Origin of the sequence: Salinisphaera orenii subsp. halophila YIM 95161 (assembly GCF_003732545.1) — a bacterium.
Classification (GTDB): Bacteria; Pseudomonadota; Gammaproteobacteria; order Nevskiales; family Salinisphaeraceae; genus Salinisphaera; species Salinisphaera orenii_A.
The window spans coordinates 1-54,888 of record NZ_AYKF01000069.1; the positions used below are offsets into that span (position 1 = coordinate 1).

A 54,888-nucleotide genomic window follows, 5' to 3' on the forward strand; every position below is an offset into this window, starting at 1 on the left:
GGGGCAATTCTAGGCTGTGTACGAATTGAGCCCTAACAAGTGCATGGAGTGGGACGTTTTTTCCGCTACGCGCTTCGCGCTGCGCTCCAAAAACGCCCCTCATGCACGGCGTTATGCGCTCTATACGTGGTTGAATCAATATGACTAAATCCGATGTGGACGAGAGCCTGACGCAGTTATACCTGAGATTGAATGGATACTTCACAACTGGATTTATCGTTCATTCTACCGAGTGGGGACAGGCAAGAACCGAAGTGGACTGCCTTGCTGTTCGGCACCCCTACTATTCTGAGCCAGAGCGTCAGATTGGTCCGTCTGAATTTCTCGGAATGAACCAAGATGAGGTAGACCTAATCTTGTGCGAAGTAAAGAGCGACCCGCAGATGATTGGCTTTAACAGAGCTTTAAAAGAAGATAGCGCCGCCTTGGCTTCCATATTGAGGCGGTCCGGCTTATTTCCAGAAAAATGTCTGACGGAAGTAATCGCTAGGTTGCATCCATTACTTCAGGATGAAGCGAAAGAGGACTGCGCAAAGACAGGAATAGTTGAAGCGAATGCGCGAATCCGGCCACTTCTTTGTTGCCCTTCTGCCACCGATCGAGATTCACAGCGCTGGTGCCTAAAGGGGAGCGAGATACTACATTTTCTTTCCAAATGCTTCAATCCAGACGAACCCCGGGATAGCTGCTCTAGTCGGTACAATTTTCAACAATGGGGGCGCCAATTCGAGCCGATAGTGCGGCACATAAAGCAAAATGCTACCGGAGCTTCTCTCAGCGGTCTTTATAAAATTTTTGATGTCGAATAATAGAACGCTGCGATTGGATAAATTTTCCGTCGCGCCTAGAACATTCTAGGTTACCGCAGGGGTCAAGTTTAGACCCCAGTGACTGTGGCAAAATCTGACCCAAATTTGATTTTTAACGGCATGTAGTCAAACTTCCTCGATATGAAAATAGCCATACCGTTTATCTTCATTTTGACACTAGCCACTGGCTGTAGTGAGCCACGCGATTTAGTCATCTCACGCGCGATTTACCACAATTGCACCAATGCCTGGCTTGAGAAATACGACGTCCCGAATAGCGAGTTAAAGATTTATACTGCGAAAGAGCCTATGCCGGTAAAACAAAATCACCAGAACTACGGCACAGACTTATTTTTTGCTGTTCATCATAGCGTCGTATACGCTGACCTTCATATCGCGTGCATGACCGACTCGAACTTCCAAGTTTTGTGGGTTTCTACCGTCGACAGCAACTTTATATCTGAAAAAGAATGGAAAAATAAAATTGATTCTGGTGTTAAATTTCGAAATTATCATAAATTCAAAGAATAGCCGCGCATGACATATCGCTGCAGTTGACCGCCCAAAGCGCTGGCGCGCTTCGGGCACCCTCCACGGGCTTCCCCGCTACGGCGGCAACTGAGCTTGGGCGCTAGCACTAGCACTAATAAAATTTGCGAGGGATTATGAATCGAATAGTAAAAAGCTTTGTATTGCCGCTGTTGCTATTGCTGGGTGCGTGCGTAACCGTTCCACCGGAAGCTGCTCGAGTACAGCTCCACAACCAAATGAGCAGCCTGCTTCAGGATTGTCGTCGTATGGGTCCCGTTCGCGGTTCGGGATCACGACTAATCTCGAAGGAGAATGCTCTAGAAAAAGCTAAGGTACAAATGCGTGAGAAAGCCGCAAAGGAATACAAGGCCGACTCCGTGGCACTGATCAATATTGATCCATATTGGAATGAAATCGTTACGAACGGGGTCGCATTCGATTGTTATCCAGATCGCTGACATTTTGCAGGAAAAGGGGTAAATCAGGGAAAGGCGCAGACACGAACAGAGAATAGCCTGGAAGGGTCGCGCCGGCCACGCTATACCGCGCCCATCGACGCTAGTCAGGCCGTCATACGCCAATGAGCTGACGAAAAAGGCTCGCCTGGCAAACAAGCGGGCGCACAAGGGTACAACCGGCAAAGTTGCCGCGAGGGACGGCCGACATATCCACCGACGGCGCGGTCGCCGACTGGCCCATCGTTCGACGCCTCAGCGGAACGCGGAACTCGAATGAGCAAAACTAGCGGGGTGTGCTTCCCGAGTCGGCCACCAGCGCCACGCCGCACATGATCAACCCGGTGCCCGCGAAGCGCTGAAGCGAAAGCGGCTCGTCCAGCGCGGGCCAGGCGGCGGCACCGAGATAGACCAGCACATAGCTCAGCCCCATCAGCGGGAAGGCGATGCTCAGGGCCATGCGCGAGAGCACCTGCAGCCAGACCATGACCGCGGCGGCGTAGACGATCATGCCGGCCCAGACGAACGGGATGCTGGCGGGCGAGGCGAGCCCGCCCCGGACCAGCCGGCCGAAGTCGGCGAACGAGTCGACGGGCCCGAAGTCGAGCATGCCGCGCCGCATGAACAGCTGGCCGGCTGCCATGAGCGATACGGCGAGCAGCAGCTGGCCGGCGCCGACGATATCGACGGGTCTACGCGCCACGCGCCAGCGGGAATAAGGGGTCAGACACGAATGGCAAGATTGCCCTGCCTCCACTGGCCAGCTGATCCGCGCCTGAAGCTGGAACCTGTCGTCGTCCGCCGGGCCGCATGTGGATCAAATGAGGTGGCGGTTTCACGCTACTGCATCCTGGCGCGTCCCGGCCCGCGTCGATCAAAAGGGCCGCGCACGAGACCGCCCCCGGTGCGTTCGATACGGGCCCTACCAGCGTGCGACCTCGAGCCCCAGACCGCCGACCTGGTGGAACAGGCGCTTCGACGGGCACACGGCGACGCCGTTCTCGGCCCAGGACAACAGCGGCAGATCCGCATGGGAGTCGGAATAGGCGGTGACGTTGGTGCCCTCGTCGGGCTGGCCGAGCAGCGCCCGGACCCGGCGCAGCTTTTCGTCGTCGCGGCAGTTCTCGCCGTCCATGCCGACGAGTCGGCCGCGGGCGTTCCAGGCCACGCGGGTGGACAGCACTTCGTCGATGCCCAGCCGGTCGGCCAGCTTGCTCACGTAGACGTCGAAGCTCGCGGTGGCCAGGATCACCCGTGCGCCCTCGGCCTGATGACGACGCAACTGGACCATGCCCTGTTCGCGCATCGCGTCGGCCAGCAGCTCGTCGGCGAAGCGCTCGGCCCAGGACTCGACGCGATGACGCGGCTGGCCGCCGAGGAAGGCGCGCAGCACCTGCGTCTTGACCCAGGTGCGGTCGCCCCAGCGCCAGAAGCGCAGCAGACTGACCGGCAGCCGCCACAGCGCGAGACTGCGGCGCCGACGCTGATGGCGCAGATAGCCGACGACGAAGGGCAGAAACGTGTCGTACCGGGTGAGCGTGACGTCCAGATCGAAGACGACGATGGGCGGCGACTGGGGCAAGACGGGCTCGTTCGACAACGGGTGATCCCGCCAGCTTAAGCCAAACCGGCGCGCTTGCGCCGGCCCGACCGGTCCGCGCCGGCTTGTGTTCGCACACAGTCGCCCTGAATATTGCGGGCTGACCGCTTCCACGACGCCGTTCCATGCGCAAGCCCCGTACGCCCACGCCCGCCCAGCGGCGCGCTCTGGCCCGACGTCTGGGCCGGGAACTCAAGCGTGATGTGCCGCTCGCCTCGAAGACGAGCTTTCGCATCGGCGGACCCGCGGCGCTGTATTTCGAGGCGCGCACGCCGGAGGCGCTGGCGATCGCGGTACGCGCGGCCCGCGCCCTGGAGGTGGACCACTTCCTGCTCGGCAGCGGCGCCAACATCCTCATCGGCGACCGCGGCTATCCGGGGCTGGTGATCGCCAACCACGCCCGCGAGATCACCGTGCGCGGCACCTGCGTGACCGCGGCCAGCGGCGCGATGATCTATCCGGATCTGATCGACGCCGCGACCGGCCACGGCCTCTCGGGCCTCGAACATTATGTGGGCATCCCGTCGACCGTGGGCGGCGCGCTCTGGCAGAACCTGCACTTTCTGTCGCCCGCCCCGGCGCGCGAGCGCACCATGTTCATCGGCGAGATCCTGGAGTCCGCGGAACTGCTGACCGCGGACAACCGACGCCGTCGGGTGGACGTCGACTACTTCGATTTCGGCTACGACCAGTCGATTCTGCACACCCGCGACGACGTGGTCCTGTCGGCGACCTTCGAACTGGAGCCGGCGCCCGCGGAGATGCTCGCGCGGATCATGGACGAGAACCTGCGCTGGCGCGCCGAGCGCCATCCGCCGCTGGACAGCGAACCCTCGGCGGGCTCGATCTTCCGCAAGATCGAGGGCATCGGCGCCGGCCGGCTGATCGACGAATGCGGTCTCAAGGGCCTGACCTGCGGCGATGCCCAGATATCCCCCAGGCACGCCAACATCATCGTCAACCACGGCCGGGCGAGCGCAGCCGACGTCTGCGCGCTGATTATGCACGTCCAGCGCACGGTCCACGCCGACACCGGCTACTGGCTGACACCCGAGATCTCGTTCATCGGCGAATTCGGCCCGGTGCGCCGGATCGCGCCGGAGAGCCGCGCGGCAGCCGAAACGAAGATGTAACCTCGGCCTGCAAGGCTTCGATAACCGCCGGCTGCCGCCGGCCCGTGGAGTATCAATGACCCCGACCCGACCCATCGCCCTCGTGCGCTCGCTGTGCCTGCTGGCCGTCGCCGGCGCGGCCCTGAGCGCCTGCGGTGCGAGCAACGACGACGGCGATACGGCAAACGACAGCAGCGCCGACAACGCCGCGGCGACCGACAGCGACTTCTCGCGCGACCAGATGCGCATCGTCGGCTCGTCGACGGTGTATCCGTTCGCCGCCTATGTGGCCGAAGAATTGGGCGCCACCACGGATTTTCGCACGCCGGTGGTCGAATCCACGGGTTCGGGCGGCGGCTTCAAGCTGTTCTGCGCCGGCCTGGCCGAAGACACCCCGGACATCACCAACGCATCGCGCCAGATGAAGCCCTCCGAGCTGCAGATGTGCCAGGACAACGGCGTCGAGGACATCACCCAGATCATCGTCGGCGCCGACGGCATCGTGGTGGGCCAGAAAAAAGAGAACGCGGACCTCGACCTGACCCGCGAGCAGCTCACCCTGGCGGTCGCCGCGCAGGTCCCCGAGGACGGCGAACTGGTCGACAACCCCTACGACCGCTGGAACGAGATCAACTCGTCGCTGCCCGATCGCGAGATCATGATCTACGGCCCGCCGACGTCCTCCGGCACGCGCGACGCGTTCGAGGAACTGGTCATGGCGCACGCCACCGAGAACATGGACGGCTACGACGAGGCCTACACCACGATCCGCCAGGACGGCCAGTACGTGCCCTCCGGCGAGAACGACAATCTGATCGTCCAGAAGCTGGCCCAGAACGACAGCGCCGTGGGCATCTTCGGCTACTCCTTCCTCGAGGAGAACCGCAACAAGATCAAGGCCGCGACCATCGGCGGCGTGGAACCCGAACGCGCGCTCATCTCCTCGGGTGAATACCCGGTCTCGCGCTCGCTGTTCTTCTACGTCAAGAACGATCACATCGACAAGGTCCCCGGCGTGGACGAATACGTGACCCTGTTCCTGTCCGACGCCATGGCCAGCGACCGCGGCATGCTGAAGTCCCTCGGCCTGGTGTCGCTGCCGCCCGAGGAACTGGAGGCGATGCGCAAGCACTGGGACGAACGCGAACGGGTGACCGAACAATCGCTGAGCAAGGACGGCTGACCGTTATCGGGTGGTTTCGGGGGTATGCCCCGTGCCACGGCCGGCCTCCGGGTCGGCCTTTTTTTGCGCGGACGCGCCGCGCCGGCCGGGCCGACGCCTGCCGGCGCGGCTGCCGGCGGCGCCCGTCGGTAATCGGAATTTCACTGGGCAGCCGGCCCGATTTGGGCACAATGAAGCCCGATGGTACGCAGCCGATCCCGACCCGCCATGTCCGCAACGCCCTACCGCCCCCGCACCGCGCTGGCCACCCATGCCGTCGACAACCAGCCGCCGCCGCTGGTCGACTACAACGCCTATAGCTCCGACGTCGCGCTGATCGATGCGGTCGGGCGCGAGGGCGGCGACTGGGGCCGGTCGCGGCTGGAGGCCTACGGCGCGATCGCCGGCGGGGAACTCGTCGAGATCGGTTTCGACGCCAACGAGAACCCGCCCGCGCTGCGCACCTTCGACCGTTACGGACAGCGCATCGACGAAGTCGATTTCCATCCCGCCTACCACCGCAGCATGCAGCTGGCCAAGGCACACGGCCTGCACGGTCTGACCTGGACCGCAGGCCGGGACGGCGCCCAGGTGGTGCGCTCCGCGCTGTTCTACCTGCACAACCAGATGGAGGCGGGCACGATGTGCCCGATCACCATGACCCACGCCTGCGTGCCGGCGCTGCGCCATGCGCCGGCGCTGGCCGAGCGCTGGCTGCCGGGCATCCTCGCCGATGCCTACGATCCGGCCTGCCGGCCGATCGCCGACAAGACCGGGTTGACCATCGGCATGGGCATGACCGAGAAGCAGGGCGGCTCGGACGTACGCGCCAACACCACCCGGGCGGTGCCGGCCGGCGACGGCATGCATCTGCTGACCGGCCACAAATGGTTCTTCTCGGCGCCGATGTGCGATGCCTTTCTGGTGCTCGCCCGGGAGGCCGACGATGGCCTGTCGTGCTTTCTGCTGCCGCGCTGGCGCGCCGACGACAGCCGCAACGCGATCGACATTCAGCGGCTCAAGGACAAGCTCGGCGACCGCTCGAACGCCTCCTCCGAGGTCGAGTTCCGGGAGGCCGAAGCCTGGCGCGTCGGCGAGCCCGGCCGCGGCGTGCCCACCATCATCGACATGGTCTCCCAGACCCGGCTGGACTGCATGCTCGGCTCCGCCGGCCTGATGCGCCAAGCGGTGGTGCAGGCCATCCACCACTGCCGCCACCGCGAGGCCTTCGGCGCGCGCCTGAGCGAGCAGCCGCTGATGCAGCACGTGCTCGCCGACATGGCGCTGGAGTCCGAGGCCGCGATGGCGCTGTCGATGCGTCTGGCCCGCGCCTTCGAATCCGACGACGACTCGTCGCGCCTGCTGGCGCGCATCGCCACGCCGGTGGGCAAGTATTTCGTCTGCAAGACCGCGCCGCCGCTGGTCAACGAGGCCCAGGAATGCCTGGGCGGGGCCGGCTATGTGGAGGAATCGATCCTGCCGCGGCTGTTCCGCCAGTCCCCGCTCAACTCGATCTGGGAAGGCTCGGGCAATGTGCAGTGCCTGGACATGCTGCGGGCGATGAGCCGCAGCCCGGACACGCTCGACGCGCTCGAGGCCGAACTGGCCGGCGCCGCCGGCGCGCACCCGGCCTATGACGCCCACTGCGCGCACCTGCGCACGCTGCTGCGCGACCGCGCCGAGGAGCCGATGCAGGCCCGGCGCGTGGCCGAGGCCGTGGCCCGCGCGCTGCAGGCGCGCATCCTGCTGACCGGCGCCGCGCCCTGGGTCGGCGAAGCCTTCTGCGCGGCCCGACTGGGCGGCGACCACGGCATCGCCTACGGCACGATCGGCGCCCCGCTGGACGTCGCCGCCCTGATCGAGCGGGCAGCAGTCCACCACAGCCCCGCCTGATCGCTCCGGGCGCCGACACCGGCGCCCGGCCCTTCCCGCCCGGCCACACGCCGACCGCGTCCGGTACGTCGGCATCGTCGATGGCGTCGATCTTGTTTTAGGCAGATAGTCTTGATTCTCGACTGCTGCATAGTGCACTATTATTGCCTGGCCACCCCGGAACACGCCGTGCCGCCCCGCATTCCGCCCTCGATCCGCTGTCATCTGCCCTACCTGCTGGCGCGGGCCTATCAGCGCCAGCAGCGACTGTTCGAGGCCCATACCCGCGACTTCGACATCACCGGCCGCGACTACGGCCTGCTGCTGATGCTCGAATCCAACCCCGGGCTGTGGCAGAGCGAGATCGCGGACCTGATGGGGCTGGACCGCACGACGGTGACCTATCTGGTCGACAGCCTGCAGAAGCGCGGCTGGGTCGCCCGCGAACCGGACCCCGCCGACCGCCGGGCCCATGTCGTCACCATGACCGCGGACGGCCGGACGGCCCTCGAATCCATTCGCCCGGCGGCGGCCGCGGCCATCGACGAGGTGCTCGCGCCGCTGGACGAGACCGAACGCGACCAGTTGCGCGCCCTGCTCACGCGTCTGCTCGGACACTGACCATGCGCTCCACGCTTGCCCTCCTGCTCGCGCTCGTACTCGCCACCACCGCGCTCGCCGCGCCGCCCGGCGCCGAGGCGCTGCAGCTGCCCGAACAGCTGTCGCTGCGCCGGGCCGTCGACAGCGCCCTGGCGCGCAATGTCCAGACTCTGCTCGCCGACGCCCGCCGCGACGAGGCCACCGGCCAGCGGCGCGAGGCCCGCTCGGCGTTCCTGCCGCATCTGTCCGCGGAGGCCGGGCAGTCGCGCCAGCAGATCAACCCGGCCGCTCAGGGGCTGGACATCGAATCCGCACTCGAACGCCTCGGCCCCGCGGCCGGCGGCGCCGACATCGAGGTGCCGGACGTGATGACCTACAACAGCTTCGACGCCCGGGCCCGGCTGCGCCAGAACCTGTTCGACTACAGCGCCTGGCAGCGCTATCAGGGCAGCCGGGTGGGCGAGACGATCGCGGGCGACCAGCTCGCCGTCGCCCGCGAACAGGTCGCCGCCCAGGCGGCGCTGGACTACGTCGCGGCCGCGGCCAGCGACGAAACGGTGCACGCCGCCCGCGCGGACCTCGAACTGGCCGAACGCCTGGTCCGGCTGGCCGTCGACCAGGAGAACGCGGGCATCGCCACCGGCGTGGACGTCACCCGTGCCAAGGCGCGCCGGGCCCGGGCCCAGGCGCGCCTGGCCGCGGCCCGCACGCAGCGCAGCCGGGCACGCATCCGGCTGGCCCGGACCGCCGGCCTGCCGCTGAACGCCCCCCTGGCCCTGAGCGACGATCTCGACCACGCCCCGGTCGCCGTGCCGCCGGAGGCGGCGTCGATCGCCTCGGCCCTGGACGCCCGCGCCGAAGTGCGTCTGGCCGCCGACCGCATCGCGCAGGGGCGCCGGCGCTTGGCCGCGGCCCGCGGCGAGCGTCTGCCCACGGTGGCGATATCGGCCGCCTACGGCGAATCCGGCAACACCTACGACGAGAATCTCGAGGACACCTACAGCGTCGGCGCGCAGTTGCAGCTGCCGATCTTCGACGGCGGCGCGATCAGCGCCCACATCGACGGCGCGGCCAGCCGTCTGGATCAGCAGCGGATCCGCTATCGCGACACGCGCATCCAGGTCGAGCAGGACGTGCGCGTGGCGCGACGCACGCTGGCCACGCTCGGCGACCGGGTCGCCGCCGCCCGCGCCGGCCTCGACCTCGCGGGCCAGGAGCTCGAGCTCGCCCGTGATCGCTTCGCCGCCGGGGTCAGCGACAACGTCGAGGTGGTCGACGCCCAGGCCGCGCTCGCCGAGGCCCGCGACACGCGCGTGAGCGCCCTGGCCGAATACGCCCGCGCCCGGATCAATCTCGCCGCGGCGCTCGGCCGCGCCCGGCAATTCAGCCTGCACGAGTCCAGCACGCCATGAGCGACACCGCCCCGGAGACCGCCGACACGCACGATTCGCCGCATACGGCGCCGCCACCATCCGGCAACGGCGGCGGCAAGGGTCGACGAGTCGCGATCATCGCCGCGCTGCTGGCCCTGCTCTGTGCGCTGGGCGCGCTGGCCTACTGGTTTCTCACCCACGATCAGGAGAGCACCGACGACGCTTTCGTTAAGGCCGACATCGTGCAGGTCGCGCCCCGCGTGACCGGCACGGTCGACCAGGTCTTCGTGCGCGACAACCAGCACGTCGAGGCCGGGGACCCCCTGTTCACGCTGGACCCGGCGGATTACCAGGCGGCCCTGCTTCGGGCCGAGGCCAACCTCGAGGCCGCGCGCGCATCCTATGACGCCAGCCAGAAGCAGCTGTCGGTGACCCGCCAGACCGGCGATGCGGACATCGAACGCGCCGAGGCCGCGCTGGAGACCGCCCGCGCCGAGGCCGATCGCGCCTCCGCCGATGCCCAGCGCTATCGGGCACTCTACGCCAAGCGCGAAGTCTCGCGCCAGCAGCTCGACCAGGCCGATACCACCGCCACCTCCGCCCGGGCCCGGGTCCGCGAGGCCAAGGCCCGGCTGGCACAGGCCCGGGCCGCACCCGACCAGATCGCGCTGCGCGAATCCCAGGCCTCGACCGCCAAGGCCCGCATCGCTCAGGCCAGGGCCGAGGTCGAGCAGGCGCGGCTGAACCTGTCCTACACCGAGATCCGCGCGCCCCAGGCCGGCACGATCGCCGAGAAGTCCGTGCTCGCCGGCAGCCATCTCGGCGCCGGCCAGGCGGCCCTGGCGGTTGTTGCCGACGACCCGTGGGTGGTGGCCAACTTCAAGGAGACCCAGCTCAGCCGCATGCGTGTCGGCCAGCCCGTGGACATCGAGGTCGACGCCCTGCCGGATCATCCCCTGCACGGCCGCGTGGAGTCGTTCCAGCCCGGCACCGGCGTGACCTTCAGCCTGCTGCCGCCGCAGAACGCCACCGGCAACTACGTCAAGATCGTGCAGCGCGTGCCGGTCAAGATCGTGTTCGATGATCCGGGCGCGGTCGACGACCTCGGTCTGGCGCCCGGCATGTCGGTCGTGCCGACGGTGGACGTCGGCGCTCGGCCCGAGCCGATCGAGCGTCCGAGGCCGGCCACCGCGACCGCCGACGCCTCGAGCCGGTCCTAGCCTAGTGTCCCGCGACGCCCGTTCATCGCGCCGTGTCGGCGCCTTTTCGCGCCCTGCGGCATTGCGGCCATGCGCCGCATGTCCCGATGCGGCTCCTGAGCGCGCCCGGCCCGGCACGAGACGCCAGTCGGCGGTCATGGCCCCAACGAACGCGGGCGGACACTAGCGGCGATGGCGGCCTCCGGCGACAGTGCGGCGCTCGCCGCCCGGGCGGCCTATCCCGCCAACCGCTGGCTGATCGCGGCGGTGGTCGGCATGGCCGCGTTCATGGAGGTGCTCGACATCTCCATCGCCAACGTGTCGCTGTCGCACATCGCCGGCAGCCTGTCGGCGAGCCAGGAGGAGGCCACCTGGGTGCTGACCTCCTATCTCGTCTCCAACGCCATCGTGCTGCCGATCTCGGGCTGGTTCTCGCAGGTGCTCGGGCGCAAGCGCTTCTTTCTGATCTCCATCGTGCTGTTCTCGGTCGCCTCGCTGGCCTGCGGCCTCGCGCCTTCACTGGGCTGGCTGATCGTGGCGCGCATATTCCAGGGCGTGGGCGGCGGCGGCCTGCAGCCGGTCTCGCAGGCGATTCTGGCCGACTCGTTTCCGCCCAAGGAACGCGGCATGGCGTTCGCGATCTACGGCGTGGCGGTGGTCTTCGCGCCGGCGATCGGGCCCACGCTCGGCGGCTGGATCACCGACCACGCCAGCTGGCACTGGATATTCCTGCTCAACGTGCCGGTCGGCGTGATGCTGTTCGTGGTCGCCGGCATGCTGGTGCGCGACACCGCCGCCTACGAGGCCGCGCGCCGCGCCAAGATGGCCGGCTTCCGGATCGACTACGTCGGCTTCGCCCTGCTGGCCGCGGGGCTGGGCTGTCTCCAGATCATGCTCGACAAGGGCCAGCAGAACGACTGGTTCGACTCGTCGTTCATCCTCACCATGGCGGTGATCGCGGTGAGCTGTCTGTCCGCGCTGGTGCTCTGGGAGCTGTTTCATCCCCATCCGATCATGGACATCCGGCTGTTCCGGCACTTCAACTTCGCCGTCGCGAACCTGTTGATGTTCATGCTCGGCTTCGTGCTGCTGGGCTCGACCCTGCTGATCCCCCAGTTCGTGCAGTCGGTGCTGGGCTACACCTCGACGCTGGCCGGGCTGGTGATCTCGCCCGGCGGCATCGCCATCGTGCTCATGATGCCGCTGGTCGGGTTTCTGTCGAACCGCATCGAGGCGCGCTGGATGGTGGCCTTCGGGCTCGGCGTGGTCGCGCTGTCGATGTTCCATATCGCCGGATTCACGGGCGATGTGTCGTTCTCCCAGCTGGTGGTGGCGCGCATCTACCAGACGCTGGGCATCGCCTTTCTGTTCATCCCCCTGACCGGCATCGCCTATATCGGCGTGCCGGCCGACAAGACCGACCAGATCTCCGCGTTCATCAATCTGGCGCGCAACATCGGCGGCAGCGTGGGCATCTCGCTGGTGACGACCTGGCTGGCCCGGCGCGCCCAGTTTCACCAGAACGTGCTGGTCGGCGAGATCACGCCCTACGACCACCAGTACAACGCGCTCGTGCAATCGCTGACCGAGCATTTCGCCCAGATGGGCGCCGGTATCGAGGCCGCCCGCCAGCAGGCGGTCGCGACCATCGGCCAACTGGTCTCCGAACAGGCCCAGATCATGGCGTATCTGGACGACTTCTGGCTGCTCGGCGTCATCTTCGCCGCGCTCATCCCGTTGACGCTGCTGGTGGGCAGTTCGCGCCAGAGCGACGCCTCAGTCCGACCAGAGCATTAGCTCATTGTCGAATCGAACACCAGGTCAAAGACAATAGAAGGGAATCCAGTAGGTCTATCCCCGTGGCGTTTGGGCCCGATTGAACGCCGTAACATTTGCCCCGTGCTGTCATGGTCTGATTATCCGGCAAGACTGAGGCATTTCGAGACCAGGCTGAGTTTCGCCCTTAACCGAGAAAATGAATCAGTGGGGCGACCTAAAACGTCGATTTTTTTTACACAATCAAAGAAAGACGCATCTCAAAGGTCGCAGTGCTCGCCATCCAAAACCGCTTATGATCCATCGCTAACACTAGCGCACAAACAATTAAACCGTTATAAATAATTATTATTTATCACAAAAAAACCAAGAACAATCTACAAAGCGGGATAATATAAACTATCAAGCATAGAAAAATGCTACTTGTGGCACGTCACTTGCCTCTCTATTAAGCGGCAATCCAGTTTGCCGACTACTCATATATAACAAATGAGGCAACCTCGTGAATAAATTCAACCAATTGGCAGCAACCCTTGTGTCAGCGATCGCCATTTGCATTCCTGTATCCGCAACTGCAGATGCGGTTCGAGTCGATCAGTCTGATTTTTTACCAGCGGCCGGCCTGATCACTTTCAGCGAATTTGGCCTAAATACCGTAAACCCCTCCTATACATCCTCCGACTATGGAGGCGACGCAAATTCGCCGATGGTTACCTTTGGCGGCTTTTTCAGTGGTCAGCAGATTTCCAACGCTCCGGCGACGGATTGCCCTGGGGGAGCGGCGACAGGTTGCGTGGTTGGCTCTCCCACCGGTCCGCTTGCGCTCGATCCGACGTCACCCGACACCTTTGTCACCAACGACGGAGCGGCCCCGGATAGCCCAGTTCTATCCGGAAGCCCGCGATTCAGCGGCCCCATCGGTATTCTGTTCAATGATCCACTCGTCGGAGTTGGACTCGATGGCGGCTTCTTCGATGCCATCGGCTCAACTAAAATCGAGGCATTTAGCCTTGATGGAAACTCGCTTGGTTCGGTGGCAAATCTAAATACAGGCTACAACTTTTTGGGGCTTGCAACCGAAGACGGCACACCACAGATTGGCGGCCTACTATTCAGTCTTGTCGCTGATGAACCCGCCGGATTCGGTATCGACAACCTCCGTTTTGCACGAGCTGGAGAAGTCGTCACACCATCTAATCCGGTAAACGACGTTCCGGAATCGAGCTCATTGGCCTTCTTTCTCATAGGGGCTTTAGGGGCCATATCTACGGCTTTTCTACGGCGGAGATACGTTTAAATTTAGTAAGCTAACGATAGTGCACATTACTCCAGCTTCGACGTAGGCGCTTTCGCTCTATTAGCCGGTTTAATAAGACTATTAGCCTGAAATTGTTCAATGCATTATTTTGGCTTTCTGCATCAAATTGCTTAGTTAGGCCCTATGGATCGACCTGCAATCCATAGGGCCTACAGAAGGCGCTACTAGACTTCCCCCTGACTAACAGCAGGCCGTTCTATCAGCGCGATCAATCCCAATGCATACATCAGGCACCGACCTCGTGATCGCCTTTATAGGGCCTCCATCAGACTAAATGATATTTTTCGACTTACATCATCGTGTTAGCGCGAACTTTCGATAGAGTTTGCAGTATCCTTTGACCAAGGCAGCACGCAAAACCTGATGCTGCAGAATTTGCTCAAGGATTTGCACACGCATCGCCAGTGAGCCTAACCCACTCACTTGTCCTAACTAAACGCAAACGTCTCCAGCGGCATAACAAGTAGGCGACAATGCGATACTCGCCAAATAATCGCGTATCGAACTGCCCGGCGACGCGTCTGCCACCGCTCACCTTATGAAGAGGTGCTCCACCGTGACGATGGCCGCCCCGGAGGCCGTGCTCGATTTCTGGTTCGGACAGCTGCGTCCGACGCAGTGGTTCCGCGCCGATCCGGCCCTCGATCGACGGATCGCCGAGCGCTTCGGCGACACTCTGGCCGCCGCTACGGTCTGCGAGCTCTGGCCCTGGCGCGCGCACGCCACCGGCCGGCTGGCCGAGATCCTCGTGCTCGACCAGTTCTCGCGCAACGTGCATCGCGGCACGGCCGCGGCCTTCGGCAACGATTTGCTGGCCCTCGCGCTGGCCCAGGAGCTGGTCGCCGGCGGCCACGACGCCGCGCTCACGCCGGACCAGAAGCACTTCGCCTACATGCCCTACATGCACAGCGAATCGCGCCGCGTGCACGCCGAGGCGCTGCGGCTGTACGACCAGCCGGGCCTGGAGACCGCCCTCGGCCACGAGCGCGCCCACCTCGAGGTGCTCGAGCGCTTCGGCCGCTATCCGCAGCGCAACGCCGCGCTCGGCCGGCCGTCGACCGCGGCCGAACGGGCGTTCCTGGACGCCGGGCCGTCGTTCTAGGCTCGTGGAGCCAGCCTGGCAAGGCCGCGTTCGACACCGCGCAGCATGTCCTGCCAGACGCGCGTCCCCGACCGGGGCGCCACGATCGAGACGGGCCACGCCGCCGGGTGCCCATGGTCGATATGCGCCATTCGTTGGCGGCCAAGGCCGAGGGGCCGGGCGCCCCGTGAATTCACAAGCTGCGGCGATCCGGCGCTGTCGCATGCGGGCGCATAGTGACTGCGCAGCGCGCACGACGCCGTGTCTTGCCGCTGACCGTCAGTCTTCAGGAAGCGCCTGCCGCGGGATCGCCCGAGGCACGACCGGACCCTGGCGCGCCCGCCTCGAGCGGCCGGCGCAGGGTAACCGCGCGGTGATGGGTATCAGTTTCCTGCGCGCCAGGACTCGCCGTCGCGCGCGGCCTCGCCGTTTTCGGCCAGGCGGATGAGGTGCGCCTCGACCTGGGTCGCGGCCATGCCGGTCAGCCGCGGGTCGAGATCGGGATACAGCCGCGCGGCGATGGCGCGCGCCGTGGTCGGCCCCGAGGCCAGGGCGTCGCGCACCTGGGCCTCGCGCTGCTCACGATGGGCGACGATGTGGGCCAGCGTCGCCGCCGGGTCGTCCAGCCGCCGGCCGTGGCCCGGCGCGATGGCGTCGATCGGCATGGCCTGCAGCCGCGCGATGCTCGCCAGATAGTCGCTCATCGAGCCGTCCGGCGGCAGGATCACCACCGTCACGTCGGCCATGACGGTGTCACCGGCCAGCAGCAGACGCGCCTCGCGGGCGAAAAAACACAGATGATCCGCCGCATGACCCGGGGTGTGCACCGTCTCGAGCGTGACCGCGCCGAGATCGAGCACGTCGCCGTCGGCCAGCGGCGCGTCGACCCGGTGGTCGGGGTCGTAGGGCTGCGCGAGCGCGAGATCGCAGCCGCGCACCGGCACGCCGAGCCGCGCGGCCAGCCGGCGCGCACCGCCGGTGTGGTCGGGATGGGCGTGGGTCACGAGCACGGCCTCGATGGCGCCGGGCGCGGCCGCGACCAGGGCCTCCAGATGGGTGTCGTCGTCGACGCCGGGGTCGACGATCACGCAGGGCCCGGTACCCACGACATAGCTGTTGGTTCCCGGGCCCGTCATGGGGCCGGGGTTGGGCGCGGTCAGCCGCAGGACGCCCGGCGCGATCGTCTCGGGCGCGGCCGGCGTCACGACGACACCGTGCCGTCGGCCATCAGCCCCGCCAGCGCGCTTTCGACGTCCTCGTAGTCGCAGAGGCGTTCGAGCGTGACCCGCGTGGGATGCATCATCTCGATCTCGCCGCGGTCGTGACTGGCCAGCGCCGCGGCCGGGCCGGCCCACCAATGGTCGACGGTCTCGTGGCCGTCGCAGGCGGCGCGCTGGCCCTCGGGCGCCCGCGCGGCGAAGAAGCGGGTCGCGTAGCGCCGCGGTCGCCCCGGCGGCGTCGTCCACTGCGCAAAGTAGACCAGATCGTCGAGCGCGAAGCGCAGCTCCAGGCGCGCGGCCACGTCCGCCCAAGAGCGATCGCCCGCGTTAAGCGCATCACGCTCGCCGGCCGGAATCTCGGCCGGCAGGTGGCTGCAGCCGACCAGCAGCCCGGCCTCCTCGAAGCATTCGCGGATCGCCGCCAGCCAGAACGCCAGCGGCCGTCCGGTTTCGCCGAGACAGGCCCGGGCGTAGTCGACGCCCGCACTCACGCGCGCGGCCAGCACCGCGTCGGCGTCGCTGTCGTCCACCGCGCCGCCGGGAAAGACATAGGCGTTGGCACCGAACACGTGACCGCCGTGACGGCGCAGCAGCAGCACTTCCAGACCCTCGGTACCGTCGCGCAGCACCGCGGCCGTGGCCGCGTCGCGCACCGTGACCCCGTCGCTCATGAGACTGTTGCGGGACAAAACATGTCGGCTAGCATACCTGTATGAAACAGACGACGGGCCAGCCGGCGCATCGCGTTTTCGTCTACGGCACGCTGCGGCCGGGCGAGCGCAACGCGCACTATCTCGCGCACGCGGCGCATCTCGGCGACGCGGTCACCGCGGCGGCGTTCACGCTGCTCGATACGGGCCCCTACCCGGCCGCGCTCGACGCCGGCACGACCGCCCTGGTGGGCGACGTCTACGCCGTCGATGCAACCACCTTCGGTGCGCTCGACGTACTCGAGGACTATCCGGTGCGCTACACGCGACGGCTGATCGAGACCGCGCACGGCACGGCCTGGATCTATCTCTGGATCGCGGGCCGCGATCCGGCCTGGCCGGTCATCGCCCACGGCGACTGGTGCCGCCGTCACGTGTCCGCCTGACGCCCGACCACGAACGAGGACACCCGCTTGAGCCCGACCGACAGCGCGCCCCGGCCGGCCGACGGCCCGGTACGCGATCTCTACGATCTGGTGACCGGCGACGAGAACGCGCGCGTGTGCCGCGACATCTCGGATGCGGCCTGCCGCGAGCAGCCGGCGAATTTCTTCATTCACCTGGTGGCCCTGGTCGCGAACAAGGCGGGTGATCTGATCGCCAGCCCCAAGCTCGTGCTGCCCTGGCTGCTGGGCGCGATCGGGGCGCCGGTGGCGATGATCGGCCTGCTGGTGCCGATCCGCGAGGCGCTGGCGCTGCTGCCGCAGCTGGCGGTCGCCGGCTGGATGCGTGCCCGACCGCGCCGCAAGGGCTTCTGGGTCGCCGGCGCGGCGATCCAGGGCACGGCCGTGCTCGCGATGATCGCGGCCGCGCTGCTGTGGTCGGGTGCGCTCGGCGGCGGCGTCATCCTGCTGCTGCTCGCGGTCTTCGCGCTCGGACGCGGCGTCTGCTCGGTGTCGTACAAGGACGTCCAGGGCAAGACCATCGCCAAGACCCGGCGCGGCACGCTCTCCGGCTATGCCGCGAGTGCGGCGGGCGCGATCGCGGTGGGGCTCGGCGTTGGCCTGTGGCTGCTGGCCGACGGCGGCCCCGGGCTCGTGCCCATCCTGCTGCTGCTCGGCGTGGCCGGGGTGGCGTGGCTGTTGGCGGCGGCGGTCTTCGCCGGCCTGCGCGAGCACCCCGGCGCGACCGAGGGCGGCGGCAACGCGCTGGCCACGGCCTGGCAGAGCCTGTCGCTGTTCCGGGACAAGCCGGGCTTCGCACGCTTTGTGGCCGTGCGCGGGCTGTTGATCGCGACCGCGCTGGCCGCGCCCTACTATGCGGAACTGGCGCGGGCGAGCGGCGGCGATGCCATCGGCAACCTGGCCGTGCTGCTGGCCCTGTCCGGGCTCGCCTCGCTGGTGGCCTCGCCGTTCTGGGGCCGCTTCTCGGACCGGTCGTCGAAGTCGGTGCTGATGGTCACCGGGGCCCTGGCGGCCGCCCTCAACCTCGGCGTCGCCCTGTGCGCGCTGTTCGGCGCCGGCGAGGCGCTGGGCGTCTGGCCTTTCGCGCTCGGCTATTTTCTGCTGGCCGGCCTGCACGCGGGGGTACGCCTCGGCCGCAAGACCTATCTCACCGATCTGGGCAGCGCCGACGATCGCGCCCGACTGACCGCGCTCGCCAACACCAGCATCGGCGTGATCCTGCTCGCCGGCGGCGGCTTGATCGCGGCTATCGGCACCGCGGGGGCGGCGATCGCGGTGGCCGCACTGGCGGTCCCGGCGCTGGCGGGCGCAGTGCTCGCCGCCGGCCTGCCGGCAACGACATAGCGCGCATCGCGGACGCGGTGCCGCGCGTATAGTCGCACCATGAAGCAGAACACGACCAACACCCCCCGCCGCCATACCGTAGCCGGCCGTTGCCTGCTCGCCACCCTGCTGCTGTGCGTCGGCCTGACCGCGGCGGCCGCGGGCGACAGCCCGGCCGAACGGCCGTTCGAGCCCGACGTCGCGGACGACCGGGCGGTGGCGATCTTCGCCGGCGGCTGTTTCTGGTGCGTCGAGGAGGCCTTCGACAAGGTCGACGGCGTGGTCTCGACCACGTCCGGCTACACCGGCGGCCACGTCGACGACCCCAGTTACGAGCAGGTCAGTCAGGAGAACACCGGGCACGCCGAAGCCCTGAAAGTGGTCTATCGGCCAGAGACCGTCGACTACGATTCCCTGCTGGAAACCTTCTGGCACAACATCGATCCGACCGACGACGGCGGCCAGTTCTGCGACCGGGGCGACTCCTACCGCAGCGAGATATTCGTGGTCGACGATGCCCAGCGAAAGGCCGCCGAGGCGTCCAAACGCGCACTGCAGAACGATCCCGACGCGCCCTCGCCGATCGTCACGGAGATCACTGCGGCGACGACCTTCTATCCCGCCGAGGCGTACCACCAGAACTATCACGAGAAGAATCCGCTGCGGTACAAGTTCTACAAGGCCTCCTGCCGGCGCGAGGCCGTGCTGGAGGAGCGCTGGGGCGAGACCGGCTCGCACGACTGAGCGGGCGCGGGGCGCGCTTCGCGGGCCGTGTCATGCGACACTGCCGGGATGCTCGCACCGCTACGCCGGCGTCTCGGTCAGGCACGCCAGACCGCAAGCACCACCCTGGCCAACGCCGCCGACTGGTTCGGCGGCGACCCCGACCTGTTCCGCGCCGAGCGCACGCCCTACGAGGTCATCCATCGTTTCGGCCTCATGCGTGTGCGCTACTATCCGCCGCTGGCCGAGGACCGCATCCGCCTGGGCGACACCACCCTGCCGGTCGCCGAAGGGACACACATTACGCCGGTCGTGCTGGTGCCGCCGCTGGCCGCGAGCACGCTCATCTTCGACCTGCTGCCGGAACGCAGTCTGGTCCGTTATCTGCGCGCCCGCGGCTTCGCGATCTATCTGGTCGACTGGGGCGCCCCCCGCCGCGCCGACGCCGCCCTCGGCGTACGCGACTACGCGCTGCGTCTGCTGCCCGACGCGCTGACGGCCGTGCGCGCCCACAGCGGCGAACCCGAGGTCTCGATACTGGCCTACTGCATGGGCGGGCTGTTCTCGCTCATCCACGCCGGCGCCGCGGCCGACAGCGCCCTGCGCAATCTCGTGGTCGTCGCCAGCCCCGTGGACATGCACGACGCCACCCTCGCCGCGACCACCCTCAAATGGCTGAATCGCCCGGCGCGGCTGCTCCGTCGGCACAGTGATTTTCGGCTGCACGACGTCGATCCGCGCCTGCTGCAGGTCCCCGGCTGGCTCAACAGCCTCGCCTTCCGCGCGACCAGCCCCATCGGCAGCCTGACCACCTATCTGCGGCTCGCCCGGCGCCTGGGCGATCGCGACTACGTCGCCGCCCACACCACGACCGGGCGCTGGCTGTCGGACATGCTCGACTACCCGGGCGCGATCGTGCAGGACTTTCTGGTCACGCTGTGGATCGACAATGCGCTGGCCGGCGGCCGGGTGACCTTCGGCGACACCGAGTCCGATCTGGGCCGCATCGACTGCCCGCTGCTGGCCATCGCCGGCGACGACGACCGCCTGATCGGCGCCAACAGCGTCGCGCGCGTGCTCGACCTGGTCACCAGCGCCGATCGACGCTTCGTGCGCGCCCCCGGCGGGCACGCCGGCGTGTTCGCCGGCCGCGAGGCCCCGTCACACAGCTGGCGCATCGCCGCCGACTGGCTGGCCGCGCGCTCGGACTAGGGTCCTGCTAACGCTTATGCGAACGCCGCGTTGGAGACCTCGAATCGTGTCTTGCAAGGCGCGATGCGAGCCGCCTGGCGCGCGCCGACGGCAGGCCGGTTCCGGGCCCGCTCGCGCTGCGCACGGTCGGCGCCAGGGCCCGGCCGGATTCCGGCGCCGCTAGTGCGCGGCCACGCGCGCCTCGGACGACCGCGCGCGACGTGCGAACAGGGCGGCCAGCACCGCGCCGCTGACGTTATGCCAGACCGAGAAGATCGCGCCGGGCAGCGCCGCCGTGGCGGTGAAGTACTGCTGGGCCAGCGCCACGGCCAGCCCGGAATTCTGCATGCCGACCTCGATCGCGACCGTGCGCGCGGCGACGGCGTCGCCGGTGACCGCCCGGGTGATCGCATAGCCCGCGCCCAGGCCGATGGCGTTGTGGACCACGACCGCGACCAGCACCAGCGCCCCGAGGGTCGCAATGGCCTCCGCGTTGAGCGCGACGATGATCGCGATCACGACGCCGATGGCCACCGCCGAGGCCAGCGCGCACCAGCCGTCGCGATCGGGCCAGCGCGGGCCGAGGGCGAGATTCACCGCCATGCCCCCGGCCACCGGCAGGATCACGATCTCGCCGATGCTGACCAGCATGGAGGCGACCGGAACCGCGATCTCCGCGCCCGCGTAGGCCCAGGTCAGCACCGGCGTGGCCACCACCGACACCAGCGTCGACACGCTGGTGAGCGTGATCGACAGCGCCACGTCGCCGCCGGCAAGGAAACAGATCACGTTGGAGGCCGTGCCGCCGGCCACGCTGCCGACCAGGATCAGGCCCAGGGCCAGCGGCGGGTCGAGCGCCATGCTCTGGGCGATGGCCCAGGCCACCGCCGGCATCAGCCCGAACTGCAGGGCAACACCCAGCAGCACCAGCGGCCAGCGCCCGGCGGCGCGGGCGAAATCCGCCGGCCGCAGGGTCAACCCCATGCCGAACATGATGATCACCAGCAGCGGCACGATCGCGCCCGAAAACGGCGTGAACAGCGGCGGCGCCAGATAGGCCAACAGCGCAAGCAGGCCCGCCCAGACCGGAAAGAGCACGGCGATCCGGGCCGACGACGGCGCGCTCACGGCGCCTCCAGCGCGTCGACGCCGGCGGCCGCCAGCAGCGCGCCGGTCTCGAACAGGGGCAGGCCCATCACCGCCGAATAACTGCCCTCGAGCCGCTCGACGAACAGCGCGCCGCGGCCCTGAATGGCATAGCCGCCGGCCTTGCCGAGCGGCTCGCCGGTGGCCACATAGGCCGCGATCTCGGCCGGCGACATCGCCCGCAGGGTCACCCGGCTCACACACACCCGGGCCGCGGTGCGGGCGTTGGCGAACACCGCCACCCCGGTGGCGACACGATGAGTCCGACCGGCCAGCGCCGTCAGCATGGTCCGGGCTTCGGCGTCGCCGGCCGGCTTGCCGTAGTTGTCGCCTTCCAGCGCCACCACGGTGTCCGAGCCCACGATCACCGCCTCGGGATAGGCGATCGACAGCGCCTCGGCCTTGGTCCGCGCCAGGCGCTCCGCCAGCGCCTCGGCGCTCTCCCCCGCCCGCGGGGTCTCGTCGATGTCGGCCGGGATCGCGGTATGCCGCAGGCCGAGCTGCTCGAGCAGGCGGGCCCGCTGGGGCGAGGCGGAGGCGAGGATCAGACGCGGTTTCATAGTGGTTTCACATGACGCAGGACATCGGCGCCCTCGACGAGATCGACGAAGGCATCGCGCATGATACGGCCGGCATCGATGGCGGTGCGCCAGGCGCGCAGACGCCCGGCATCGTCCCCGGCGTAGCGGTGGAAATCGCGCCGGTCGGGCACCCGTCCGTCGACCAGACGCGCCCGCAGGCCCGGGCCGGGCCCGATCAGCAGCGTGTTGGTCGCCAGCCGGGGCCGGCGCCAGGCCAGCGACTTGTCGAACCAGCCCGGCACCAGACGGGTGTCGAAATGGGGCATGAGCACCAGCGGCGCGTCGCCGCCGGGGGCGAGCAGCGGCTGATCGATGTGATAGTCGACGATGCCGCCATCGCGATAGACCCCCGGCGGCGCGCCCGCCGGATCGACCACGCCGCGCATGAGCAGCGGAATGTTGCCGCTGGCATAGACGGCGTCGCGGGCGTTGGCCGACGAGAGCGCCACCGTGCGCGTGGGCAGGCCGTCGCCGGCCGCGGCCAGCGCGGCGCCGTCGCGGGCGAAGACCACGCGCTCGAAGAACGCGCCGAGCGTGCGCCGCGAGACCGCGTTGGCCAGCGCGCCGAGCCCGGAGGCGGCGGCGAGCGTGCCGCGACGCTCGCTGGCGGTGAACCCGCGCGAACGCACGGTGATCGCGTGCAGGGCATAGCGCGGATGCTGCAGTACACCGTCGCGCACGGCCGGTGAGAAGAAAGCCTCGAGTATGCCGCGCACCGTGGCGGTGATCTCGTCGCGGCCGGCGCCGTCGCTGTAGCGCTGCTCGACGTAGCCCCGCTCCAGATCGGCGATCGCCCCCGCCGGATCGCTCGGGTGACAGGCCGCGGCGAAGCGCCAGGCACCGATCGACGATCCGACCAGGGCCACGGGCTGATCGGACCGCGCCAGCCAGTCGCCGAAGATATAGCGATCCAGCGCCGACAGGATCAGCCATTTCGGCCCGCCGGCAGCACCCGCCATGGCGCCGATCCGATCGGGCGTCAGGCCGCCCTCGGCCAGCGCGCGGCGGGCGGCCGGCCCGGCGCGCAGGGTCAGAATGTCCGCAGTCGCCATACCCGGGTCCGCGTTCGGCAAACGCCGCAGTGTAGCTTCCGGCGCCGGGAAACGCTCGGCGGCGCGCCGGCGCCGGGGCGCACGCCCGCCGAGCGAGGCGGGGGCGCGATGAGCCCGACCCCGATCGTGGGCCCGATCGGAGCCGTCACGACATCAAACCCGCGACCCCTGCGCCGCGACCAACGTGTCCGGCCGCGGCGTGTGTGCGCTGCCGGGATCGGCCATCCGGCCGCTCGCGGCTACGAGGCGCGCCGGTCCCCCCGCCGCGCTTGAGCGAATCCGGGACCTGGAACCGTCTTTTACGAACGCCGCATATCGTGGTCTGCACGGCGCGAGTCGCTGATCGTGGCGTGCCACGGTCCGGACGGTCGAGATCGCAGGGCACCCGTGGCCGATCGTTGATCGGCGGCCCGATCGGAACGGGCCGGGCGCCCGTGCAATAAACCGGGTGCGACAGGCCGGCATCGTGGCACACGATCACCGAGGAGGCTGCGCGGCGCTACGCCGCTTCCCGCCGCACGGCGGCGCCTAGCGCGGTGGCTGACATGCCGTGTCGCCGGGCCCTAATCGACGATGACGATCTTCATCGCGTTGGTCCCGCCGGGACCGGTGAAGTCGCCCTTGGTCAGCAGCACACGCTGGCCCGAGGCCAGCTCGCCGCGTTCGCGCAGACAGGAGACCGCCTCGTCGACCGGCACCGTGCCGTTGAGCTCCGACGGCGTGAAGGCGACCGGCTGCACGTTCCGGCACAGCGCCAGGTAGCGCTCGGTGCGCGGGTACTGGGTCAGCGCGTAGATCGGGATATGGGTGTCCTGGCGCGACATCAGCAGCGCCGTGGCGCCCGATTCGGTCAGCGCGATGATGGCGTCCGCATGCATGTGGCGGGCGGTGTACATGGTGGCCATCGCGATGGCCTCGTCGGTGCGCTTGAAGTGCGCGGCCAGCCCGCTGGCCGGGCGATCGGCGGTGGCCTCGCGCTCGGCGCCGACACAGATCCGGCCCATGGCCGCGACCGTGGCGACCGGGTAGCGTCCGACCGCGGTCTCGGCCGAGAGCATGACCGCGTCGGTGCCGTCGAGGGTGGCGTTGGCCACGTCCAGCACCTCGGCGCGCGTCGGCACGGGGTTCTCGATCATCGACTCCATCATCTGGGTCGCGGTGATCACGAGCCGGTTCATCTCCCGCGCGCGGGCGATGATGCGCTTCTGCACGCCGGGCAGCTCGGGGTCGCCGATCTCCACGCCCAGGTCGCCGCGGGCGACCATGACCGCATCCGAGGCGCCGATGATCTCGTCGAGCGCGGTGATGGCCTCGGCGCGTTCGATCTTGGCGCAGAGTTTGGCGCTGCCGCCGGCCTCCTCGACCATGCGTCGGGCCTGATGCAGATCGGAGGCGTCGCGCACGAAGGACACCGCGAGATAGTCGGCCTCCATCTCGGCGGCCAGGCGGATGTCGTCGGCATCCTTGTCGGTGAGCCCGCTCGCGGACAGGCCGCCGCCGCGCAGATTCACGCCCTTGCGTCCGGACAGGCGGCCGCCGACGTTCACCGTGCAGACGATGCGCCGCTCGTCCACGGAATCCACCGTGAGCGCGATGGCGCCGTCGTTGATCAACAGCTCGCTGCCGGGTTTCACGTCCGCCAGCAGCGGCTCGTAGTGGATCGCGACCTGCTCGCGGGTGCCGGCATCCGCGGCCAGACCGGTGTCCAGCGTGAACGTCTGACCGTCGGCGAGCTCGACCGCCTCGTCGACGAACGACTCGATCCGGATCTTGGGCCCCTGCAGATCGGCGAGCACGGCCACCGGCAGCCCGAGCTCGGCGGCGGTCTCGCGCACCCGGGCCACCCGCGCGCGGTGGTCGTCGGCGCTGCCGTGCGAGAAATTGATGCGGACGACGTTGACGCCCGCCCGGAGCAGCTCGGCGAGCACTTCCGGCGGATCCGAGGCCGGGCCGAGCGTTGCGACGATCTTGGTTTTTCGGTTCATGGCGGCAGACGCTAGCACAGCCATCCGGCCCACGGATGACGGCATCGCCCATCGGCGCCGGCATCCGCCGTAGAATCGGCCGCCCCGCCCGCGGCCACCGGATGCATGAACGCGAATTCCGCTCTCGGCAGACGCATCGCGACCCTCGCCCTGCTGTGGCTCGCGGGCGTGTACATGCGCGCGCCCATCCTGATGATGTCGGCGCTGGGGGCCCGCGTGCGCGAGGCCCTGGGCTTCGGCGACACCGGGCTGGGCGCGCTCACGACCACGCCCATTCTCATGCTCGGACTCGGCGCCCTGCCCGCGGCCTGGCTGATCGGCCGCTTCGGCGCGCGCAACACGCTGGTGGCGGCGATCGCGCTGACTGCGGCGGCCTCGGCGGCCCGGGCGCTGGCGCCGGATCTGGTGCCCCTGCTGGTCGCGACCGCGGCCATGGGCCTGGGCATCGCGGCGATGCAGCCGGCGCTGCCGGCCCTGGTCGGGCGCTGGTGTCCGGGTTCGGTGGCGCTGGCCAGCGCGGTCTACATGAACGGCATGATGGTCGGCGAGTTCACCGGTGCGGGGCTGACGCTGCCGCTGTTGCTGCCCGCGGCCGGTGGCGACTGGCGGCTCGCGCTCGCGCTGTTCTCGCTGCCGGTGCTGATCATCGCCCCGGCGCTGCTGTGGCCGACCCTGCACGGCACCCGCACCGACATGGACCGGCTGCGGCGGCGCCTGCCGGACTGGCGCGACGCGCGCATGTGGCTCTACGGCACGGCGCTCGGCGCCACCGCGGCCACCTTCTTCGGCATCAACGCGTACATGAGCCCGCTGCTGGCCCGCAAGGGCCTGGCCCCGGAACTCGATCTGGTGCTGTTCGTGTTCAACATCGCGCAGCTGGGCGGCTCGCTGCTGATGGTGTTCGTGGCCCGCGCCGTGCTGCGGGTGCCGCGGCTGCTGTTCATCACGCTGGCGCTGCACGTCGCCGCGCTGACCGGCTTCATGACGCTGGACGGGCTCGTGCCGCTGCTGACGGTAGCGTTCGTGCTAAGTCTGGTGGCGGCCCTGCAGCTGATCGCGCTGACCATGCTGCCGCCGCTGCTGCGCGGCCCCGACGCCGCCGGCGCCATGGCCGCCGGCATGTTCGCGATCGGCTATGTGCTGGCTTTCGTCATTCCGCTGATCGCGGGCGCGGCCAGCGACCTCTTCGGCCGCATCGATGCCGCGCTGTGGGTCTTTCTCGGCTGCAATCTGGTGTTTCTGCCGCTGGCCTGGCGCACGCCCACACGCAGCTGAGCCGCTGCGCGGACCGAACGGCGGTCAGTCCGCATCGCGATCGCGACGGTCGTCGGCCGCGCGCCAGTCCGCCAGGCTGTCGCTGTGTTTCTTCGGCCGCGGCGCGAACAGGCCCGAGACGGTGCGGCCGAGGCCGCGATTGAGCGCCCGCACGCCGCTGTAGAAGCCGCTGCCGGTACGCTCGCTGCGGCCGAGCAGGCCGGCCAGCGTGCGGTGGACCCCGGCCACGCCCGCGGTGCCGGTATCCACGGCCTGCTCCATGTGCTGCTGGCGACGGCGAAACCGCTGGCGCGACTCCGCGAGCAGACCGGCATCGGCATAGCCGCCCATGAGCACGCGAAATCGCTCCTGGGCGTCGGCGACATCGCGCTCGAGCCGCAGGGCCGCCACCAGCAGCGCGACCAGGCCGAGGCCGACGAGGACCGCGACGATCATGAGCCGGAGGGGTGGAAGATCTCGAGCCGCGCCTCGACCTGCTGCGCGGCGAGCTGGGCCTTCATCTCGCGCGCAACGGTGTCGTAGACCCGGCGCCGGACCATTCGCGGGGCCACCCCCACGAAGGCGGCGCCCCAGCGCGAACGACTGCGCGCCAGCGTCATGGGGTTGATGATGTCCACGATGATGCGGCTGCCGCCGACCTCGCCGAGCAGCGCGGCCAGCTCCTCGTCGGACGACTCCAGCTCGCGGGCGAGCCGGCCGATCTGCGCCTCGAGCGCGTGCAGACGTCGATAGGCACGCCACAGCAGCGCCGTCGCCACCGCGAGCGCGGCGCCGAACAAGAGACTGATCCCAACGAGTAGCGTCATGACGATCTTCTAACCTCGTCAACGTGCAATGGCATGATGCCGCGCTGCAACATGATCGTGCAACCGGAGCCGCGGGCGGCGCGTTACACTCGAGTATGAACCCATGCAGGGCGCCTGCGATGACCGCCGACACCGCCCCCGCCGAGGACATGCCGCTGAGCGGCCGCCGCATCGGCGTGCCCGAATCGCGCCAGCTGGACCTGTTCGCCGACATGCTCGAGCGCCGCGGTGCGGCGGTGCGCCGCTGCCCGCTGGTCGACATCCGCGACACCCCGGACACGGCGGCGGTCACGGCCTGGCTGGACGACGTCATCGCGCACGGTCTCGACGAGATGATCTGGCTCACCGGCGAAGGCCTGCGGCGCCTGCGCAGCTTCGCCGAGCGCGCCGGCCCGCCCTACCCCGAACGCTTCGCCGAGCGGCTGGCGGCCACGCGCGCCATCACCCGCGGGCCCAAGCCCACGCGCGAGCTGCGGGCGATGGGGCTGCGATCCGACATCGCAGCGACCGAGCCGACCACCGCCGGCGTGATCGATGCGCTCGAAGCGGTCGACCTCGCCGGCCATCGCGTCGGCGTGCAGCTCTACGGCAGCGACCCCAACCGGCCGCTGATGGATTTTCTGGCGCGCAAGCAGGCCAACGTGCGCGTGGTCGCGCCCTATGTCTACGCCGACGAGGCCGAGGAACCGCAGGTGTTGGCGTTCATCGACGCCCTCGTCGACGGCGAACTCGACGGCCTGGCCTTCACCAGCTCGCCGCAGGTGCGACGCCTGCTCAAGGTCGCGCGCGGGCAGGGGCGGGAGACCGAACTGATCGCGGCGATGAACGCGCGCTGCGTGGCCGCCGTGGGCCCGCTGGTGGCCGAGCGGCTGCACGACGCCGGGATCGCCGTCACGCTGATGCCCGAATCCAGCTATTTCATGAAACCCCTGGTACGCGCCCTGGTCGAGCACTTCGCCGACTGAGGCCCATCGACAATCACAGCGCCGGCTGTAACATCGACGGGCCGCCCTCAGCCGTCCTCGTCCATGCCGAACAAGCGCTCCCCCCTGTCGCTGGCCGTCGTGCTCGGTCTCGCCGCCCTGGTGCCCTTCGCTGTCGGCGTCTATGTCGCCTGGACCGGGACGTCGCTGGACGCCCGCAGCGCCCTGCGCTGGCTGCTGCCCTATCTGGCGACCGTGGTCGCCTTCATCGGCGGCGTGCAGTGGGGCCGCATGCTCGCCCAGCGCAGCGCCGCACCGCTGGACATGGCGCTGGCGGTCACGCCCGCCCTGATCGCCTGGGGCGCGCTGCTGACCGCCGCGCCCTGGCGCGGCCTGCTGCTGCTGTTCGCGCTGATCGCGGCCTGGCTGATCGACGAACACGGCGCCCGCCAGGGCTGGCAGAAACGCGGCTTCCTGCAGCTGCGGCGCGTGCTGACGCTGGCGGTCGCGCTCTGCGTGATCGCCATGGGCTGGCGCGTGGTTCGTGGCTGAACCGGCGCCGCTGACAGTGGCCACGGACACGGTCGCCGCGGCCGACGGCGGCTGCTGCGCGCTCACGCGGGTCCGCGCCGAGGCCGCTGCGACGCGCGCCCCGGTCGTCATGCTGCCCGGCATGTTCAGCGGCCGGCGCTTCTGGCTGTCCGACGGCGGCGTCGGCCTGGCGGCGTATCTGGCGCGCTGCGGCCACCCGGTGTTCATCGTCCAGCGGCGCGGGCTGTCGGACTCGCCGGCCTGCGCGGGCCGCCCCGGCATGCACGAACACATCGCCCACGACCTGCCCGCGGTCCAGGCGGCCGTGTCCGCGATCGCGGCGCCGCCGGCGTTCTGGGTGGGCCACTCCTTCGGCGGCGTGATGGCCGCCCGGGCCGCGGCCGAACATCTCGATGCCGGACGCGTCGCCGGCCTCGTGCTGTTCGCCAGCCAGTTCGAGGTCGGCAAGCGCATGCTCGACTGGCCCGGCTGCCTGCTGACCCGCGGCGTGGCCCGGCTGCGCGGTCATTTCCCGGCGCGGGCCGCCGGCCTCGGGCCCGAGAACGAACCCGTCGCTGCGATCGAGGATGCGACCGACTGGGTGGTCCGCGGCCGCCGCGAGCCGGCGCTGCGCGCCGCCCTGGCCCGCATCACCGCCCCGGTGCTGGCGATCTCCGGGGCCGCCGACCAGGTGGACCCGAGCATCGGCTGCGAGCGCTTCATCGGCCACTTCGCGAGCCGGGACCGCACGTTCATACGCGCCGGGCGGGGCAACGGCTACGCCCGGGACTACGATCATCCGGGCATCGTGGTCAGCCGCGACGCGCGCCGCGAAATCTGGCCCCGCGTGGCCGACTGGATAGCCGCACGCGACGCATGAGCACGGCTGGTCGCATCGCCCGCGGCCGGCCGTGTCGTGATCGGGCCGCGGCCCGTCGCGATCGATCGAACGCGGTTCAGGCGCCGATCAGGCTCTGGCCGCAGACCCGCAGCACGTTGCCGGAGATGCCGCCGGCGCCGGGCGTGGACAGGAAGGTGATCGCCTCGGCCACGTCGCGCGGTTCGCCGCCCTGGGACAGCGAGGACAGCCGGCGGCCGGCCTCGCGCACGCCGAAGGGCATCTCCGCGGTCATGCGCGTCTCGATGAAGCCCGGCGCGACCGCGTTCACGCAGATGCCGCGGTCGCGCTCGGTCTGCCCGCGGCGTTCGACGAAGCCGATCAGACCGGCCTTGGTCGCGCCGTAGTTGGTCTGGCCGCGGTTGCCGGCGATACCGCCGATCGAGCACAGGCAGGTCACCCGGCCGTGGTCGTTGATCACGCCTTCGGCGCTCAGCAGCTCGTCGACCGCGAGGATCGCCTGCAGGTTGATCGCGACGACCATGTCCCAGTGGTGCTCGGGCATGTTCGCCAGCGTCTTGTCGCGGGTGACGCCGGCGTTGTGGACCACGATGTCCACGCCGCCGAACCGCTCCTTGAAGAAATCGGCGATCCGGCGCGGCGCGTCGTCGGCGGTGATGTCCAGCGCCAGGGCGGTACCGCCGAATCGGGCCACCGTCTCCTCGAGCGTATCGCTGTCCTGGGGAATGTCCAGGCAGACCACGGTCGCGCCCTCGGCGGCCAGGCGTTCGGCGGTCGCCGCGCCGATGCCGCGGGCGCCGCCGGTGACCAGCGCGACCTTGTCCGCCAGCGGCTGGGTGTCGGGCACACGCTCGGGCATGATCCCGGCCCGGGTGACGGTCAGCGGCTGGCCGTCCACATAGGTGCTGTAGTCCGACAGGAAGAAGCGCAGCGGCTCGACGATGCGATCCTCCGCACCGGGCTCCACGTAGAGCATGTTGGCGGTCGAGCCGAGCTTGCCGATCTCCTTGGCCAGCGACCGCACGAAGCCCTCGACCGCGCGCGCCGCGCTCGCGCCGGCGACCGACGTCATCGCTTCGGGCAGGCTGGCGAGCACGACCACGCGGGCGTTGGGCGTGAGCTTGCGCGCGACCGGGTGGAAGAAGTCGTAGAGCGCGCGCAGATCCGCCGCGCCGGCCAGGCCGGTGGCATCGAAGACCAGCGCGTCGTAGCGCTCATCGTCGGCCGGGCTCGGCGTGTCGGCGCGTTCGACCCGCGCGCCGGTGGTCTCGAGCGCGGCCGAGACGCGATCGAAGGCCGCGCTGGCGGCGGTTGCACCCACCAGCACGCGTTGGCCCTCCAGAAAACGCGCCTGATAGGGCGGCTCGGCGCGCGCCAGCGTCTGCGGCGTCGGCAGACCGACGGTGTCGATCACACGGCGCACGGTCGGATTGGCAGCGGCGCGGACTAGATAATCGCTCATGGTGACTCCTCGGGTGCCGGCCGCCGAAAACGACGGCCGCCTGTTTTAGTGCACTGCAACATGTTTGAGTTTAATCCGGCCCAGCGTCAAATAAAAGTCTGAGGCCGTATTTTTCATCAATCCGTCTTTCATGGCCCTCGCCTGCGGGCCTCAGCGCGCCGCCACCACGCCCGGCCTGCACCCGCGCGCCCCGTGTTGTACCATCGCCGGATGACGACAACGCTGACGGCCGCAGTCAACGCGCACGGGCCGCCGCGTCGGAGGCAGGCATGAGCGAAGACGACAATCGGCTGGTCCTCAATTCGCGGGCCCGCGCCATTCTCGACGGGCTGCCGCCGGACGATCGCGAACGCCTCGAACGGCTGATGGAACAGGCCGCAGCCGGCCAGCGGCGCATGCTCGAGACCGCCCTGGAAGACGCCGTACGGATGGTGCCGTCGCCTCTGCGCCGGCGCGTGCAGAAGCTGTTCCTCGGATGAACGATCCGGCCGCGCGCGCCGAGCTGGAAAAGCTCGCCCGCATTCTCGACACCGATACCGCCAGCCTCGCCTTTCTCGACTATCTGGAAGCCGGCCAGCTGCGGACGCTGCGCGAGGGCATCACCGACGCGCTGTTTGAAAAGTTCCGGCCGAGTTTCAGCGGCTTTGCGCGGCTGTCGTCGCTGCTGCCGCTGACGATCAGCGCAAAGATATCCGAACGCGTGCTCGGCCCCATGCTTTCCGGCCGGATCGCCGGGGAGATGCCGCCCGACCGCGCGATCGAACTGTCGTCGCGGCTGTCGGACACCTTTCTCGCCGACACCTGCCTCGAACTCGATCCGGAGCGGGCCAAGCCGATCATCGCCGGCTTTCCGGTGGCGCGCTCGGTGGCGATCACCCGACTGCTGCTCGCACGCGGCGAATACATCACCATGGGCCGCTTCGTCGACGTGCTGCCCGACGAGACGCTGTTCGCGGCCACCGACGCCATCGACAGCGGCGCGGATCTGCTCAAGATCAGTTTCTTCGTCGAGGACAGCCAGCGCCTCGACGCGGTGATCGCGCATCTGGACACCGAACGCCGCCGGGCCGTGATCGACGCCGCCGCGGCCGAGGATCTCTGGCCGGAAGTCATCGCCACCCTGCGGCGCATCGGCCCGGAGGCGCGTCATGCGCTGGCCGAACTCGCGCTGGCACAGCGCGCCGAGATTCTGGACTCGCTCATCCGCGCCGCGGCCGAGCACGACCTGTGGCCGTCGCTGCTGACGATCGGCCGGGAACTGCCGGACGCCTCCGTGGAACGGCTCGCCGACCAGCCCGCCTTCGACGACGCCCGCGTGGTGCGCAGCGTAATCGACTCGGTGGTGGCCAACGATCTGTGGGACGCCCTCCAGACCCAGCTGCCGTTGATGGGCCCGACGCGCTGCGCCCGGCTTCTCGAGGTCGCGGCCACCGAACGCCGGGCCTTTCTCGCCGAGTTCGGCCAGCGGGTCACCGCCGAGGACTCCTGCGCCGACACCCTGCGCGCCGGCTCGGCGCATCTGGCCGCCCCCGTACGCGCCGAGGCCGCGGCCGCCAGCGGCCGTACCACGCTGGCCGGGCTCATCGCCGAGCCGGCCGCGAGCTGAGTCGCTCAGCCGTACTGCGCCTCGACGGCCTCGACCTCGGCGATGTACGCCGCCATCGCCTGTTCCCGCGACTGGCCCTCGACATCCTTCCAGGCCTGCCACTTGTAGCGCTCGACGGGATTGAGCATCCCCGGCTTGCGACCGGTGACGTCGCCGTCGGTCGCCTGCCGGTAGAGGGCGTACATCTTCAGTTTGAAATCGTTGGAGGGTTTGAACGCGCCGTCCGCCGGCGCATGACGCACCTTGTCGACGGCCTCCTGGAATCGGCGCTCCAGATCGGACATGATCACTCTCCTGTGCGGCGGATTGAACGGTCGCCGGACGAGGCCTCGTCCAGGCGCGGGCCCAGCCAGTCGCTGATCGCACGATAGACATCGTCGTGGTGCAGCAGCGCGAAATGATTCATGCCGTAGAAGACGCGGCCGTCCTGATCGCGGGCGACGAAACGCCGGCTGGGGATACGGGCATGGCCGAAGGCGCTGCCGACCGGCACCAGCAGATCGCCGAACCAGCGGCCGAGCGGGTCGTCCTCGCGTCGGCCGAGCGTGGCCGCGACCAGGAAATGGCCGACGTGATCGAGCGGCCGCAGGGCCGGGCTGGCGGTGTAGTCGCCGCCGACGCGCTCGTCCTTCTGCCAGTCCTCGTCTCGCAGATAGCCGTAGCGCAGATCCTTGACCCCGGCGCTGCGGATATCGCCGAGGCGCGCGAACGGCTGAGTGTAGGGCACCCGCGTCAGCGAACGGGTCACGCGGCTGCCGAGCCGTTCCAGCGGCGCACCGAGGTGCGGCGAGCCCAGCAGCACCATGTCCGCCAGCCGCCGCGGCCAGCCGAGACCGGCCTCGTGCGCGTAATGGGCCGCACTTCGGGCGACGAGACCGCCCATGCTATGCCCGATGAGCGTGATCCGTTCGAGTGCCACCGGGTAGGCATCCACCAGCGCCTGCAGCCGAAAGGCCAGATCACGCCCGTTCTCGGAAACATGCCTACCGCTGTTGTAGCGCAGCCGCAGCGCGGTATAGCCGTGATCGCGCGCCAGCCGCTCGCCGAAGTCGGCATGGCCGGCGCGACGCCACTGGCGGTCGTTCATGCCCAGGCCGTGAATGAGCACCACCAGCCGCGGCGACGGCGCGTCGTCGAGGCCGACCGAGAGCCCGTGCCGGGTGAGCGCGATCGGCCGGCCGTCGGCCGCGACGAAATCCATCGGTAGCGCGAGTTCGTTGCCGCTGGCCTCGAGATGATCGCCGACGGCGCCGTTGAGCGCGCTGTGCAGCCCCAGCGACAGCCGCGCCGGTATCTCGCGCTTGCGCGCCGGCACCAGGGTCTCGGCCAGACCGGCGAGCTGGCCGGCACCGGCGAAACTCAGACTCCCGATATCACGCACGCGGCCGTAGACGAAGTCGCTGACCCGGCCGACCGGATGGGCGGCCGGATTGATGCGCCCGATGCTGCGCGTGATCGAGCGATGCACGCCCTGAACGAGGCCCACCGTACCGGTGAAGGCATCGGCGGCGAGCGCAATGCCGCCACGCAGCCAGACCGCGCCCGCGGGCGGGCCCGCGTCGCGGCGATCGACCGGGGGGCGATCCGCGCGCATCAGCCGCGACACCGCCAGGAGATGGTGGCCAGCAGCCGGCCCAGCGCGATCAGGTGGCCGCCGAGGATGGCCTTGCCGCTGACCAGCAGGCCGGCCGAGACCTCGCGCGCCGGATCCGCCCAGCCGAGAATGTTCATGAACCCGAGATGGCCGTAGGCGCGCCCGGTCATCGGCCCGTACAGACCGACCGGATTGGCGCCCAGCATCAGACCCTCGCTGTAGCGCATGGGAATCCTGAGCGTGTGGTCGTAGCGCAGACGATTGGCGGGGCGAGTCGCGCGCCGGATCGTCGCCGGCTGCAGGATCCGCCGGCCGGCGTACACACCGTCGTCGGCCAGCATCTGATAGAAGCGCGACAGTTCCTCGGCCGTGCAATAGAGGTTGCCCGCGGGCACGACGGCGTCCATGAACAGATCGCGGTTGGAAACATCCACGACTTCTTCGAAACCGACGGTCAGCGCCCGACGCGCCACCACCGACAACGGAAAGCGCACCGGCTGGCCGGCGGCGTAGTTGCGCGCGACCCGCGAACGCGAGCGCCCGTCCAGCCCGAAGGTGAAATAGCGCATCCCCAGCGGCCGGCGCAGGCGCGTGTCGAGATACTCGGTCAGCGGCGCGCCGGTCACGCGGCGGATGAGCTCGCCGAGGATGAAGCCGCCGGTGATCGCGTGATAGGCCATCCGCCGGCGGCCCGTCTCGGCCGGGGCCGCGCAGATCAGACGCAGGCATTCGTCCCAGTCGGCCAGCGTCTCCGGGCCGGCGCGACGGCGATCGATGTCGAACATGGGAAAGCCGCCCCGATGCGAGAGCACCTGGGCGATGGTGGTGCGCTGCTTGCCGGCACCGGTGAACTCGGGCAGATAACGCGAGACCCGCGCATCCAGGTCGATGCCGCCCTCCTCGGCCAGCTTGTGCACGAGGATGGCGGTGACGGCCTTGCTCGCGGAGAACAGGCACATGGGCGTGTCCGGCTCGGCCAGCCGCGCGCGCGTTTCCGGCGGCTCGTCCGGCCCGCGGCCGTAGGCGTGGCCCAGCGAACGGTTGAGCACGATCCGCCCCCGCCGGCGCAGACAGAAGGTGATCGCCGGATAGGCGCCACTGCGGTAGAGCCCGCGCACGCCCTCCCAGACCGACTCGACCGCGGCCGGCGACAGGCCGGCCTGCGCGGGATCGACTTCGGCCGCCCGATCGATACCCGTGATCGCGTCGAGCGAGCCGGCGGGCACATCCACCCGATGCGCACCGAGCAGCGTCCGGCTCATGAGGCCTGCCGCAGGTCGACCGGTCGGCCTTCGGCTCGACGCGTGTCTTCGGAGAGCGGATTGGCCAGGTATTCCTTGCTGAAGTCGTCGGTCAGCAGCACGTCGTAGCGCATGCGGTCGTACTCGCGGATCGCCTCGACCTGCCCGGCGTCGAGCACGCCGCGCTCGAGCGCGCTGGCCAGCTGCGCCTCGACGCTTTCGCCCTCGATCTCGCCGTGCTTGGCCGCGCGCAGGAACTCGCTGTAGACGTCGTCGATGGCCTGGAGCTTCTCGTAGGCACCGATCAGCCGGCCGGTGGGGTCGTTCTCGCCCCGGCCGATATAGATGTCGTAGGTCATGCGGCGTCCGAATTCGGAATCGAGTTTCATGCCGAGCATCATGCGGCATAGCGCGCTGTTGGTGGCATCGCTGGGGCCGTGGAAGCGGCGTCCGCGCGGCAGGGCGACGCATTTGAGGAGCGGCCGGGCGGCCTTGACCGGGTAATTGCGCACGAATTCGTGCAGGGCCTGCTCGATCTCGTGCAGGTGATATTCCATCGCCCAGCGCGCATGGACCTTGTCCTCCTCGGTGCCACCGTTGACCTCGAAGCCCTTGAGCGTGGCCGAGGCCATGTACAGATGCGACAGCACGTCGCCGAGACGCGCCGAGGTGGATTCCCTGAGCTTGAGCGCGCCGCCGAGCGTGCCCATGGCGAGATCCGAACAGAACGCCAGGGCCGCGGAGAAACGCTCCATGTGCTTGTAGTAGACCGTCATCTCGTTGTTCACCGGCGCCCTAGCGAGCTTCGCATTCGTCAGACCCAGCGTGAAGGCCCGCACCATGCGGTTCACCGAATAGCCGATATGCGAGAACAGCAGACGGTCGAACTCGACCAGCCCGGCGCTGAAGTCCGGATTGTGGGCGGCCTCCATCTCGCTGTAGACGTAGGGATGACAGCGGATCGCGCCCTGGCCGAAGACCATGAGGCTGCGCGTCATCACGTTCGCGCCCTCGACGGTTATCGCCACCGGCAGCGCCTGATAGGCCGCGGCCAAGTAGTTGCGCGGGCCCATGATGATGCCGCGCCCGGAATGGATATCCATCGAGTGGTTGATGACCGTGCGCATCATCTCGGTGGAGTGGTACTTGATCATCGCGGTGACCACCGCCGGGGTGCAGTGATCCACGCCGGAGGCGGTAAGATTGCGCACGTTCTCGAGGATATAGGCATAGCCGCCGATCACGCCCAGGCCTTCCTGCACGCCCTCGAAGTTGCCGATCTCGGTGCCGAACTGGCGCCGGATGCGCGAATACGCCGAGGTGATGCCGTACATGCCCTTGCCGGTGGCGGTCGACAGTGCCGGCAGCGACACGCCGCGCCCCGCCGACAGGCATTCGAAGAGCATGCGCCAGCCGTTGCCGGCCTGCTTGGGCCCGCCGATGATGGCATCGATCGGCACGAACACGTCCCTGCCCTCGATCGGCCCGTTCATGAAGGCGTTGCCCGGATAGCTGCGGCGGCCGATGTTCACGCCGGGCGTGTCGGTGGCCAGCAGCGCACAGGTGATGCCGTAGTCCACGGTGTCGGGATCGCCGAGCAGACCGTCCGGATCCTTGAGCCTGAAGGCCAGGCCCATGAGCGTGGCCACCGGCGCCAGGGTGATATAGCGCTTGTTGAAGGTCAGCGACAGCCCGAGCACCTCCTCGCCGTCGACGCTGCGCTTACAGACCACGCCGGTGTCCGGCATCTTGGCCGCGTCCGAGCCGACCTCCACGCCGGTGAGCGCGAAGCACGGCAGCTCCCGGCCGGAGGCCAGCCCCGGCAGCCACTTGTCCTGCTGCTCTTTGGTGCCGTAATGCACCAGCAGCTCGCCCGGGCCGAGCGAGTTGGGCACCATCACGGTCACCGCGGCGGCGATCGAGCGCGTCGCGATCTTGGCGACCACGCAGGACTGGCCGTAGGCCGAGAAACCCAGACCGCCGTGTTCCTTGGGAATCAGCATCGACAGAAAGCCGGCGTTGCGGATGTATTCCCAGGCCTCTTCCGGCAGATCCTTGAGCTCGAAGTTGACCTGCCAGTCGTCGAGCATGGTGCACAGCTGCTCGGTCTCGTTGTCGAGAAAGGCCTGTTCGCGCTCGCTCAGGCGGGTGAGCTGGAAATCGAGCAGCTGCTGCCAGTCGGGGCGACCGCGGAACAGCTCGGCCTCCCACCAGACGTCGCCGGCCTCCAGCGCCTGCTGCTCGGTCTGCCCCATCTCCGGCAGGATCTTGCGAAAGATGCCGTAGAGACGATGGGTGAGCACACGCCGGCGCAGCGGCACGATGTTGAACAGTGCGAGCCCCAGCCCCAGTACCAGGGCGGTGATCACGAACCCGACCGGGCCGATCAGACCGGTCGCGGCCAGGGCCACGACCACCGCCGCAGTCACGCCGGTGAACACCGCGAGCGACACGCCGCGGTAGAGCAATGTCCAATAGAGTCCGAGCAGCAGAAGCGCGATGATAGAGCCTGTCATGGCGGCCTCGAGTCCAGCGGGTTGCCGATGGCGGAACCGTCCCCATGTCAAGGGTACGACCGACAACATCTATTTTCAAAAATACGAGTTTTCAGATAATACCAAGCCCCTACGAGGCGTCAACAGGGATGAATCCGTGACAGACACTCGACAGAACTCTCCGGGCAAGCGCCAGCGGCGGCGCGGCTATCGCGGCCTGTCGGCCGAGGAACTGCGTGCCCAGCGCCATGACCGGCTGATCGCCGCCGGCATCGAACTCTTCGGCGAGCGCGGCTATGCCGCCACGCCGATCGAGGCGGTCTGCTCCCACGCCAAGGTCTCCACCCGGCATTTCTACGAGCAGTTCGAAGGCCGGGAATCCATCCTCCACGCCGTACACGGCTTCCTGGTCGCGCGCATGGAGGAGATCATCCGCACGGCGCTGACCGAGCCGCGTACCCCGCTGACCCAGCGGGTGGCGGACACGATCGAATCCGCGATCTTCTTTCTACTGGAGGATCCGCGGCGCGGCCGCATCCTCTGCATCGAGGCCGTCGGCGTTTCCGAGGTCATGGAGAAGAAACGCCGGCAGATGACCCATGATCTGGCCGACATCATCCAGCGCTACGCCGATCTGATGGCCGAGAACGGCATGCTCCCGGCCCGCGACTATCACCTGCCGGCGATCGCCCTGGTGGGCATGTTCAACGAACTGGTGGCCGAGTGGCTCAACGAGGGCACCGGCCTGTCGGACCGGGAAATGGCGCGCGAAGCCAAGATCCTGTTCCGCGCCATGATCTTCGGCGCCCAGCACTACGAACCCACCGAAGGCGCCCACGATCCGCTGGACCGGCAGGCGCCCGCCGGGGACTGACCCCGACCGGTCTGCGCCACGCCGAGCTCAGAGGGCCAGGTCACCGGCCTCGAGCGCGCGGCGCGTCTCGTCGTCGAGGCGGGCGTAGCGCTCGGCGCCGGCGACGAGCACGTAGACCGGCTCGCCGTCCTCGGGGGCGTAGGCCTGCTTCTTGAGTTCGACCTTGCGGTATTTCATCGTCCCGGTGACCTCCTGCTCGGGCCGCGGCCGGATGAACACCGGGATCGCATAGCCCGGCAGCTCCTCGCGCAGGTGCGCCACGAGGCCCGCCCAGTCGATATCCGCGATGTCGTTCGCCGGCGTGATCGCGGCCATGCCCGCGCGCCCGTCGTTATGCGGCACCTCGACGCCGTAGACCACCGATTCCTCGATCGCCGGATGGGCGTTGAGCGCGTTCTCGACCTGGGTGGTGGCCACGTTCTCGCCCTTCCAGCGAAAGGTGTCGCCGAGGCGGTCGACGAAGGCGATGTGGCGCATGCCCTGGCGGCGCACCAGATCGCCGGTGTTGAAGTAGCAGTCGTCCTTTTTGAACACGCCGCGAAAGAGCTTTGCCTCGCTCGCTCGGCGGTCGGTGTAGCCCTCGAACGGCGCGAAGTCCGTGACCTTGTTGAGCAACAGACCGACCTCGCCCTTGCCGACCTCACGCATGCGCCCACGCTCGTCGCTGACCGGCGCCTCGGTCTCGGGGTCATAGTCCACCACCGCGAACGGCAGCGGACAGAAGCCCGCGGTGCGATCCATGTTGAAGCCGTTGACGAAGATCAGATTGCCTTCGCTGGCACCGTAGAACTCGCAGATGCGCTCGATGCCGAAACGTGACTTGAACGCGTCCCAGATATCAGGCCGCAGACCGTTGCCGATGACCGCCCGCACCGCGTGATCGCGGTCGTCGGCGCTCGGCTCGGCGGCGAGCAGATAACGGCACAGCTCGCCGATGTAGCAAAACACCGTGGCCTGATGGCGGCGCACGTCGGGCCAGAAGTTCGACACGCTGAACTTCGGCGCCAGCGCGAAGGTGGCCCCGGCGCACAGCACCGACGACCACGACACCGTCAGCGCGTTGTTGTGATACAGCGGCAGCGGACAATAGAAGCGATCCGCCGGCGTCAGCCGCAGGCCGGCCAGGCCCATCGCCGCGCCGCCGCGCAGCCAGCGCGCATGACTCATCCGCGAGGCCTTGGGCATGCCGGTCGTGCCGGAGGTGAAGATATAGAAGCAGGTGGCGTCGCGGCTGACGGCGGCGGCGTCGTCGAGGTTGCCGGCGGCGCGATTGCGGGCTTCCGCGAGAAAGTCGCGACAGCCGGCCGGCGGCATGCGCAGGTCGCCGCCGGGGACGAACCAGACCGGGTCCAGCCCGGCCACGCGCGGGTCATCGCGGATCGCGTCGAAGGCAGCGTACAGCTCGCCGCCGACGAGCAGGGCCCGCGGTTCGACCGTGCCCAGGCTGTGGGCGAGCACATCGCCCCGCTGCTTGGTGTTGCACATGGCCGCGGCGGCGCCGAGCTTGGCCAGGGCCGCGACCGCGATCAACGCCTCCGGCCGATTGTCGAGCAGCACGCCGACGACGTCCCCGGCGCCGATGCCCCCGGCCTTGAAGGTGCGCGCATAGCGGTTGGCCAGCGCATTGAACTGGGCGTAGGTCCAGCGCTGGCCCTCGAAGGTGAGCGCCGGATGCTCGGGCCGCCGGCCCGCATGCGCCTCGAGCAGCGTCGCGATCGTCATCCGATCCCGGAACTTCGACTGCAGCAGCAGCCCGGCCCCCTTGAGCAGGCGGTCCGCGCCGCGCAGCTTGTCCGGCGTGGGCTTGAGCACATCCCAGACGTTCAGCGTGTCGCGCTCGGCTTCGGCCATGGGCCTCTCCTCCATCGGTTCTGTCAGCATCCTGTCAGCAGTTGCCGTCTCATCCGGCACTGACAAGGAGCATATCAGCGCACGGCCGGCGTGCCCTCCTCGCGTGCCGGCGGGGTCGGCCTGCAGTCCTGCCACAGCGCCAGGCCATAGGCGCTCAGGTGCACCGACTGCCGCTGCAGGCGCGGATAGAGTTTGAGTTCGCGGCGCACGTGATCCATGGTCCGACGAATCTGGGTGTCGGCAAGCAGCAGTTCGTACTGATCGCTCAGCCGCTCGTCCTCGGGCCCGATCTGGAACACGCCGAGCGCCAGCAGCTCGGTCATGTACTGCGGCACGTACTCGCGCAGCAGCACGCCGGCGTCGCGGCCCAGCGAGCTGGCGTTGGTGAGTACGTTCACGCTCACCGGTCCGGCCGGCAGCCGGCCGGCGGCGACATGACACAGCGGCGCGATCTCGCGCTCGGCCAGCAGTGCCAGCATCGCGACCTGATCGGGGACCAGCCGCGACAGCGTCTGCCGATAGAGTTGGATGCGCGCCGCGTCCGGATCCACGCTGCGGGAGGCCGCGAGCAGGTCGGCCATCATCTCGGCCGGTTCGCTCAGCTCGGGATGATCGCGGGCGACGCGCGCCCGATCGGTCGCCCCCGCCTCCATCGCGTCGAGGCGCTGCTTGAGCTCGGTGAGCGCCCAGCTCTCGGCGTCGTGAAACCGGCGCACGGCCGAGCCGGTCACCGGCCATTCCTCGGCCGCGCGGGCGGCCTGCCGCAGCATCTGCAGCGGCCGGGGCGTGCGCGGGCGCAGATTCTTCCTGGTTGCCATGGCGATACTCGCTCTCGGTTGCGGCGCGCGCCGCGACAAGCCCGGCATCGTGCCGGACGGGACCGGTCCGGCGCCAGCAGGCCGATCAGCCGAAGCCGGGCAGGCTGCCGAAACGCTCGGTGAACACACTGGAGAACAGCACGACGAGCTGGAACCAGCCGACCATCAGCCCGAGCGCGGCGCCGACCGCGATCAGGATCCACTCGTCCTCCTCGAAGGCCGGACGCAGCATGCCTTCGAACTGGCGCGGCGTGAGCTGCTGCAGCCGTGAGACCAGCGTGTCCTGGATCGCCATCGCGTTCTCGGCATAGCCGGTCATGTGCGACAGCGTTCCCGGCATGCGCGCGACCACCTCGCGCACGGCCTCGGCCTTGATGCGTTCGTAGTCCGCGCTGCCCAGCGTCCAGGTCACGAACGGGCGCGCCACGCTCGCGCTGTCGTCGATGGCGTGTTCGACCTCGCGCCGGACGAGCTCGAACAACTTCTCGGCGTAGGGGCCGGTGAGGATCTCCTCGAGGATGTTGGCCGGCGTGAGGATCTGGGTGGCCACGAGGCTGCCGTAGTCGGCCGCGACCTCGCCCTGGCGCTTGAAGAACAGCCCCTGGATCCGGAACGGGCCGATGCGGATCGGATTCTTCGGGTTGAAGATCATCTTCAGTGCCAGCCAGTTGGTGGCCCAGCCCACGAGCAGGCCGAACGCCGGCAGCAGCCACCAGGGCTGGAAGAACATCCAGATCAGCATCTGCACGAGGCCGAAGGCGAAGCCGAAATAGGCGCCCGAACGGCCGATGAACACGAATTCGGCGCGCCCGGTCTCGAGGAAGATGCGGTTGAGCAGGTGTTTCTCGCGCACCAGCACGCGGGTGATCATGCCCTTGAGATCGAACATGTAGCGCACGTTGGTGCGCACCTCGGTCATCAGTTCGCGGATGATCGCCGGGGCCTGGGCCCGCACCCGGTGCTTGATCCGGCTGCGCACCACCTGCGGCAGCGCCTCCCAGAGCCCCGGGTGATGACGGCGCATGACGCTGTCGGTGATCTCGTCGGTGAGCTCGATCATCGGGCGTTCGAGCTCGGCGGCCACGCGCTCCGGGTCCAGCCGGCCGAAGATCTCGGCCTCCGTGATCAGGGACTCGGTGATGGTGTCCACGGCGATGCCGGTCATCTTCGAGGCCTTGCGGGGCACGATGCCCTGCCAGCCCAGATACGGCTTCCAGAGACCGACGAAGTGGAGCGGATGGAACATCATCCGGATCGCGACCACGTTGGTCACGTAGCCGACGATCGCGCTGATCACCGGCATGGACAGATACTTCCAGGTATCGATGCTCAGATAGAGAAAATGTCCGTCCATGGCCGGGGCCGCCGGGCGGGCGCGGCCGTCTCCTCGCAGTCGTCGTTCATCGAATTATGACGCGCCCTCGAAACCGGCGTCGGCGCGCGGCGGCGGCCGGTCTGACAGCACGGATTGTCACTATAGCAGCCCACCACCGGTTCAGCCCCGGGCGCCGTCTCCGGCCATCGCCGGCGCCCCGTGCAGACGTGCGTTGATGCGCGCCAGTCCGTCGAAACCGAGCACCCCCGCGGCCGCCCGCAGCTCCAGCCGGGCGAGCGCGTGGTCGTACCACGCCTGCTTGCGATCGGCGCGACGCTGGACGAGCGTGATCTCGGCGTCGATCACGTCCAGTATCGTGCGGTTGCCCAGTCGATAGCCGGCCCGGGCAGCCTCCAGCGCGGTCCGTCCCGAGTCGATGGCGCGCTCGAGCGCGGCCAGCCGGCGCCGGGTCGCGTCCACGTCGCGCCAGGCGTCGTTGATGTCGATGATCAGCTGCCGGCGTGCCGCGATCAGATCCAGCCGCACCTGTTCGGCCTCGTACTCGGCCTCGGCCACCGCGGCGCTGGTCGCACCGCCGGAGAACAGCGGCATCTGCAGCTGCACGCCGATCGAGCGGGTCTCGTCGATGAGATTGGCCTGACCGCCGCCGATGGGGAACAACTGCTCCTGGCGGCCGACGCTGCCGACCAGGTCGACGGTCGGCAGGTGACCACCGCGCTCGGCCGCGATGCGCTGGCGCGCCGCGCGCCAGCTCGCCCGCGCCGAGGCGATCCGGGGCGAACGATCCAGCGCGGTGACCAGCCAGGCCTCGCGGTCGCGCTGCGCCGGGCTTTCCGCCTCGGGCACCGCGGTGTCGACGTCGATGCCCGACAGGGCCGACGGCGACCGGCCGGTGAGCGCGATCAGCGCATCCCGGGCCGAGGCCAGCTCGTTCTCGGCGGTGATCGCGTCGACTTCGGCGCTGTCCAGGCTCGATCGGGCCTCCTGCTGATCGGTGATCGGCTCCAGGCCGGCCGAGTAGGCGGCTTCGGCCCGATCGAGCTGGCGCCGGATCGAGCGCCGCTGTTCGCGCGCGGCCCGCAGGGCGTCACGCGCGGCGAGCACGTCGAAATAGGACCGGGCCACGCGCACGATCAGATCCTGCTCGGCGACCGACAGCGAAGCGCGCGCCGCCGCACGGTCGGCGTCGGCGGCATCCTTTTCCTGCCAGGCGCGCCAGTTGAACAGCGGCTGGGTGAGATCAAGCGAGTAGGACTGCTGGTCGGAGGTGGTCGCGCCGTCGTCGGTGGCGAAGAAATCGGCGCCGGTCGCGCCGTCGTTCTCGGGGCGCTCGAAGGTCTGATCCTGGGTGACGGTCGAATAGCTCGCACTCGCCGAGAGCTGGGGCAGCAGCTGTCCGCGGGCCCGGCGATAGCGCGCCCCCGCGGCCCCGGCTTCGGCCTCGGCGCCGAGCAGATCCGGGTCGTTGCGCAACGCCTGCTCGTAGGTGTCGAGCAGATTCTGCGCCGCCTGTGCCGGCCCGGCCAGCACCAGCATCGCGCCCAGCGCCAGCGCAGCCGCCCGCGCGCCGCGTCTCATGCGGTGCGCCCCCGCCGCCGCTGCCAGGCGTCCCCGGCGCGGGCGCCGAGCACGAGCAGGCAAGGGGTCAGGATCAGCGTCAGCACGGTCGAGAACAGCAGCCCGCCCACGATGGCGGTGGCGAGCTGGGTCCACCACTGGGTCGAGGGCGCGCCGAAGGTAATCGAACGGCCGATGATGTCCACGTTCATCTGCAGCACCATGGGCAGCAGGCCCAATATCGTCGTCACGGTGGTGAGTATGACCGGACGCAGGCGCTCGGCGCCGGTCTGGCGCACCGCGTTCCAGGCATCGAGCCCGGCCGCGCGGTTCACGTTGAAGGTGTCGATGAGCACGATGTTGTTGTTGACCACGATACCGGCGAGCGCGATCACGCCGATACCGCTCATCACCACGCCGAAGGGCTGGCCGGCGACGAGCAGCCCGAGCAGCACGCCGATGGTCGAGAACAGCACCGCCGAGAGGATCAGAAACGACTGGTAGAAGCTGTTGAACTGGGTCAGCAGGATCACGCCGATGAGCGCCACGGCCACGCCGAAGGCCTTGGACAGGAAGGCTTCGGCGTCGCGCAGGTCCTCGTCCTCGCCCTTGAAGGCGATATCCACGCGCGGGTCCAGCCCGGCCGATTCCACGTGCTCGCCCATCCAGTCCCGCAGCGCGCCCAGGCGCTCGGCGACCAGCGCGTCCTCGGCGACGCCGGACTCGACCGTGATCGTGCGCTGGCCGTCGGTGCGCTCGATGCTCTCGACCTTGGGCGCGGGCACGCGCTCGACGAAGTTGCCGATCGGCACCCGGCCGTCGCTGGTCTGCACCCGCAGGGCGTCCAGGTCGGCCAGGGTGCGCGACGACTCCGGGAAACGCACCCGGATGTCGATCTCGTCGTCGGCGTCGTCGGGCCGGTATTCGCCGACCTTGATGCCCTGGGTGACCAGCTGGATCGCCTGGCCGATGGTGGCCACATCGGCGCCGAAACGGCTGGCTTCGGCGCGATCGACGTCCATGCGCCACTCCAGGCCCTGGGCGCTGCGCGAATCCTGCACGTCGGTGAACCCGCCGACCTCGGCCATGCCGCGCCGGACGAAGTCGGTGGCCGTTTCCAGCGCATCCATCCCCGGCCCCGCGATCTGGATCTCGACCGGCTTGGCCTGGGTCGGGCCCTGGGCCTGTTCCTGGACCTCGGTCTGCACGCCGGGAATGCCGGCGATGGCCGTGCGCACCTCGGCGAGCACGGCGTCGGCCGGCCGACGCACGCCCCAGGGCTTGAATTCCATCTGAATCTGGCCGATCACATCCTCCGCGGCGCCCTCGCGAAACGACGACTGGCCCGACCCCGTGCGGGTGTAGACCGACTCGAAGGCATCCATGGCCAGCACGCGCTCCTCGACCCGCCGCACCAGCCGATCCGACTCCGCGACCGACTGCTGGCCACGGGCATGGACCTGGATCACGGCGTTGTCGGGCGCAATGTCGGGAAAGAATTCCACGCCCTTGCCGAACGTGGCGTAGCCGACGATCGCGGCCACGAACAGCAGCACCGCGGCAAACAGGGTCTTGCCGGCGTGTCGGGCGAAGCGCTCGAGCGTGCGCACATAGGCGCCGGTGAAGCCGCGCAGTGGCTGGCCGGGCTGCCAGACCGCGGCGGCGCCGTCCGGGGCCGAGCCGCCGATGACCGCGCCGAGCGTTGGCACGAAGACCAGCGCCATGGCCAGCGAGGCCGACAGCACCGCGATCAGCGTGATCGGCATGTAGCGCATGAACTCGCCGACCACGCCCGGCCAGAACAGCAGCGGCGCGAAGGCCGCCAGCGTGGTCGCGGTCGAGGAGATGATCGGCCAGGCCATGCGCTGGGCGGCGTGCCTATAGGCCGAGGCCCGGGTCTCGCCCTCGGCGAGGAAGCGATCGGCCAGTTCCACCACCACGATCGCACCGTCGACCAGCAGCCCCAGCGCCAGAATGAGCGCGAACAGCACCACGATGTTCACCGACAGCCCGAGCCCGGCCAGCACCAGGATGCCGAGCAGAAAGGAGCCGGGAATCGACACGCCCACCAGCGTGCCCGCGCGCAGGCCCAGAATGCCCACGATCACGATCATCACCAGCACGATGCCGCTGACGACGTTGTTCTGGAGATCACCCAGCAGCCGGGTGACGTCCTCGGACTCGTCCTGCGAGAAGTTGACCCGGATGGCCGCCGGCCAGCCCTGCTGCATGTCGGCCACCGCCGCGCGCACCGCGCGATTGGTGTCGATGATGTTGGCGCCGATGCGCTTGGTCACTTCGAGGGCGACCGTGGGCTGGCCGTTGAGCCGGGCGAAGCTCTCGCGATCGGCGAAGGCCCGGCGCACGCTGGCCACATCGGCCACCGTGACCACCTGATCGCCCGCGCGCTTGACCGCGGTGGCCCGCAGCGCGTCGAGGTTGTCGATCACGCCGGGCACCTTGATCGAGAAGCGCCCCGAACCCGACTCCAGCGCCCCGGCCGGCACCAGCTGGTTGTTCTGCTGGACGGAGTTGAACACCTCCTCCAGCGACAGGCCGTAGGATTCCAGGCGCAGCGGATCGATGTTGATCTCGATCTGCTCCTCGCGGTCGCCGGCGATGTCGGCCTCGAGCACGCCGGGAATGGATTCGATCTCGTCCTGGGCGTTCTCGGCCAGGGTGACCAGCACCCGCTCGGCGACGTTGCCGTAGAGATTGACCACCAGCACCGGAAACAGCGCGACGTTGATCTCGTTGACGGTGGGCTCGTCGGTCTCGTCGGGCAGTTCCGACTTGGCGATGTCGACCTGGTTGCGGACATCGTCGAGGGCCGCGTCCGGGTCGAAGCCGGCCTCGAACTCGAGGATCACGCTGGCGTGACCCTCGGAGGCCGTCGCGCTCATCTCCTGCAGGCCCTCGATGGCGCGCAGCTCCTGCTCCATCGGCTTGACCAGCAGACGCTCGGCGTCCTCCGGCGATATCCCCTGATGCGTCATCGACACGTAGATCGTGGGGATGGTGATATCGGGCGAGGACTCCTTGGGGATGCCGTTGTAGGCGATCACGCCCGCGACCAGAATCACGATCAGACCGAGCACGACCGTGCGCGGCCGCGAGAAGGCGCTCGCGATCAGCGCGTTCATTGCGTGCCGGCGCCCTCCGCCCCCGCCGCCGCGGGGCGCTGGTCGCCGGCGGCAGCCTCGGCCTCCTCGACCACCCGCACGGCGTCGCCGGCGCGCACGAACCCCTGACCGCTGGTGATCAGGCGCAGATGCTCGGGCAGCCCCGACAGCCACAGCGTGTCCGCCGTGCTCCGCGCCACGCGCGCGGCGTGAAAGGCCACGCGGCCGTCGGCGTCCACGGTCTTGATGCCCATGCGGCCGGCCTCGTCCAGCGTGAGCAGATCCGCCGGCACCGCGTGTGCCTCGACCCGCTCAAGCGGCAGGTACAGCTTGGCCGAGGCCCCGGAGACCAGGCGACCACCCGGATTGTCGACCTCGAGTTCCACCGCATAGGTCCGGGTGGCCTCGTCGGCCTCGGTGGCGACGTAGCGCACGGTCCCCTCGACCGTCTCGCCGTCGATCAGGCGCGCGCGGCCGGACTGGCCGGTCTCGACGAACGCGACGTCACCCTCGGCCAGGTCGGCTTCGACCACGAACGGGTCCTGCTGGATCACGCGCGCGATCTCGTCACCCACCGCAGCGTAATCGCCGATCTCCACCGGCCGCGTCTCCAGCACGCCGTCGAAGGGCGCGCGGATGACGGTGTCGTCGATATCCTGTTCGACCTCGGCCAGCCGCGCCTGGGCGGCCTCCAGATCGGATTTCGCCTGCGCCAGATCGGTACGGGTCTGGTAGCCCTTCTCCGACATCCGGCGCACGGCCTCGTACTGCAGCCGCCGCTGCTCGACCACGGCGCGCGCCTCTTGGCGGGCCGACACGCGGTCGGCCAGGGCGATGCGCACCAGCACCTCGCCCGCCTCGACGCGGGCGCCGCGCCGGGCTTCCACGGCCTCGACCCGGCCCGCGGTCTGGGCCCGGAGCGTGACCGCGCGGTCTGGCGCGGTCTCGCCGTTGAGTTCGACTTCGCGCCAGACCGGCTCGGCGGTCGAGTCCCGCACCGCCACGCTCACCGGGCGCGCCTCGGTCTCGGCCGGGGCCGGGGCATCGGCCGCCGGCTCGTCGCCGCCGATCATGCCCGAAGCCAGCCAGGCCGCGAGCGCGGCCACGATGGCGGCGACGATCCAGATCGGGCGCACCGTCGGCGCCTTAGCCATGACCGTCACCCTCCGGCGGTCCTCGATCGTCGCGACGCAGCCGCTCGATCAGATCGCGGGTGTGATCGCGCGCGGTGTCAACGAACCGGTGCATGTCGACCAGCCGGCTCTGCGCGTCGCGCCAGTCGTCGGGCAGATCGCGCTCGGCGGTGGCCAGCGCATCGCGCAGTGTGGCCATGCGCTCGACGTAGCCTTCCAGCATCGGCAGATAGTGGCGATCGGCCAGGCGGTAGTAGTCCTGCCTGTCGCCGGGGCGGGCCGTGGCCTCGAGCACGCCGAGGTCGCGCAGCACCCGGGCGTTGGTGCTGACGCTGGCACGGGAGACTTCCAGCGCTTCGGCGAGGTCCGCGAGACTCGCCGGCCCGCCGTGGAGAATGAACCAGCCGAGCATGCGCCCGGCGATGCGCGGCAGGCCGTCGGCCTGCGCGGACAGGCCCATGCGTTCGATGAACACGGAGACGGCGGCGGGCGGATCGGTCGGCATGCGCGCAGCCTATGCGGTCGCCAGCGTTCAATCAATACTGAACGCTCCGAACGACCCTCGTAAGAATCCGGATTGATCCCACCCCCGGGGCGACGGCTACGGTCGAGTTATCGATTTCATGCATTGCATCCGACGACGAGGCACCTATGGATCTCGTTTCCATGGCAGGCGACACGCTCTACACCATCGCGGGGATGGGCTGGAAGATGCTCTGGGCGCTGGTCCTCGGCTTCGCGATCTCCGGCGCGGTGCAGGCGTTCGTGCCCAAGCGCCGCATGGCGCAGGTCATGGGCGACGACCGCCCCGCCTCACTGGCGCGCGCGGGCTTTTTCGGCGCGATCAGCTCTTCGTGCTCCTACGCCGCGGCGGCGATGAGCCGCAGCGTCTTTCTACGCGGCGCGCACGTCACCGCGGCCCTCGCCTTCATGATCGCGGCCACCAATCTGGTCGTCGAGCTGGGCTTCGTGCTCTGGTCGCTGATGGGCTGGCAGTTCGTGGTCGCGGAGTTCGTCGGCGGCGTGGTGCTGATCGCGATCATGGCGCTGCTGATGAAGGCGTTCGGCCCGATCGCGGCCTTCGAGCGCGTGCGCGAGTCGGAATCCGATGACCAGGCGGATGATGCCGGCGATGTCCCCAGCCCGTTGAGCCTCGACGGCTGGCGCACGGCCGCGGCGCGCTTCGCCATGGACTGGTCGATGATCTGGAAGGACATCGTGATCGGCATCGTGGTCGCCGGTACCATCGTCGTCTGGGTGCCGCAGAGCTTCTGGCAGGCGGTGTTCCTGTCCTCCGGCGACGGCGTGAGCTGGCTGCAGATGATCGAGAACGCGCTGGTCGGACCGCTGGTCGCGGTGGTCAGCTTCGTCTGCTCGGTCGGCAACGTGCCCATGGCCGCAGCCCTGTTCAACGGCGGCATCTCCTTCGGCGGCGCGCTGGCCTTCATCTACGGCGATCTGATCGTGATCCCGATGCTGCTGGTCTATCGCCGCTATTACGGCACGAAGCTGGCCGCGCAGCTCGGCGTCCTGCTGTATGTCGCGATGGTGCTCACCGGCTTTCTGATCGACGTGGTCTTCACGCTCGCCGGCTGGGCGCCGGATGCGGCCGCGACCGGCGTCGGCTCGATGGAGTTCTTCAAGCTCGACTACACCTTCTGGCTGAACCTCGTGTTCGGCGTCGTGGGCCTGGGACTGTGGTATCTGTCGCGTCAGGCACCGGCAGCGCACTGCGCACACCACGGGCACTGAAGCGGGGCGACGGCCGGGGCCGTTCAAGGAACCGAAAACGTACGGATCGTACAATGGTGCTCCCGCCTCGCCATCGTCACGCCGTTGAAACGCCGCCGCAGCCCCTACGACGCCATCGACCCCGCCCAGCTGATCGCCCGCGACTGGCTGGCACTGTCGCGCTCGCGCCTGGCCAACGAGCGCACGCTGCTGGCCTATATCCGTACCGCCGTGGCCCTGGCCGGGCTGGGCGCGATCGTGGCGAAGTGGTTCGAGCACGATGCCGCGCTCGCGGCCGCGATCGTGATGGTCGCCGCCGGCGTGCTCACGGCGCTGTTCGGCGTTCTGCGCTTTGCCACCGAGGAGCGCCGCCTGCGCCCGCTCGAACGCCGCGCCGAAAACGACGACCACCCCGGTCCCGGCTGAGCCCATGTCCGACCGCGACGACGCCCGCCCGTTCGACGGTGTGATCTTCGACTGCGACGGCACCCTCGTGGACAGCGAACGGCTCAACGCCCAGGGCATGGCCGACCTGTTCGCGCACGATCACGGCATCGAGCTCGATGCCGCGGCGATCGAGGCCGAGTTTCGCGGCGGCCGCTTCGAGACCATGATCGACACCCTGGCCGCGCGCCACGGGATACGCGTGGCCGACGACTTCACGCCCCGCTATCGTGCCTACATGATCGAGCTGTTCGGCCAGGCGCTGCAGCCGATGCCGGGCGTGCACGCCGCGATCGAGGCGCTCGCCGAGCGCGGTCTGTCGCTGTGTGTGGCCTCCAGCGGCCCCGAGAAGAAGCTGGCCGCCGCACTCGCCGCCACCGAGCTGGCCGGCTATTTCGGCGAGGCCGTGTTCAGCGCCTACCCCCTCGGCGTCTGGAAGCCCGAGCCGGACCTGTTCCTGCACGCCGCCGATGCGATCGGCGTCGCCCCCGAACGCTGTGCCGTGATCGAGGACAGCGACGCCGGCGTCGAGGCCGCGCGGCGTGCCGGCATGCGCGTGTTCGGCTACGACCCGCACGGCGCGATCGGCGCCCATCCCCAGGCCGTGCTGACGCGTTTTTCCGACTATCGCCGCCTGCCCGATCTGCTGAGCGCCGGGGCGTAGCCCCACTCACGCTTCGCACGCCCGCGCGTTGAATTCAGCGCGCGGCCACCGCATCGGCCCGCTCGGTGGCACGGCTATCGTGGCGCCCTGCCCGCGTGCGTGCCGCGAGCCTTTACGACAACCCACGCTGCGCGCGCTTCGACCTCTCGCTGCTTGCAATATTCGATCTTCCGTATATTCTAAATTTCGAATATACGGGGAGCCGCATCCATGAGCGATACCGAGCGAACCTATAACGTCCTATTCCTGTGCCAGCACAACAGTGCGCGCAGCATCTTCGGCGAGGCGCTGCTCAACGGCCTCTCGCATACGCATCTGCGCGGGTTCAGCGCCGGCAGCGAGCCGGGCGAACACATCCACCCGCTCGCCGCCGAGCTGCTGACGTCCATGCGGATCGCCACCGACGCGCTTTACCCGAAACACTGGGACGTGTTCAAGCGCGACGACGCCCCGACCATTGATTTCGTGTTCAGCGTCTGCGACGTCACGCTCGGCCAGACGTGCCCGACCTGGCCGGGGCGCCCGGTCACGGCGCACTGGGGCATCGACGATCCGTCCCAGATCGCAGGCGAGGAGGCCAGACGCCGGCAGGCATTTCGCAAGGCGTTCTACGCCATGCGCGCGCGTATCCAGCTGTTCGCCAATCTGCCGATTGCCTCGCTCGACCGGTTCCGGCTGCAGGCCGAGGTCGATGCCATCGGCCGCGTGGATGCCAGCGACACGGCCGGGGCCGAGGCATGAGCGCGCCCGCTGCGACAGAACATTCGGCCGTCGCGCCGGCGCCGGAAGCCGTCTTCCAGGCCCTGGCCGACAGCACGCGCCTGCGCTGTCTGGCGTTGATCGTGACCCACGGCGAGCTGTGTGTCTGCGAACTGGTGCACGCGCTGGAGCTGTCCCAGCCCAAGATCTCGCGCCATCTCAAGCTGCTGCGCGAGACCGGGTTGGTAGCCGACCGCCGCGAGCGTATCTGGGTGCATTACCGCCTGGCCGACACGCTGCCTTTCTGGACACGCACGACACTGGACGCCGTGGTCGCCGAACACGCCGACAGCCCGCCGTTCGCCGATGACGCCCGCCGGCTGGCTCATATGGCCGACCGCCCGGACGGGCGCTGCAGCAACTGATCCGCCCCGTTTGTCAAGGACTTTCGATGAATATTCTCTACCTGTGCACCGGCAACAGCTGCCGCTCGCAAATGGCCGAAGGCTGGACCCGGCATCTGGGCGGCGACGCGATCGCCGTGCGCTCGGCCGGCCTGGAGGCCCATGGCCTGAACCCGAACGCGGTCGCGACCATGGGCGAGGCCGGCGTGGATATCTCGGGCCAGCAGTCGGCGATCCTGGCCGACGCCGATCTGGACTGGGCCGATCTGGTGGTCACGGTCTGTGGCCACGCCGACGAGCACTGCCCACTGCTGCCGGCCGGCACGAACAAGCAGCACTGGCCCATCGACGATCCCGCCGGGGCCACCGGTAGCGCGGCCGAGGTCGCGGCCGTGTTCGCCGGCACGCGCGATCGTGTTTGCGAGCACGTACGCGCCCTGCTCGCCGAGCAAAGCGCCACCTCGCGCTAGCCCGTCCCCGGCCGTGCCGCGGCCGGCCCGTCTCGTTGTCCAGGATCGTTCATGACCGTCATCGCCATTCTGATCTTCGTCGCCACGCTGACGCTGGTGATCGCCCAGCCGCGCGGGCTGGGCATCGGCTGGAGCGCAGCGGCCGGCGCGCTGGTCGCGCTGGCCACCGGCGTGGTCGGGTTGTCCGACGTGGCCACGGTCTGGGGGATCGTCTGGAACGCGACCTTCACGTTCGTGGCGATCATCCTGATCAGCCTGACGCTCGATGAGGCCGGGTTCTTCGAATGGGCGGCGCTGCATGTGGCCCGCTACGGCGGCGGGCGCGGCCCGCGCCTGCTGGTGCTGGTGATGCTGCTGGGCGCGCTGGTCTCGGCGGTATTCGCCAACGACGGGGCGGCGCTGATCCTCACACCGATCGTGTTCGAGATGCTGCTCGCGCTCGGGTTTTCGGCCGGCGCGACGCTGGCCTTCGTGATGGCCGCCGGCTTCATCGCCGATACCGCCAGCCTGCCGCTGGTGATCTCGAACCTGGTCAATATCGTCTCGGCGGATTTCTTCGATCTCGGCTTCGGCCGCTATGCGGCGGTGATGACGCCGGTCTATATCGTCTCGGTGCTCGCCTCGATCGGCGTGGTCTATGCCTATTTCCGGCGCGATATCCCGGCGCGATTCGACCCGAGCGACCTGCGCGAGCCGCAGTCCGCGATCCGCGACCCGGCCGTGTTCGCCGCCGGCTGGTGGGTACTGGCCCTGCTGCTGGTCGGCCTGTTCGTCGCCGAGCCGCTGGGCGTGCCGGTGAGCGCGGTCGCGGCCATCGGTGCGGCCGTGCTGCTGGCGGTCGCCGCCCGCGGGCACGTGGTGGACAACGTCAAGGTCATCCGCGGCGCGCCCTGGGATATCGTGGTCTTCTCGCTGGGCATGTATCTGGTGGTCTACGGCCTGCAGAACGTGGGCCTGACCGCCCAGCTCGCGGGCGTACTCGATCTGCTGTCGAACCAGTCGCTGTGGGTGGCGACCGTGGGCACCGGCTTTCTGGCCGCCTTCCTGTCGTCGATCATGAACAACATGCCGACGGTGCTGGTGGTGGCCCTGTCGATCGATGCCAGCCAGGTGTCCGATCTCACCCAGCAGGCGATGATCTATGCCAATGTCGTCGGCTCGGATCTCGGGCCCAAGATCACGCCCATCGGCAGCCTCGCCACCCTGCTCTGGCTGCACGTGCTCGCCCGCAAGGGCCTGACCATCGGCTGGGGCCAGTATTTCCGGATCGGCATCGTGCTGACGGTGCCGGTGCTGCTTGCCACCCTGACCGCGCTGGCCGGCTGGCTGGCAGTGCTGGGCCAGTGACTGTCCTAGACCGCGAACCGATATCGACATGCCCATGAACGACCTGCCCAATCTCGACCCCGAACACCTGACCGTACGCGCCGACGCGACGCCCAGCGCTAGCGATCATGCGCCGCGTATCCTGCTGCTGTACGGCTCGCTGCGCGAGCGCTCCTACAGCCGGCTGCTCACCGAGGAAGCCGCCCGCCTGCTCGAGGCGTTCGGAGCCGAGACACGCATCTTCGATCCGCACGGCCTGCCGCTGCCCGACGAGACCGACGCCGAACACCCGAAAGTCGCCGAGCTGCGCGAGCTGTCGTTCTGGTCGGAGGGCCAAGTCTGGTGCAGCCCCGAGCGCCACGGCAACGTCTCCGGCGTATTCAAGTCCCAGATCGACTGGCTGCCGCTGTCGATCGGCGGCATGCGCCCGACCCAAGGGCGCAC

At 68.9% G+C, this 54,888-nt stretch carries 53 protein-coding genes; 31 read left to right on the plus strand and 22 right to left on the minus strand.

Translation table 11 applies throughout. From position 1 onward, the window contains the following. The first annotated feature begins 140 nt into the window (after positions 1-140). The 3 genes from SAHL_RS17495 to SAHL_RS17505 all read left to right on the plus strand — a co-directional run bounded on the left by SAHL_RS17495 (position 141) and on the right by SAHL_RS17505 (position 1,798). On the plus strand, positions 141-809 hold the full coding sequence (locus SAHL_RS17495; RefSeq protein ID WP_148045501.1) for a hypothetical protein: 669 nt from the start codon (positions 141-143) through the stop codon (positions 807-809). Between the two features lie 141 nt (positions 810-950). After that, entirely contained in the window at positions 951-1,340 is a 390-nt protein-coding gene (locus SAHL_RS17500) for a hypothetical protein (protein WP_148045502.1), read from the plus strand. 134 nt (positions 1,341-1,474) lie between these two features. Next, the gene (locus tag SAHL_RS17505; protein ID WP_148045503.1) at positions 1,475-1,798 is read left to right on the plus strand and encodes a hypothetical protein; all 324 of its coding nucleotides are present in this window, start codon (positions 1,475-1,477) and stop codon (positions 1,796-1,798) included. A 283-nt stretch (positions 1,799-2,081) separates the two neighbouring features. On the opposite strand, the gene SAHL_RS06210 is transcribed toward SAHL_RS17505, so the two are convergent. Beyond that, the gene (locus SAHL_RS06210; RefSeq protein ID WP_123590540.1) at positions 2,082-2,498 is read right to left on the minus strand and encodes a DMT family transporter; all 417 of its coding nucleotides are present in this window, start codon (positions 2,496-2,498) and stop codon (positions 2,082-2,084) included. A 219-nt stretch (positions 2,499-2,717) separates the two neighbouring features. Beyond that, positions 2,718-3,377, minus strand: coding sequence for an HAD-IB family hydrolase (locus SAHL_RS06215; RefSeq protein ID WP_184947426.1), 660 nt, complete (start codon positions 3,375-3,377; stop codon positions 2,718-2,720). 143 nt (positions 3,378-3,520) lie between these two features. Here SAHL_RS06215 and murB point away from each other — a divergent pair, with 143 nt between their 5' ends. From murB to SAHL_RS06260, 9 genes are all read left to right on the plus strand, one after another. After that, positions 3,521-4,528 (plus strand): UDP-N-acetylmuramate dehydrogenase, encoded by a 1,008-nt coding sequence (gene murB, locus SAHL_RS06220; RefSeq protein ID WP_123590542.1) that lies wholly within the window; start codon positions 3,521-3,523, stop codon positions 4,526-4,528. 55 nt (positions 4,529-4,583) lie between these two features. Next, the gene (locus tag SAHL_RS06225; protein WP_123590543.1) at positions 4,584-5,690 is read left to right on the plus strand and encodes a PstS family phosphate ABC transporter substrate-binding protein; all 1,107 of its coding nucleotides are present in this window, start codon (positions 4,584-4,586) and stop codon (positions 5,688-5,690) included. A 207-nt stretch (positions 5,691-5,897) separates the two neighbouring features. Beyond that, positions 5,898-7,562 carry an isovaleryl-CoA dehydrogenase gene (locus SAHL_RS06230; protein ID WP_123590544.1) on the plus strand — a complete coding sequence of 555 codons (1,665 nt, stop codon included), beginning with the start codon at positions 5,898-5,900 and terminating at the stop codon, positions 7,560-7,562. A gap of 111 nt (positions 7,563-7,673) precedes the next feature. After that, on the plus strand, positions 7,674-8,162 hold the full coding sequence (locus SAHL_RS06235; RefSeq protein ID WP_123590545.1) for a MarR family winged helix-turn-helix transcriptional regulator: 489 nt from the start codon (positions 7,674-7,676) through the stop codon (positions 8,160-8,162). A 2-nt stretch (positions 8,163-8,164) separates the two neighbouring features. After that, positions 8,165-9,553, plus strand: a complete 1,389-nt coding sequence (locus SAHL_RS06240) for a TolC family protein (RefSeq protein WP_123590546.1) — start codon at positions 8,165-8,167, stop codon at positions 9,551-9,553. Next, a complete protein-coding gene (locus SAHL_RS06245; RefSeq protein ID WP_123590547.1) occupies positions 9,550-10,734 on the plus strand; it encodes an HlyD family secretion protein in 1,185 nt (394 codons plus the stop codon). Before SAHL_RS06240 ends, SAHL_RS06245 begins: the two co-directional genes overlap by 4 nt. A 171-nt stretch (positions 10,735-10,905) precedes the next feature. Next, positions 10,906-12,510, plus strand: coding sequence for a DHA2 family efflux MFS transporter permease subunit (locus SAHL_RS06250; RefSeq protein WP_123590548.1), 1,605 nt, complete (start codon positions 10,906-10,908; stop codon positions 12,508-12,510). A gap of 481 nt (positions 12,511-12,991) precedes the next feature. Next, positions 12,992-13,786, plus strand: coding sequence for a hypothetical protein (locus tag SAHL_RS06255; RefSeq protein WP_221177859.1), 795 nt, complete (start codon positions 12,992-12,994; stop codon positions 13,784-13,786). 583 nt (positions 13,787-14,369) lie between these two features. After that, complete coding sequence (locus SAHL_RS06260) at positions 14,370-14,909, plus strand: DUF924 family protein (protein WP_123590583.1); 540 nt, start codon at positions 14,370-14,372, stop codon at positions 14,907-14,909. A gap of 362 nt (positions 14,910-15,271) precedes the next feature. Here the strand turns inward: SAHL_RS06260 and SAHL_RS06265 are convergent, their stop codons facing one another. Both SAHL_RS06265 and SAHL_RS06270 read right to left on the minus strand, forming a co-directional pair. After that, positions 15,272-16,093, minus strand: coding sequence for an MBL fold metallo-hydrolase (locus SAHL_RS06265; protein WP_123590550.1), 822 nt, complete (start codon positions 16,091-16,093; stop codon positions 15,272-15,274). Next, the gene (locus tag SAHL_RS06270; protein WP_184947428.1) at positions 16,090-16,797 is read right to left on the minus strand and encodes an NUDIX hydrolase; all 708 of its coding nucleotides are present in this window, start codon (positions 16,795-16,797) and stop codon (positions 16,090-16,092) included. Before SAHL_RS06270 ends, SAHL_RS06265 begins: the two co-directional genes overlap by 4 nt. Before the next feature lie 23 nt (positions 16,798-16,820). On the opposite strand from SAHL_RS06270, the gene SAHL_RS06275 reads away from it, so the two are divergent. Genes SAHL_RS06275 through SAHL_RS06290 form a run of 4 tightly spaced genes read left to right on the plus strand, consistent with a single transcriptional unit; the run spans position 16,821 to position 20,480 of the window. Further along, entirely contained in the window at positions 16,821-17,204 is a 384-nt protein-coding gene (locus SAHL_RS06275; RefSeq protein ID WP_123590552.1) for a gamma-glutamylcyclotransferase family protein, read from the plus strand. A 27-nt stretch (positions 17,205-17,231) separates the two neighbouring features. Further along, complete coding sequence (locus SAHL_RS06280) at positions 17,232-18,566, plus strand: MFS transporter (RefSeq protein WP_123590553.1); 1,335 nt, start codon at positions 17,232-17,234, stop codon at positions 18,564-18,566. Between the two features lie 39 nt (positions 18,567-18,605). Continuing rightward, a complete protein-coding gene (msrA, locus tag SAHL_RS06285; RefSeq protein WP_123590554.1) occupies positions 18,606-19,289 on the plus strand; it encodes a peptide-methionine (S)-S-oxide reductase MsrA in 684 nt (227 codons plus the stop codon). A gap of 48 nt (positions 19,290-19,337) precedes the next feature. Continuing rightward, a complete protein-coding gene (locus SAHL_RS06290; RefSeq protein WP_123590555.1) occupies positions 19,338-20,480 on the plus strand; it encodes an alpha/beta fold hydrolase in 1,143 nt (380 codons plus the stop codon). Positions 20,481-20,639: 159 nt separating this feature from the next. Here SAHL_RS06290 and SAHL_RS06295 read toward each other — a convergent pair whose 3' ends face one another. The 4 genes from SAHL_RS06295 to pyk all read right to left on the minus strand — a co-directional run bounded on the left by SAHL_RS06295 (position 20,640) and on the right by pyk (position 25,223). Beyond that, complete coding sequence (locus tag SAHL_RS06295; RefSeq protein WP_221177861.1) at positions 20,640-21,587, minus strand: bile acid:sodium symporter family protein; 948 nt, start codon at positions 21,585-21,587, stop codon at positions 20,640-20,642. Then, positions 21,584-22,165, minus strand: a complete 582-nt coding sequence (locus SAHL_RS06300; protein ID WP_123590556.1) for a Maf family protein — start codon at positions 22,163-22,165, stop codon at positions 21,584-21,586. The genes SAHL_RS06295 and SAHL_RS06300 overlap by 4 nt, the downstream gene beginning before the upstream one ends. Next, complete coding sequence (locus SAHL_RS06305) at positions 22,162-23,238, minus strand: patatin-like phospholipase family protein (RefSeq protein WP_123590557.1); 1,077 nt, start codon at positions 23,236-23,238, stop codon at positions 22,162-22,164. Before SAHL_RS06305 ends, SAHL_RS06300 begins: the two co-directional genes overlap by 4 nt. Positions 23,239-23,801: 563 nt before the next feature. Beyond that, positions 23,802-25,223, minus strand: coding sequence for a pyruvate kinase (gene pyk / locus SAHL_RS06310; RefSeq protein WP_123590558.1), 1,422 nt, complete (start codon positions 25,221-25,223; stop codon positions 23,802-23,804). 105 nt (positions 25,224-25,328) lie between these two features. Here pyk and SAHL_RS06315 point away from each other — a divergent pair, with 105 nt between their 5' ends. Further along, entirely contained in the window at positions 25,329-26,498 is a 1,170-nt protein-coding gene (locus SAHL_RS06315; RefSeq protein ID WP_123590559.1) for an MFS transporter, read from the plus strand. A gap of 24 nt (positions 26,499-26,522) precedes the next feature. On the opposite strand, the gene SAHL_RS06320 is transcribed toward SAHL_RS06315, so the two are convergent. Then, on the minus strand, positions 26,523-26,933 hold the full coding sequence (locus tag SAHL_RS06320) for a hypothetical protein (RefSeq protein WP_123590560.1): 411 nt from the start codon (positions 26,931-26,933) through the stop codon (positions 26,523-26,525). Then, positions 26,930-27,304, minus strand: coding sequence for a hypothetical protein (locus tag SAHL_RS06325; RefSeq protein ID WP_123590561.1), 375 nt, complete (start codon positions 27,302-27,304; stop codon positions 26,930-26,932). The genes SAHL_RS06320 and SAHL_RS06325 overlap by 4 nt, the downstream gene beginning before the upstream one ends. A 119-nt stretch (positions 27,305-27,423) precedes the next feature. On the opposite strand from SAHL_RS06325, the gene SAHL_RS06330 reads away from it, so the two are divergent. The 3 genes from SAHL_RS06330 (at position 27,424) to SAHL_RS06340 (ending at position 29,638) form a co-directional block, all read left to right on the plus strand. Then, positions 27,424-28,269: a uroporphyrinogen-III synthase gene (locus SAHL_RS06330; protein WP_123590562.1), complete on the plus strand. Its 846-nt coding sequence runs from the start codon at positions 27,424-27,426 to the stop codon at positions 28,267-28,269. A gap of 63 nt (positions 28,270-28,332) precedes the next feature. Then, a complete protein-coding gene (locus tag SAHL_RS06335; protein WP_123590563.1) occupies positions 28,333-28,779 on the plus strand; it encodes a DUF3429 domain-containing protein in 447 nt (148 codons plus the stop codon). Beyond that, positions 28,772-29,638, plus strand: coding sequence for an alpha/beta fold hydrolase (locus SAHL_RS06340; RefSeq protein ID WP_245968415.1), 867 nt, complete (start codon positions 28,772-28,774; stop codon positions 29,636-29,638). Before SAHL_RS06335 ends, SAHL_RS06340 begins: the two co-directional genes overlap by 8 nt. Positions 29,639-29,714: 76 nt before the next feature. Here the strand turns inward: SAHL_RS06340 and SAHL_RS06345 are convergent, their stop codons facing one another. Beyond that, the gene (locus tag SAHL_RS06345) at positions 29,715-31,079 is read right to left on the minus strand and encodes a 3-oxoacyl-ACP reductase (RefSeq protein WP_123590564.1); all 1,365 of its coding nucleotides are present in this window, start codon (positions 31,077-31,079) and stop codon (positions 29,715-29,717) included. Positions 31,080-31,348: 269 nt separating this feature from the next. Between SAHL_RS06345 and SAHL_RS06350 the strand changes: the two genes are divergently transcribed. Together SAHL_RS06350 and SAHL_RS06355 are read left to right on the plus strand one after the other, a co-directional pair. Further along, positions 31,349-31,558: a hypothetical protein gene (locus SAHL_RS06350; protein WP_123590565.1), complete on the plus strand. Its 210-nt coding sequence runs from the start codon at positions 31,349-31,351 to the stop codon at positions 31,556-31,558. After that, positions 31,555-32,685: a hypothetical protein gene (locus SAHL_RS06355; RefSeq protein WP_123590566.1), complete on the plus strand. Its 1,131-nt coding sequence runs from the start codon at positions 31,555-31,557 to the stop codon at positions 32,683-32,685. Before SAHL_RS06350 ends, SAHL_RS06355 begins: the two co-directional genes overlap by 4 nt. A gap of 5 nt (positions 32,686-32,690) precedes the next feature. Here SAHL_RS06355 and SAHL_RS06360 read toward each other — a convergent pair whose 3' ends face one another. From SAHL_RS06360 to SAHL_RS06375, 4 genes are read right to left on the minus strand one after another with little or no spacing between them, the layout of a single operon-like run. Then, positions 32,691-32,969: an acyl-CoA-binding protein gene (locus tag SAHL_RS06360; RefSeq protein ID WP_123590567.1), complete on the minus strand. Its 279-nt coding sequence runs from the start codon at positions 32,967-32,969 to the stop codon at positions 32,691-32,693. A 2-nt stretch (positions 32,970-32,971) separates the two neighbouring features. Next, a complete protein-coding gene (locus SAHL_RS06365) occupies positions 32,972-34,279 on the minus strand; it encodes an alpha/beta hydrolase (RefSeq protein WP_123590586.1) in 1,308 nt (435 codons plus the stop codon). After that, entirely contained in the window at positions 34,279-35,541 is a 1,263-nt protein-coding gene (locus tag SAHL_RS06370; RefSeq protein ID WP_123590568.1) for a serine hydrolase domain-containing protein, read from the minus strand. Before SAHL_RS06370 ends, SAHL_RS06365 begins: the two co-directional genes overlap by 1 nt. Then, a complete protein-coding gene (locus SAHL_RS06375; protein WP_123590569.1) occupies positions 35,538-38,036 on the minus strand; it encodes an acyl-CoA dehydrogenase in 2,499 nt (832 codons plus the stop codon). Before SAHL_RS06375 ends, SAHL_RS06370 begins: the two co-directional genes overlap by 4 nt. 136 nt (positions 38,037-38,172) lie before the next feature. Between SAHL_RS06375 and SAHL_RS06380 the strand changes: the two genes are divergently transcribed. Beyond that, complete coding sequence (locus SAHL_RS06380; RefSeq protein ID WP_245965381.1) at positions 38,173-38,889, plus strand: TetR/AcrR family transcriptional regulator; 717 nt, start codon at positions 38,173-38,175, stop codon at positions 38,887-38,889. Between the two features lie 27 nt (positions 38,890-38,916). On the opposite strand, the gene SAHL_RS06385 is transcribed toward SAHL_RS06380, so the two are convergent. From SAHL_RS06385 to SAHL_RS06415, 7 genes are all read right to left on the minus strand, one after another. Beyond that, the gene (locus SAHL_RS06385) at positions 38,917-40,740 is read right to left on the minus strand and encodes a long-chain-acyl-CoA synthetase (protein ID WP_123590570.1); all 1,824 of its coding nucleotides are present in this window, start codon (positions 40,738-40,740) and stop codon (positions 38,917-38,919) included. 74 nt (positions 40,741-40,814) lie between these two features. Further along, positions 40,815-41,558 carry an Abi-alpha family protein gene (locus SAHL_RS06390; RefSeq protein ID WP_123590571.1) on the minus strand — a complete coding sequence of 248 codons (744 nt, stop codon included), beginning with the start codon at positions 41,556-41,558 and terminating at the stop codon, positions 40,815-40,817. 85 nt (positions 41,559-41,643) lie between these two features. Beyond that, positions 41,644-42,912 carry a DUF445 domain-containing protein gene (locus tag SAHL_RS06395; RefSeq protein WP_123590572.1) on the minus strand — a complete coding sequence of 423 codons (1,269 nt, stop codon included), beginning with the start codon at positions 42,910-42,912 and terminating at the stop codon, positions 41,644-41,646. Between the two features lie 141 nt (positions 42,913-43,053). Continuing rightward, entirely contained in the window at positions 43,054-44,472 is a 1,419-nt protein-coding gene (locus SAHL_RS06400) for a TolC family outer membrane protein (RefSeq protein ID WP_245968416.1), read from the minus strand. Beyond that, positions 44,469-47,594, minus strand: a complete 3,126-nt coding sequence (locus SAHL_RS06405; RefSeq protein ID WP_123590573.1) for an efflux RND transporter permease subunit — start codon at positions 47,592-47,594, stop codon at positions 44,469-44,471. The genes SAHL_RS06400 and SAHL_RS06405 overlap by 4 nt, the downstream gene beginning before the upstream one ends. Beyond that, the gene (locus SAHL_RS06410; RefSeq protein ID WP_123590574.1) at positions 47,591-48,727 is read right to left on the minus strand and encodes an efflux RND transporter periplasmic adaptor subunit; all 1,137 of its coding nucleotides are present in this window, start codon (positions 48,725-48,727) and stop codon (positions 47,591-47,593) included. Before SAHL_RS06410 ends, SAHL_RS06405 begins: the two co-directional genes overlap by 4 nt. Continuing rightward, positions 48,720-49,211, minus strand: a complete 492-nt coding sequence (locus SAHL_RS06415) for a GbsR/MarR family transcriptional regulator (RefSeq protein WP_123590575.1) — start codon at positions 49,209-49,211, stop codon at positions 48,720-48,722. Before SAHL_RS06415 ends, SAHL_RS06410 begins: the two co-directional genes overlap by 8 nt. Positions 49,212-49,357: 146 nt before the next feature. On the opposite strand from SAHL_RS06415, the gene SAHL_RS06420 reads away from it, so the two are divergent. The 8 genes from SAHL_RS06420 to SAHL_RS06455 form a co-directional block, all read left to right on the plus strand. Then, positions 49,358-50,458 carry a permease gene (locus SAHL_RS06420; RefSeq protein WP_123590576.1) on the plus strand — a complete coding sequence of 367 codons (1,101 nt, stop codon included), beginning with the start codon at positions 49,358-49,360 and terminating at the stop codon, positions 50,456-50,458. A gap of 84 nt (positions 50,459-50,542) precedes the next feature. Next, entirely contained in the window at positions 50,543-50,863 is a 321-nt protein-coding gene (locus SAHL_RS06425; protein WP_123590577.1) for a DUF202 domain-containing protein, read from the plus strand. A gap of 4 nt (positions 50,864-50,867) precedes the next feature. Next, positions 50,868-51,545 (plus strand): HAD family hydrolase, encoded by a 678-nt coding sequence (locus SAHL_RS06430; protein WP_123590578.1) that lies wholly within the window; start codon positions 50,868-50,870, stop codon positions 51,543-51,545. Between the two features lie 210 nt (positions 51,546-51,755). Continuing rightward, the gene (locus tag SAHL_RS06435; protein ID WP_123590579.1) at positions 51,756-52,286 is read left to right on the plus strand and encodes an arsenate reductase ArsC; all 531 of its coding nucleotides are present in this window, start codon (positions 51,756-51,758) and stop codon (positions 52,284-52,286) included. After that, positions 52,283-52,669, plus strand: a complete 387-nt coding sequence (locus SAHL_RS06440; RefSeq protein ID WP_123590580.1) for a metalloregulator ArsR/SmtB family transcription factor — start codon at positions 52,283-52,285, stop codon at positions 52,667-52,669. Before SAHL_RS06435 ends, SAHL_RS06440 begins: the two co-directional genes overlap by 4 nt. Positions 52,670-52,695: 26 nt before the next feature. Next, the gene (locus tag SAHL_RS06445; RefSeq protein WP_123590581.1) at positions 52,696-53,118 is read left to right on the plus strand and encodes an arsenate reductase ArsC; all 423 of its coding nucleotides are present in this window, start codon (positions 52,696-52,698) and stop codon (positions 53,116-53,118) included. A 51-nt stretch (positions 53,119-53,169) separates the two neighbouring features. Beyond that, the gene (locus SAHL_RS06450; RefSeq protein WP_123590582.1) at positions 53,170-54,465 is read left to right on the plus strand and encodes an arsenic transporter; all 1,296 of its coding nucleotides are present in this window, start codon (positions 53,170-53,172) and stop codon (positions 54,463-54,465) included. Positions 54,466-54,499: 34 nt separating this feature from the next. Further along, the coding region (locus tag SAHL_RS06455) for an NAD(P)H-dependent oxidoreductase (RefSeq protein WP_184947430.1) at positions 54,500-54,888 on the plus strand (389 nt) is incomplete at its 3' end.

Excerpts from the sequence above, each read along its gene's own strand:
- SAHL_RS17495 (WP_148045501.1), top strand. The coding sequence starts at position 141 with ATGACTAAATCCGATGTGGACGAGAGCCTGACGCAGTTATACCTGAGA.
- SAHL_RS17500 (WP_148045502.1), top strand. The coding sequence starts at position 951 with ATGAAAATAGCCATACCGTTTATCTTCATTTTGACACTAGCCACTGGC.
- SAHL_RS17505 (WP_148045503.1), top strand. The coding sequence starts at position 1,475 with ATGAATCGAATAGTAAAAAGCTTTGTATTGCCGCTGTTGCTATTGCTG.
- murB (WP_123590542.1), top strand. The coding sequence starts at position 3,521 with ATGCGCAAGCCCCGTACGCCCACGCCCGCCCAGCGGCGCGCTCTGGCC.
- SAHL_RS06225 (WP_123590543.1), top strand. The coding sequence starts at position 4,584 with ATGACCCCGACCCGACCCATCGCCCTCGTGCGCTCGCTGTGCCTGCTG.
- SAHL_RS06230 (WP_123590544.1), top strand. The coding sequence starts at position 5,898 with ATGTCCGCAACGCCCTACCGCCCCCGCACCGCGCTGGCCACCCATGCC.
- SAHL_RS06240 (WP_123590546.1), top strand. The coding sequence starts at position 8,165 with ATGCGCTCCACGCTTGCCCTCCTGCTCGCGCTCGTACTCGCCACCACC.
- SAHL_RS06245 (WP_123590547.1), top strand. The coding sequence starts at position 9,550 with ATGAGCGACACCGCCCCGGAGACCGCCGACACGCACGATTCGCCGCAT.
- SAHL_RS06250 (WP_123590548.1), top strand. The coding sequence starts at position 10,906 with ATGGCGGCCTCCGGCGACAGTGCGGCGCTCGCCGCCCGGGCGGCCTAT.
- SAHL_RS06260 (WP_123590583.1), top strand. The coding sequence starts at position 14,370 with ATGGCCGCCCCGGAGGCCGTGCTCGATTTCTGGTTCGGACAGCTGCGT.
- SAHL_RS06275 (WP_123590552.1), top strand. The coding sequence starts at position 16,821 with ATGAAACAGACGACGGGCCAGCCGGCGCATCGCGTTTTCGTCTACGGC.
- msrA (WP_123590554.1), top strand. The coding sequence starts at position 18,606 with ATGAAGCAGAACACGACCAACACCCCCCGCCGCCATACCGTAGCCGGC.
- SAHL_RS06290 (WP_123590555.1), top strand. The coding sequence starts at position 19,338 with ATGCTCGCACCGCTACGCCGGCGTCTCGGTCAGGCACGCCAGACCGCA.
- SAHL_RS06300 (WP_123590556.1), bottom strand. The coding sequence starts at position 22,165 with ATGAAACCGCGTCTGATCCTCGCCTCCGCCTCGCCCCAGCGGGCCCGC.
- SAHL_RS06305 (WP_123590557.1), bottom strand. The coding sequence starts at position 23,238 with ATGGCGACTGCGGACATTCTGACCCTGCGCGCCGGGCCGGCCGCCCGC.
- pyk (WP_123590558.1), bottom strand. The coding sequence starts at position 25,223 with ATGAACCGAAAAACCAAGATCGTCGCAACGCTCGGCCCGGCCTCGGAT.
- SAHL_RS06315 (WP_123590559.1), top strand. The coding sequence starts at position 25,329 with ATGAACGCGAATTCCGCTCTCGGCAGACGCATCGCGACCCTCGCCCTG.
- SAHL_RS06320 (WP_123590560.1), bottom strand. The coding sequence starts at position 26,933 with ATGATCGTCGCGGTCCTCGTCGGCCTCGGCCTGGTCGCGCTGCTGGTG.
- SAHL_RS06325 (WP_123590561.1), bottom strand. The coding sequence starts at position 27,304 with ATGACGCTACTCGTTGGGATCAGTCTCTTGTTCGGCGCCGCGCTCGCG.
- SAHL_RS06330 (WP_123590562.1), top strand. The coding sequence starts at position 27,424 with ATGACCGCCGACACCGCCCCCGCCGAGGACATGCCGCTGAGCGGCCGC.
- SAHL_RS06335 (WP_123590563.1), top strand. The coding sequence starts at position 28,333 with ATGCCGAACAAGCGCTCCCCCCTGTCGCTGGCCGTCGTGCTCGGTCTC.
- SAHL_RS06345 (WP_123590564.1), bottom strand. The coding sequence starts at position 31,079 with ATGAGCGATTATCTAGTCCGCGCCGCTGCCAATCCGACCGTGCGCCGT.
- SAHL_RS06350 (WP_123590565.1), top strand. The coding sequence starts at position 31,349 with ATGAGCGAAGACGACAATCGGCTGGTCCTCAATTCGCGGGCCCGCGCC.
- SAHL_RS06355 (WP_123590566.1), top strand. The coding sequence starts at position 31,555 with ATGAACGATCCGGCCGCGCGCGCCGAGCTGGAAAAGCTCGCCCGCATT.
- SAHL_RS06360 (WP_123590567.1), bottom strand. The coding sequence starts at position 32,969 with ATGTCCGATCTGGAGCGCCGATTCCAGGAGGCCGTCGACAAGGTGCGT.
- SAHL_RS06365 (WP_123590586.1), bottom strand. The coding sequence starts at position 34,279 with ATGCGCGCGGATCGCCCCCCGGTCGATCGCCGCGACGCGGGCCCGCCC.
- SAHL_RS06370 (WP_123590568.1), bottom strand. The coding sequence starts at position 35,541 with ATGAGCCGGACGCTGCTCGGTGCGCATCGGGTGGATGTGCCCGCCGGC.
- SAHL_RS06375 (WP_123590569.1), bottom strand. The coding sequence starts at position 38,036 with ATGACAGGCTCTATCATCGCGCTTCTGCTGCTCGGACTCTATTGGACA.
- SAHL_RS06385 (WP_123590570.1), bottom strand. The coding sequence starts at position 40,740 with ATGGCCGAAGCCGAGCGCGACACGCTGAACGTCTGGGATGTGCTCAAG.
- SAHL_RS06390 (WP_123590571.1), bottom strand. The coding sequence starts at position 41,558 with ATGGCAACCAGGAAGAATCTGCGCCCGCGCACGCCCCGGCCGCTGCAG.
- SAHL_RS06395 (WP_123590572.1), bottom strand. The coding sequence starts at position 42,912 with ATGGACGGACATTTTCTCTATCTGAGCATCGATACCTGGAAGTATCTG.
- SAHL_RS06400 (WP_245968416.1), bottom strand. The coding sequence starts at position 44,472 with ATGAGACGCGGCGCGCGGGCGGCTGCGCTGGCGCTGGGCGCGATGCTG.
- SAHL_RS06405 (WP_123590573.1), bottom strand. The coding sequence starts at position 47,594 with ATGAACGCGCTGATCGCGAGCGCCTTCTCGCGGCCGCGCACGGTCGTG.
- SAHL_RS06410 (WP_123590574.1), bottom strand. The coding sequence starts at position 48,727 with ATGGCTAAGGCGCCGACGGTGCGCCCGATCTGGATCGTCGCCGCCATC.
- SAHL_RS06415 (WP_123590575.1), bottom strand. The coding sequence starts at position 49,211 with ATGCCGACCGATCCGCCCGCCGCCGTCTCCGTGTTCATCGAACGCATG.
- SAHL_RS06420 (WP_123590576.1), top strand. The coding sequence starts at position 49,358 with ATGGATCTCGTTTCCATGGCAGGCGACACGCTCTACACCATCGCGGGG.
- SAHL_RS06430 (WP_123590578.1), top strand. The coding sequence starts at position 50,868 with ATGTCCGACCGCGACGACGCCCGCCCGTTCGACGGTGTGATCTTCGAC.
- SAHL_RS06435 (WP_123590579.1), top strand. The coding sequence starts at position 51,756 with ATGAGCGATACCGAGCGAACCTATAACGTCCTATTCCTGTGCCAGCAC.
- SAHL_RS06440 (WP_123590580.1), top strand. The coding sequence starts at position 52,283 with ATGAGCGCGCCCGCTGCGACAGAACATTCGGCCGTCGCGCCGGCGCCG.
- SAHL_RS06445 (WP_123590581.1), top strand. The coding sequence starts at position 52,696 with ATGAATATTCTCTACCTGTGCACCGGCAACAGCTGCCGCTCGCAAATG.
- SAHL_RS06450 (WP_123590582.1), top strand. The coding sequence starts at position 53,170 with ATGACCGTCATCGCCATTCTGATCTTCGTCGCCACGCTGACGCTGGTG.